At 38.5% G+C, this 51,553-nt stretch carries 44 protein-coding genes; 16 read left to right on the top strand and 28 right to left on the bottom strand.

All coding sequences use genetic code 11. The features are described 5' to 3' along the window. On the bottom strand, positions 1-1,522 hold a 1,522-nt coding region (locus EHQ59_RS04465; protein ID WP_425270118.1), incomplete at its 3' end, for a PP2C family protein-serine/threonine phosphatase. 478 nt (positions 1,523-2,000) lie between these two features. On the opposite strand from EHQ59_RS04465, the gene perRA reads away from it, so the two are divergent. Continuing rightward, a complete protein-coding gene (gene perRA / locus EHQ59_RS04470) occupies positions 2,001-2,429 on the top strand; it encodes a peroxide-responsive transcriptional repressor PerRA (protein WP_135617957.1) in 429 nt (142 codons plus the stop codon). Then, a complete protein-coding gene (locus EHQ59_RS04475) occupies positions 2,426-3,394 on the top strand; it encodes a ketopantoate reductase family protein (RefSeq protein ID WP_135617958.1) in 969 nt (322 codons plus the stop codon). The genes perRA and EHQ59_RS04475 overlap by 4 nt, the downstream gene beginning before the upstream one ends. Before the next feature lie 28 nt (positions 3,395-3,422). Here the strand turns inward: EHQ59_RS04475 and EHQ59_RS04480 are convergent, their stop codons facing one another. From EHQ59_RS04480 to EHQ59_RS04520, 9 genes are read right to left on the bottom strand one after another with little or no spacing between them, the layout of a single operon-like run. After that, positions 3,423-3,737 carry an ArsR family transcriptional regulator gene (locus EHQ59_RS04480; protein ID WP_135617959.1) on the bottom strand — a complete coding sequence of 105 codons (315 nt, stop codon included), beginning with the start codon at positions 3,735-3,737 and terminating at the stop codon, positions 3,423-3,425. Between the two features lie 6 nt (positions 3,738-3,743). Further along, on the bottom strand, positions 3,744-4,139 hold the full coding sequence (locus EHQ59_RS04485) for a DoxX family protein (RefSeq protein ID WP_208652325.1): 396 nt from the start codon (positions 4,137-4,139) through the stop codon (positions 3,744-3,746). Between the two features lie 51 nt (positions 4,140-4,190). Beyond that, positions 4,191-5,399 (bottom strand): Crp/Fnr family transcriptional regulator, encoded by a 1,209-nt coding sequence (locus tag EHQ59_RS04490; RefSeq protein WP_135617961.1) that lies wholly within the window; start codon positions 5,397-5,399, stop codon positions 4,191-4,193. A gap of 41 nt (positions 5,400-5,440) precedes the next feature. Continuing rightward, positions 5,441-6,835 (bottom strand): alkaline phosphatase family protein, encoded by a 1,395-nt coding sequence (locus tag EHQ59_RS04495; RefSeq protein WP_135617962.1) that lies wholly within the window; start codon positions 6,833-6,835, stop codon positions 5,441-5,443. After that, positions 6,832-8,049 (bottom strand): metabolite traffic protein EboE, encoded by a 1,218-nt coding sequence (gene eboE / locus EHQ59_RS04500; protein WP_135617963.1) that lies wholly within the window; start codon positions 8,047-8,049, stop codon positions 6,832-6,834. Before eboE ends, EHQ59_RS04495 begins: the two co-directional genes overlap by 4 nt. Continuing rightward, entirely contained in the window at positions 8,046-9,209 is a 1,164-nt protein-coding gene (locus EHQ59_RS04505) for a 3-dehydroquinate synthase (RefSeq protein ID WP_135617964.1), read from the bottom strand. The genes eboE and EHQ59_RS04505 overlap by 4 nt, the downstream gene beginning before the upstream one ends. A 5-nt stretch (positions 9,210-9,214) precedes the next feature. After that, positions 9,215-10,081: a UbiA-like protein EboC gene (eboC, locus tag EHQ59_RS04510; RefSeq protein WP_135617965.1), complete on the bottom strand. Its 867-nt coding sequence runs from the start codon at positions 10,079-10,081 to the stop codon at positions 9,215-9,217. Beyond that, on the bottom strand, positions 10,082-11,107 hold the full coding sequence (locus tag EHQ59_RS04515; RefSeq protein ID WP_135617966.1) for a TatD family hydrolase: 1,026 nt from the start codon (positions 11,105-11,107) through the stop codon (positions 10,082-10,084). It abuts the gene before it with no gap. Between the two features lie 8 nt (positions 11,108-11,115). Then, complete coding sequence (locus EHQ59_RS04520) at positions 11,116-11,967, bottom strand: EboA domain-containing protein (RefSeq protein WP_135617967.1); 852 nt, start codon at positions 11,965-11,967, stop codon at positions 11,116-11,118. Between the two features lie 261 nt (positions 11,968-12,228). Here EHQ59_RS04520 and EHQ59_RS04525 point away from each other — a divergent pair, with 261 nt between their 5' ends. Then, the gene (locus tag EHQ59_RS04525) at positions 12,229-14,082 is read left to right on the top strand and encodes an alginate export family protein (protein ID WP_135617968.1); all 1,854 of its coding nucleotides are present in this window, start codon (positions 12,229-12,231) and stop codon (positions 14,080-14,082) included. A 6-nt stretch (positions 14,083-14,088) separates the two neighbouring features. On the opposite strand, the gene EHQ59_RS04530 is transcribed toward EHQ59_RS04525, so the two are convergent. Beyond that, positions 14,089-14,751: a TetR/AcrR family transcriptional regulator C-terminal domain-containing protein gene (locus EHQ59_RS04530; protein WP_135617997.1), complete on the bottom strand. Its 663-nt coding sequence runs from the start codon at positions 14,749-14,751 to the stop codon at positions 14,089-14,091. 144 nt (positions 14,752-14,895) lie between these two features. Here EHQ59_RS04530 and EHQ59_RS04535 point away from each other — a divergent pair, with 144 nt between their 5' ends. After that, on the top strand, positions 14,896-15,855 hold the full coding sequence (locus EHQ59_RS04535; RefSeq protein WP_135617969.1) for an NAD(P)-dependent alcohol dehydrogenase: 960 nt from the start codon (positions 14,896-14,898) through the stop codon (positions 15,853-15,855). A 53-nt stretch (positions 15,856-15,908) separates the two neighbouring features. Here the strand turns inward: EHQ59_RS04535 and EHQ59_RS04540 are convergent, their stop codons facing one another. The 5 genes from EHQ59_RS04540 to EHQ59_RS04560 form a co-directional block, all read right to left on the bottom strand. After that, entirely contained in the window at positions 15,909-16,196 is a 288-nt protein-coding gene (locus EHQ59_RS04540; protein WP_135617970.1) for a hypothetical protein, read from the bottom strand. A gap of 82 nt (positions 16,197-16,278) precedes the next feature. Beyond that, entirely contained in the window at positions 16,279-17,136 is an 858-nt protein-coding gene (gene trhA, locus EHQ59_RS04545) for a PAQR family membrane homeostasis protein TrhA (RefSeq protein ID WP_135617971.1), read from the bottom strand. Positions 17,137-17,339: 203 nt separating this feature from the next. Continuing rightward, positions 17,340-17,657 (bottom strand): EF-hand domain-containing protein, encoded by a 318-nt coding sequence (locus tag EHQ59_RS04550; protein ID WP_244245384.1) that lies wholly within the window; start codon positions 17,655-17,657, stop codon positions 17,340-17,342. A gap of 77 nt (positions 17,658-17,734) precedes the next feature. Continuing rightward, entirely contained in the window at positions 17,735-19,489 is a 1,755-nt protein-coding gene (locus tag EHQ59_RS04555; RefSeq protein WP_135617973.1) for an acyl-CoA dehydrogenase family protein, read from the bottom strand. Positions 19,490-19,499: 10 nt separating this feature from the next. Then, the gene (locus tag EHQ59_RS04560) at positions 19,500-21,494 is read right to left on the bottom strand and encodes an oxidoreductase (RefSeq protein WP_135617974.1); all 1,995 of its coding nucleotides are present in this window, start codon (positions 21,492-21,494) and stop codon (positions 19,500-19,502) included. Between the two features lie 126 nt (positions 21,495-21,620). Here EHQ59_RS04560 and EHQ59_RS04565 point away from each other — a divergent pair, with 126 nt between their 5' ends. After that, positions 21,621-22,274, top strand: coding sequence for a TetR/AcrR family transcriptional regulator (locus EHQ59_RS04565; protein WP_135617975.1), 654 nt, complete (start codon positions 21,621-21,623; stop codon positions 22,272-22,274). On the opposite strand, the gene EHQ59_RS04570 is transcribed toward EHQ59_RS04565, so the two are convergent. After that, positions 22,275-22,937, bottom strand: coding sequence for a TetR/AcrR family transcriptional regulator (locus tag EHQ59_RS04570; RefSeq protein ID WP_135617976.1), 663 nt, complete (start codon positions 22,935-22,937; stop codon positions 22,275-22,277). 98 nt (positions 22,938-23,035) lie between these two features. After that, entirely contained in the window at positions 23,036-25,198 is a 2,163-nt protein-coding gene (locus tag EHQ59_RS04575; protein WP_135617977.1) for a neutral/alkaline ceramidase, read from the bottom strand. 304 nt (positions 25,199-25,502) lie between these two features. Here EHQ59_RS04575 and EHQ59_RS04580 point away from each other — a divergent pair, with 304 nt between their 5' ends. From EHQ59_RS04580 to EHQ59_RS04590, 3 genes are all read left to right on the top strand, one after another. Continuing rightward, positions 25,503-27,608 (top strand): cellulase family glycosylhydrolase, encoded by a 2,106-nt coding sequence (locus EHQ59_RS04580; RefSeq protein WP_135617978.1) that lies wholly within the window; start codon positions 25,503-25,505, stop codon positions 27,606-27,608. Between the two features lie 478 nt (positions 27,609-28,086). After that, complete coding sequence (locus EHQ59_RS04585; RefSeq protein WP_135617979.1) at positions 28,087-29,091, top strand: LLM class flavin-dependent oxidoreductase; 1,005 nt, start codon at positions 28,087-28,089, stop codon at positions 29,089-29,091. 13 nt (positions 29,092-29,104) lie between these two features. Continuing rightward, positions 29,105-30,130: a CE1 family esterase gene (locus tag EHQ59_RS04590; protein WP_135617980.1), complete on the top strand. Its 1,026-nt coding sequence runs from the start codon at positions 29,105-29,107 to the stop codon at positions 30,128-30,130. On the opposite strand, the gene eutC is transcribed toward EHQ59_RS04590, so the two are convergent. Together eutC and EHQ59_RS04600 are read right to left on the bottom strand one after the other, a co-directional pair. Continuing rightward, on the bottom strand, positions 30,114-30,872 hold the full coding sequence (eutC, locus tag EHQ59_RS04595) for an ethanolamine ammonia-lyase subunit EutC (RefSeq protein WP_135617981.1): 759 nt from the start codon (positions 30,870-30,872) through the stop codon (positions 30,114-30,116). The two genes, EHQ59_RS04590 and eutC, sit on opposite strands and share 17 nt — an antisense overlap. A 5-nt stretch (positions 30,873-30,877) precedes the next feature. Then, positions 30,878-32,263: an ethanolamine ammonia-lyase subunit EutB gene (locus tag EHQ59_RS04600; RefSeq protein WP_135617998.1), complete on the bottom strand. Its 1,386-nt coding sequence runs from the start codon at positions 32,261-32,263 to the stop codon at positions 30,878-30,880. 96 nt (positions 32,264-32,359) lie between these two features. Between EHQ59_RS04600 and EHQ59_RS04605 the strand changes: the two genes are divergently transcribed. The 3 genes from EHQ59_RS04605 (at position 32,360) to EHQ59_RS04615 (ending at position 36,794) form a co-directional block, all read left to right on the top strand. Further along, positions 32,360-33,859, top strand: coding sequence for a cryptochrome/photolyase family protein (locus EHQ59_RS04605; protein WP_135617982.1), 1,500 nt, complete (start codon positions 32,360-32,362; stop codon positions 33,857-33,859). A 331-nt stretch (positions 33,860-34,190) separates the two neighbouring features. Next, positions 34,191-36,416, top strand: a complete 2,226-nt coding sequence (gene katG, locus EHQ59_RS04610) for a catalase/peroxidase HPI (protein ID WP_135617983.1) — start codon at positions 34,191-34,193, stop codon at positions 36,414-36,416. A gap of 3 nt (positions 36,417-36,419) precedes the next feature. Next, on the top strand, positions 36,420-36,794 hold the full coding sequence (locus EHQ59_RS04615) for a high-potential iron-sulfur protein (RefSeq protein WP_135617984.1): 375 nt from the start codon (positions 36,420-36,422) through the stop codon (positions 36,792-36,794). Between the two features lie 94 nt (positions 36,795-36,888). On the opposite strand, the gene EHQ59_RS04620 is transcribed toward EHQ59_RS04615, so the two are convergent. Next, the gene (locus tag EHQ59_RS04620) at positions 36,889-37,392 is read right to left on the bottom strand and encodes a hypothetical protein (RefSeq protein ID WP_135617985.1); all 504 of its coding nucleotides are present in this window, start codon (positions 37,390-37,392) and stop codon (positions 36,889-36,891) included. A 144-nt stretch (positions 37,393-37,536) separates the two neighbouring features. On the opposite strand from EHQ59_RS04620, the gene EHQ59_RS04625 reads away from it, so the two are divergent. Then, complete coding sequence (locus EHQ59_RS04625; RefSeq protein ID WP_135617986.1) at positions 37,537-37,839, top strand: hypothetical protein; 303 nt, start codon at positions 37,537-37,539, stop codon at positions 37,837-37,839. Here EHQ59_RS04625 and EHQ59_RS04630 read toward each other — a convergent pair. The 3 genes from EHQ59_RS04630 to EHQ59_RS04640 all read right to left on the bottom strand — a co-directional run bounded on the left by EHQ59_RS04630 (position 37,836) and on the right by EHQ59_RS04640 (position 41,715). Next, positions 37,836-39,284, bottom strand: a complete 1,449-nt coding sequence (locus EHQ59_RS04630) for a RecQ family ATP-dependent DNA helicase (RefSeq protein WP_135617987.1) — start codon at positions 39,282-39,284, stop codon at positions 37,836-37,838. The genes EHQ59_RS04625 and EHQ59_RS04630 overlap by 4 nt on opposite strands. Positions 39,285-39,409: 125 nt before the next feature. Continuing rightward, a complete protein-coding gene (locus EHQ59_RS04635; protein WP_244245385.1) occupies positions 39,410-40,993 on the bottom strand; it encodes a 7TM diverse intracellular signaling domain-containing protein in 1,584 nt (527 codons plus the stop codon). A gap of 143 nt (positions 40,994-41,136) precedes the next feature. After that, complete coding sequence (locus EHQ59_RS04640; protein WP_135617988.1) at positions 41,137-41,715, bottom strand: hypothetical protein; 579 nt, start codon at positions 41,713-41,715, stop codon at positions 41,137-41,139. 540 nt (positions 41,716-42,255) lie between these two features. On the opposite strand from EHQ59_RS04640, the gene EHQ59_RS04645 reads away from it, so the two are divergent. After that, a complete protein-coding gene (locus tag EHQ59_RS04645) occupies positions 42,256-43,209 on the top strand; it encodes a hypothetical protein (protein WP_135617989.1) in 954 nt (317 codons plus the stop codon). Between the two features lie 75 nt (positions 43,210-43,284). On the opposite strand, the gene EHQ59_RS04650 is transcribed toward EHQ59_RS04645, so the two are convergent. The 3 genes from EHQ59_RS04650 to modA all read right to left on the bottom strand — a co-directional run bounded on the left by EHQ59_RS04650 (position 43,285) and on the right by modA (position 45,959). Continuing rightward, positions 43,285-44,208: an ATP-binding cassette domain-containing protein gene (locus tag EHQ59_RS04650; protein WP_135617990.1), complete on the bottom strand. Its 924-nt coding sequence runs from the start codon at positions 44,206-44,208 to the stop codon at positions 43,285-43,287. Then, positions 44,205-44,888 (bottom strand): molybdate ABC transporter permease subunit, encoded by a 684-nt coding sequence (gene modB, locus EHQ59_RS04655; protein ID WP_135617991.1) that lies wholly within the window; start codon positions 44,886-44,888, stop codon positions 44,205-44,207. Before modB ends, EHQ59_RS04650 begins: the two co-directional genes overlap by 4 nt. Before the next feature lie 84 nt (positions 44,889-44,972). Further along, on the bottom strand, positions 44,973-45,959 hold the full coding sequence (gene modA / locus EHQ59_RS04660) for a molybdate ABC transporter substrate-binding protein (protein WP_135617992.1): 987 nt from the start codon (positions 45,957-45,959) through the stop codon (positions 44,973-44,975). Positions 45,960-46,123: 164 nt separating this feature from the next. Here modA and EHQ59_RS04665 point away from each other — a divergent pair, with 164 nt between their 5' ends. After that, entirely contained in the window at positions 46,124-46,957 is an 834-nt protein-coding gene (locus tag EHQ59_RS04665; RefSeq protein WP_135617993.1) for a CPBP family intramembrane glutamic endopeptidase, read from the top strand. Between the two features lie 69 nt (positions 46,958-47,026). Here EHQ59_RS04665 and EHQ59_RS04670 read toward each other — a convergent pair whose 3' ends face one another. After that, positions 47,027-47,833 (bottom strand): hypothetical protein, encoded by an 807-nt coding sequence (locus EHQ59_RS04670; protein ID WP_135617994.1) that lies wholly within the window; start codon positions 47,831-47,833, stop codon positions 47,027-47,029. A 271-nt stretch (positions 47,834-48,104) separates the two neighbouring features. Between EHQ59_RS04670 and EHQ59_RS04675 the strand changes: the two genes are divergently transcribed. Further along, positions 48,105-50,624: an adenylate/guanylate cyclase domain-containing protein gene (locus EHQ59_RS04675; protein ID WP_135617995.1), complete on the top strand. Its 2,520-nt coding sequence runs from the start codon at positions 48,105-48,107 to the stop codon at positions 50,622-50,624. A 177-nt stretch (positions 50,625-50,801) separates the two neighbouring features. Further along, complete coding sequence (locus EHQ59_RS17820; protein ID WP_244245386.1) at positions 50,802-51,023, top strand: hypothetical protein; 222 nt, start codon at positions 50,802-50,804, stop codon at positions 51,021-51,023. Positions 51,024-51,553: the final 530 nt, after the last annotated feature.

Genomic DNA, 51,553 nt, shown 5'->3' on the forward strand with positions numbered 1-51,553 from the left:
TTTTTAAATCAAAATGACTCGCAACAGCAGTGATGTAATTTTTTTCTACAACAGGTAACATCTTCGTATTTAATTCATGCAAAAATGCAGCAGGATCCTTTAATTTGGGTGCAATCTCCAAAAAATTCACTTTCAACATGCTGGCAATTAAAGCAGCGGCGATTCCATGCCCCAACACATCACAAAGGATAAACGTGATACTGCCATCATCATGAATATAAAAATCAAAATAATCACCACCAATTTTCTCCATTGGCATAAATACCGAAGTGACACTCAGATCATTATGTTTGAATTCCATAGGAGGAATCAGTTTGGATTGTAGACTTGCTGCCATAAGCAAATCATCGTGGAGTATCTTGTATTGTTTTTGAAGTTCTTGAGTGCGTAGTGTAACAATCATCTCTAAAGATTCGTTTAAATTTCGAAGATCTCTTTTGGTTCGAGAACTTTGGATGGCAATCGCAAGAACACCGGAAAACAAAAAAGTCAAAATTCCATATTGGGTTAAATATGCATTTTTCCCAGTAATCACATCCGTGAGAACATCCGCGATTCCAAAAAAAGTGGCAACAAGAGCACCTAACGAAACAACGATGGCCTCTGTCGATTTATTATAATTTTTTGCCAAGAGCTCAATTAAAATTGGTACTTTGATTCCAAGTAAAATATACCAAATGTATACAAAATAAAACCGTAAATCAGGATTCATCTCAAATAATTGGATTAAAGCCAAAATGGAATCAAACAAAAAAGTTAAAAAAGCAATTTTTGTAATCTTTCGATCAAACAAAGTATGAACGAATAACATAATGAAGACGGGAAAGATGAATTGACAAAAGAATAACAATCGAATCAAAATTTCAGGATGGATTCCTAAAAAATGGATTTTGTTAAGTCCAGGCAAACGCCAACAAACAAAAAATATGGCAGTACCTGCTAAATACAATCCCGACTTGGAAGATCGATTTAAGGCATAACCAATTGCCTGTTGTAAAAAAATTCCAAAAAATAAAGCGGCCATTACAATCTGATTTACATCTTCATAAATCATTTTGTCTTTGATTTCATTTTGTGTCCCAAACAAAGGGATCGAACGAAAAATTCCGCATCGGAATTCCGTTTCACGACATTCTATCAAAACTTCTAAATGATTCTCCCCTACTATGATAATAGAATTTGGAATTTCGTAATACCGAACTTTATGCCAATACGCATAATAATGAGGAGACATTCTTCCCGTTTCACCAATCTTGATTCCGTTCCAAAAGGTTTGATCAGCAGAATGAACTCTGTCTAGATACACAGATAAGGAGGAATTCGGATATTTCGATATAGGTATAGTTAGGTGGTATTTACCCCGAAGTGGAACTTTGTACCCCTGCTCCACAAGGGGAACACCCACTTTGACTTTTTGCAAAGTAGATTCTCCTTCCAATTGAAAGGACCAACCATCTTCTAATGAATCAATTTCTGCGGAAAGGGAACTTGTGAGGAAAACTAAACAAAGCAAATAGGAAATCTTTCGAAGAAGAGTATTCAAAGGGATCGGTTCATTTTGTCGGATTGGATGGGTATGCAAGACTGGGTGCAATTGTAGCATTGAGAGTAAAAAAGTCCGTGTATCGAATCCCCAGATTCGATTCGCTGAAGGTTCTTTCGTTTCCGAGTCAATCACCGAAAGGATTAGATCCCCCAATCGAGGGAGTGCAAGGATTTTTTTACCCAGTAGATTCAAACTCAAACCTGAATTTTACACACCGAGTAAGTTTGAGAAACAGAAATATCGTTTAACTGAAATTATATGGTAATATGACAAAATCCAAACATAAGGAACAGAAAGAAAGATCCATCAATACGGAAAAAACGCATCGGTTGTAGTGAAAATCCAGTGGAACAAAGCGATTTTAGGTGAACTCACTCATTTTTCTGGATCGAGAATGTTTTAGACTTAGTCTAATTATTGACAAATATTCCAGAGGAAAGAAATTGTTAAGGGAATGGACTTAAGTTACCAAAAAACGAAAGAGTTATTGGAATCTCACGGAATTCGGCCGACCTCCCAGAGGTTAGAAATGGCTCACCTACTCCTTGAGAAACACCAACATTTGTTTGCGGAAGAAGTTTTCCATTTGGTGAACACTCATTTCCCTCATGCTTCGCGCGCCACGATCTTTAATAACCTCAAGTTATTTGCCGAAAAAGGATTACTCGGGACTTTGGAACTCAAATCGGGAGTGACTCATTTTGATTCCAACACAGGAATTCACCACCATGCTTTGGATGAAAATTCAGGTGAGATCGTGGACATTGAACTCAATGCAACTCTGGAAGAAACTGTCCTTTCCGAACTGAAGGAAAGTTATTTCCAAAAAACCGGAAAACAGTTAGAGAACGCAAAACTCGTTATCACTTTAAGAGGGAAATGAACACTCCCTCCATTGCCATTTGTGGGATTGGCTCTGTCACAATCACCATTTTGCATGCACTGGTTCAAAACAAGGTCCCCTTCACCATTCTTTGCCAAGACACGCTGAGATTAGAGTCTTTACGGACTCCGATCCACTTCCAAGGTCCCCAAGGCAAACCTAAAGAAATGCAGCTTAGCGAGCATTTAGAGATGGTAAACAGTGCAAAAGATACATTCGATTATATTTTCCTCGGATGTAAAAATCAAAAATTGAAAGATTACATCGAGAGTACGAAACACTTACTCAAACCAAATGGAAAATGGATTCTCATTCAAAACGGGTTACCTGAGGAACAATTTCCTTCTCTAAAGGAAAAGATCATTGGTGGCGTTGTTGGATGGAATACCCAGTATTTATCAACTGGAGTTTATTTCCAATCTAATGTAGGAAGTTTGATTTTAGGTGGTGCGGATCAATCTCAACCGGATTCTATTTGGCATTCACTCTTAGAACCATGGATTCCCGTGATTCTCACCGAACATTTGCTTGGTTACCGCTGGCATAAACTTGGGATCAATGCAATCATCAACGGTCTTGCTGCCTCCAAACAAACTAGTTTGGGAGATTTATTTTTAAATTTAGAACACCGAAAGGAAGCGATTTCGATTTTGTCTGAAATTAAAATGGTAATGAAACAACTTCATATCAAAGAAGAAGTAGTTCCTGGTTCCTTCCCCATACAAAAATTAGGTGACGGAGAATCTTCACTTCCCAATTGGATACGTCATTTGATATTGATCGTATTAGGTTTGAAGTATTTTAAGATTAGAACCTCCATGGTCCAAGATTTGGATCACAGAAGAAAAACAGAAATTCGTTCGATCAACGGGGAAGTCATTGAAGCGGCAAAACGGGTAGGTGTATCAGTTCCTATGAATGAAAAAGTAGTATCCGAAGTGATCCAATTAGAAAATCAATATTGAAATTGATAGTAACTAAAAAGAAATCGAATTACTTTCCTAGTTTCAATAGTTCCGAAATTGTATGATTTGCTTCTAAGGGATGTCTGAGTTTTTGATCCATTTGTATAATGTATTGGTTACGACGTCCATCTTTACTCTTTTGTAAAATTGATGCGTCTACTAAATCTTTCACAATGGTTTGCACAGCACGTTCTGTGATTCCGACAAGCACTGCTACATCTTTAAGTCGCATCTCTGGATCCTTATTCAAACATATCAAAACATGAGAATGATTGGATAAAAACGTCCATTGGCCCACTTTTTTTGTAGTCTCTTTTGGTTTTCGTTTTAGTTCTTTTAGCATTCGAATTTATACCTTATGAACCGATTTTGTTTCTGATATTTGCAGATTGCGTACGGCCCAAGCCCAATATATAAATAAAAATTGAAACGGCAAACGAACATAGAGTGCCCAAATCGGAACTCCAAAATCCTTCCCATCCAATGCTTCCAAAAGCATATTGATATTGGCCGGGTAAATAGCAAGTAACAGGAGTATGATTCCAATACAAGCTAATTTTCGCATTCGTTCCGACAAAACAAGTAAACCCAAGGTGATTTCGGAAAGTCCACTTGTTACGTTTAACAATTCATGGAAGGGCAAATAATCAGGCATCATTTCTAAATAAAATTCTGGAGAAAAGAAATGATTTGTCCCCGCGATGATGTAAAAAGAGGCAAGGGAATATACGAAAAACTTTTTCATCACCGAACTAAATCACAATTAAAAGAAAATTCATACACATTTTAGATGGATTTAGGCAACAATTTGCCCTTCTTTAGATTTAAAGTGACCCAATTTTTCTTCCAAACGTTTCCGGCTTTTGACGGTGATCCGATTGGGTTCGATGACTAAATTTGTGTCCGCCTTAAACTCATTGATACTTTCCTGTTTGAGTTTGATAATCCCACACATATTACAAAGTTCATCCATCTGGATATAAATCGTGTGAGGGATGGAAAGACTCGCATCCAAGTTCCTTCCCAATCGAATGTCTTGGTCGCGGATTGAATTGTATAAGTAGGCATACAATCTGGTGACCGGAGTTTTCAGTCTTAAAATGACGAGTCTCTGATGGGAAAACCAAATCCGACGGGCAATACTTTCAAAGATCTTTTGTAATAACGACGGTCCCACTGACTCGAATAAATTTTCAGGAGTGACACGTAATATTTTTGTTTTCGTTTCCGTGATGGCAGAAGCCATCCGGGGAGCATTGTCAATCAGTGACATCTCACCAAAAATTTCACCTGGACCTAATACATCGATGACGTACTCAAAACCCCTTACGATTCCGAAAAGTTTTACATTCCCCTCCAAAATCACATAGATTTCGTTACTCTTTTCACTCTCCACAAAAAGAATTTCTCCAGCTTCCAAAGTGGATTGCATGTTCTCCCATGGAAACGGTTTGTAAGAAGAAGCAACTGATTTAAATAACTCTAAAGCTTCTGGGACATTGTCATTCGATTGGTTATCTTTGGACCATTTTAAAAATGCCTGCAGAGAATAAGCTGCCAAACTTGGTTTTTGCCAAGTGAGATAGGTGCGTGCATTTTGTACAAGTCTTTCGGGATGGTATTCTCTGTCTGCTGGACGATTGGCTTTGGAAAGGTGTTTTTGAAGTGTTCTGAGTTCTCTAGAATAAAGACCTAAAATTTTCATCGCTAGTTCTTTTCGTTCTTTTAAGTAAGAACCAAGGAGGCGAATTGGGATTTGAACCAATTCAACATCAGTATCTGCAAACAGAGTCACAAGAAATCGATGTTCGGTGAGAGCAGAAACCAATCCAAAACTATCCCCAGCTTCATAAAAAGCCAGTTCATGGTCGACTACGATGTGCTCGGAATCGACAGCAACTCGCCCTGATTTCACAATAAAGAAATTTCCCGTATTTACGGAATTTTGGACAACAATTGCTGCCCCTTTGGAATATGTTACAATTTTGATATCTTCTACGGACACTGTTTTAAAAAGAACGATTTCTCAAGGTACGAGTCAAACACTTAAATCCCATTGGTCATCTGATCCCATATGAAATCGTACACTTTTATAGCAGAAATTTCTTTCTTCGGTAAAGGGATTTCTGCCGAAAACAAGGGATAAAAATTAGGGTTTTTTGGTAATGCGCCGTGAGAACCTTTCACCAGGGTTGCATCCAAAGGGATAAAATTCATTAGATATCGAAACCCAAGTTTTTTACGGAGGATGGTCAAAATCACACGAAGTTTTGCGAATTTCTTCTTTGGATCAATAAATAACTCAGCTGGATCGTAACCTGGTTTTCTGTGGATTTCCACCAAACGAGCATAATCTGGTGCAAATTTATCATCTAACCAATAATAATAAGTAAACCAGTGTCCTTCCTTGGCAACAAGCACTACATCACCTGATCTTTCATGATCTAAATGAAATTGTTTTTGTTCTTTTTTGTCTAAAACGAGATCCACACCTGGAATTTGTTTGGCGATTCTTTTCACTGTTTGAATCGTTTCTGGATCTTTACAATAAATATGAGAGATTTGATGGTCAGAGACAGAGAATGCTTTTGAAACTCCTGCATCTAGATGTTCGTACCAACGTTCCTTTCTCACATCTAATAATTGGTTTTCTCGTAAAATTCGATTGATGTGAATGGGAGTATTTACATTTGAAATTCCGTATTCAGAAAGGATCACAATTTTGGTATTTTGTTTTTCGTAGTGGGTTATCAATTCTTCTAAGACTAAATCTAAATCCAAAAGTTCCTGTTTCATTTGGGAACGATCACTTCCCCATTTTTGTAATCCATAGTCTAGATGTGGTAAATAAACCAAGGTGAGTGTTGGATTGTATTTTTGATCTACATAGATAGTTGCATCTTTAATCCATTGGGTTGACTTGATGTTTGCATTAGGTCCCCAAAAATGAAAGAGCGGAAATAAACCAAATTTCTTTTGGAGTTCCTCTCGCAACTCAGGTGGATGGGAGTAACAATCGGGAGCTTTCACTCCGTCTGCATGGTATTGTGGTCTAGGTGTGACGGAATAATCAGCCGTAGAGTACATATTGTACCACCAAAACATTTGGGAGCAGGTAAAATTTGGATCCAACTTCTTTGCTCTTTCCCAAATTTTTTCTCCAGAAACTAAGGGATTGGATTGTTTCCAAAATTTGATTTCCGATTCCGTGCGATCGTACCAACCATTCCCGACAATGCCATGATCTTTAGGCCACTTGCCAGTTAAGTATGTACTTTGTACACTTGTGGTCACTGCAGGCAACATGGGTTGAATCCGAGTTGTATTTCGATTCTCTAAATATTGTTTTAAAAATGGTGTGAATTCACAAAGGATGGATTCAGACAATCCTACAACATTGATGACAACGGTTTTTTGAAATTTTTGTTTGGGTTGTTTCATATCAATTCATTCAGATTCGATTCTAAAAAAGTTTTTAGCCATAACAATTCACGTAAAATGGATTTTCCTATTGGCATCTGTAAAGATTCAGGCAAAACATTCCAAGTATACGTTTCTATTTCTAAAATTTGAGTGATTCTATTTTTTTTATGTTCAGATAAAACCATTTTCAGTTCTTCTTGCGTGGAAAAAAACTTTCCATACGTTTCCAAAAAAATCGGAACATGGAAATGAATCCTCCACTCTTCTCCAAAACTAGCGCCAGCCGCAAGAGCATCTCCTAAATCTCGATAGGATTTTGTTTCTCCTTCCTTGGTACAGGATACAACTTGATGCAGGTATTTTTTTTCATCGAAGGGTTTCAATGCATGGATGTATTCTTGAATTGGTTCTTGAAATTTCAATTTCAAAGCAGAACTCACTTGAATCCGTCCAACTTTGATTCCTAAACGTTTTAATTCAGAAAATAAAAAAGAATTTGTTTCATATGTAACTGCTAGGTGACAAACATCCAAACACAAACGGATATGTTGTTTTATATTCTCTTCTGCTGTTTTTGGATCAAACCCAAATTCTTGGATCAAAACAGGAAGGGCTTTCGGAATCAAATCCCATTCATACCACCTCATCCAATCGGAAAATGTTCCGAGTAGTCCATCTGGCTCTGGTTCAATGTCTAAATGTAAAGTTTTTCCTTCCTCCCTTTGGATCCGAATCAAATTTATGAGTGTTTGAATGATTTGTTCGGTACAGTTTGCCTTACGCAAGAATCTCTCTTTTTCCTCTGTATCAAAAAACGAATAGGACAAAGGTGGTGTTGATACTCCACCTTCTCCTTTTTCTGGTAACAAAACTTTTAATAGGGAGAAAAGACGATTGGTATACTCAAATCTTTCCTTCGTAACCCAATCGGGTCTATAAACATCTTCTTTGACAGCTTCTTCATGAAAGCCACCATAAGGGAAACCATTGATGGCAATGACATAAAAGGACTCTTCTTCTAACCAATTTTGGAATTCGATCAGATTGTTTTCCTTTGCCAATGCCAAGGAGGCTTCATTTGACAATCGAAGGCCAATGCCCATGGGTTCCTTCGGAGACAGTTCCTTTTTTAAAATAGGAAGATGTGTTTTTAATTCGACAAAATGATGCGCCCAGGACTCACCAGGATGGATATTGGTACAATAGGTTATGTGGCCAAATTGGGTCTTCATCGGATTTGGAGTAAACGGACAAATGCTTTCAGTAATTTGTCTTCGTTCATTTCATAAATTTCTCGTGGGGAACCTATCCCATCTAACATCAATAATGTTAGTTTTCCACCTAAGTGTTCTCTAAATTCCTCTAGAGCAATGGAAAGATTTTCCTTCCCTTTTTCCTTTAAAACTGGATCATTGAATGTAAACCCAAATTTCAGAAGTAATTCAATGATCCTTTTTAAATCGTATTCATTTAAATAACCCATCAAGTAAGAATAGATCGAATCCAATGCAATGCCTACGGCAACTGCTTCTCCATGACGTATGGTAAAATTAGATAAATACTCTAATTTATGAGCAAACCAATGTCCAAAATCGAGAGGGCGCGAAGAACCAAATTCAAAAGGATCTCCAGATGAGATATGGTGTACATGTAAATTGGCACATTGATAAATCAGAGATTCCATGACATCTAACACTCGATTGTTGCAATGGAAGGCATTGTTTTCCAACCATTCAAAAAAAGATTTGTCCTTGATAAGAGACACTTTCACTGCTTCTGAAATCCCAGAACGCCAATCTCTGTCATCTAAACTGACTAAAAATTGTGAATCATTGAATACGGCAACAGGTGGAGCAAAAGTTCCTAAAAAGTTTTTTTTCCCATCATAATTGATACTATTTTTAACACCGACACCGGAATCATTTTGAGAAAGTACAGTTGTTGGAATCCGAATCAGTCGAATCCCTCGATGAGAAACCGCTGCCGCATAACCAACCATATCTAATAGAGCTCCTCCCCCAATGCACATCACATAGGAATGGCGATCGATTCCATACATATTGATGGCAGAAATAACGGAATCAAAATGAGAAGTTTGATTTTTGCATTCTTCTCCGCCAGGAATCACTAGAATTTTCTCTATGAATTGAAGATTTGGAATTTGGTTTTGGAAATAGGATTGGATTTCTTCAGATAAATTTGGATGGTTATGAAACACTCCAAGATCCAGGACAACTAAAAGTTTTTTTAGTGTTTCTAAAATTTGTTTCGACTTGAAAAAATCTCGTAAGCAGGAGTTATCAGAACTAAAAAGATTTTTTGTAAAACAAACCTCATAACGAAAGGACACTTGGAATTCTGATGTAATTTTTTTCGGTATAAAATCCTTCATACTGATTAAGTAACCGCAAACACTTTCGAAAGCCCAAGTGAGATCGGCAATAAAGACAAAATGATGATGGCAACCAATCCCATTCCGAAACTTGCCGCAAAACTTACATTTAATACGATCAAAGTCAATACACCCATTTTCACAGCCTTACGAATATTCATTGGTAACGGATTGCGGATGGCAAAGAAAAGTGGAGGAAATAACAAAATGGAATGAAGGGAAACAAAAGGTATAGTAAGAAAAAAATACCCTTTTTGGTAGGCGACAAATAACTGAATTCCTAATACTATTCCAAAAAAAATCAAAGCGAATATGAATTTGGATTTTCCACCACCTAACACTTCATTTTGGCTAATTAAGGTGATCGCGGCAATATAAACCACAGGTAATAAAGCATAAAAGATGACAGGTTCTGGAATTGGAATCACTGCAGTCATTCCTAAAATCAGATTTAGACCTCGGCAAATTCCCATTACCAAAGGACCCAAGAGAAAATGATGTTTGGCATACTGATCATAGAGTAAAACAAAAAAACAGATTCCAATCGAAACCAAAAAACTATTCCAATGATATATATAGGCCAACGATACGCCAAACAGAAGAAAGGTGACTCCCAAAACCAATGCCATTTGTTTCGATACTGCACCACTTGGAATTGGTCGTTCTGGTCTTTCCTTTGCATCGATGTCCCGATCAAAGTAGTCATTCAAAACGACTCCACCTGCATACAAACATACACTTGCAAATACTAAATATAAAAATGAAAGATCATCCCAGGCGTAGTTTACGATACACATCCCAGCCAAGATATCTGCTACGGCTGTGACGAGATTGGCAGGTCTTAATAATTGTAAGGTGGCTTTCAAAATCATCTATTCAATCAAAAGTGAGTTTCGGTTTTGTTTGGGTTGTTGTCCGCCACGTAATACCGTATTTCCATAATACTTATCTGATGGATCAGAAGCAACTCCCACTTCAAAATCAGAGATATTAAGTTGGCCACTTTTCGAAAATGCTTCAATCGCATTGGTATAAGTCACTTTCTGAATGGTCTCTTTGGAAATTCCTTTTTCTAACATCAAGGCAGCTGTTTTTGGAATGGCAAGTGGATCAGAAATTCCCCAATCAGCACTGGAATTGATCATAATCCGTTCTGAACCATATTGTTCTACAATGGAAACCATTCGTTTGTTTCCCATTTTCGTAAATGGATAAATTGTAAATGCTGCGTAAAATCCTTGGTCTAACACTGATTTTACGGTTTCTTCATTATTATGATCCACTACTACCCAAGAAGGATCAAGTCCATGTTCTAAGGATATGGACATACTCCTTTCAGTTCCTCGTTTTTTGTCACGGTGAGGGGTATGAATTTGAACAGGTAATTTTGCTTCTTTTGCCAACTCTAACTGCAATCTGTAGTATTTTTCTTCTAAGTCAGTTTGATCATCAAATCCAATTTCACCTATGCCCACCACTCCTTCTTTATAAATGTAAAGTGGGAGTATCTCCATCACCTCATCAGCCAAACGTTCGTTATTTGCCTCTCTCGAATTTAGGCCTATTGTACAATAATGTTTGATTCCGAATTGGGATGACCGAAATCTTTCCCATCCAACTAAACTACTATAATAATCCTTAAAGGTAGCAAGGCCAGTTCTTGGTTGCCCAACCCAAAAAGCAGGTTCAATCACTGCCACAATCCCCGCTTGGGCCATATTTTGATAATCGTCTGTCGTACGAGAAACCATGTGGATATGGGGATCAAAAAATTGGAATCCTTTGATTTTCTCTCTGTATTCATCCCATTTCAAATCCACATGTGTTGGAATTTCTTTCGCTGCAGATTGAGCTTCAAAATGAGAAGGGTTTTCGGAATGTTTATTTGATTCACACATAAAGATTATTAAAGGTTCGTTTGGTAATTAGACCAATTTAGTTTTCCACTTTGGATTTCTTCTTGGTATTTTGGATGTTTATTCCATAATTCTTTTGCTTCGTTTCGGTTGGATTCAAAAATGACGAAGGACGCTGCGATCACTTCTAATTCGTTTTGGGAATTCAGTAGTTTTTCCATTATGGGTAAATCCTCTGTTCTAAGAAAGGGTGAAACTAAACTCCATACATAAGAAGGGATTTCTCGATTAGCAGCCCATCGTTCATTGGCAAAATCAATGACACTCAAACTTAAATTTTGATTCCTTCGTTCTTTTAGTCCATAAATCAATTCAATCGGTTTCCCATTAAAAATAGTTTTTAAGACCAATTGATTCCAAGCAAGTTCAGGAAAATGTTGGTAAGGATAAGGATTCCCAATTGCGATCGCATCAAATACCGATCCCATATTGGAACGAACCGCATCAGTTGCTCTTGGTAGCCAAACTTCCGGATAGGATAACAATGGTAATGCGGAATAAAGAGCAACCAACTCATTCAATTCTGCTGTATCAAATAGAGTTTCGATTATATGGGTAAACTCATTTTTAGGCAGAGAACTAAAATGTGTTAAAAACCAAACTCTGGCTAAACGAACTAAATCCCAATGGTCCACTTGAAATCCAGGTACATTGGGAATCCAATCATTGGAATCGTTTTGAAAATGGACCTCGGTTTTGGATAAAAATCGTGGTGCCTTTACAAATGCAGTCATAAGGTCTTTTGGTTCCATTTGTGAAATGGACTGAAGCCACAACCATTCCTTCTCTGATGCTAATTTTTGAAGCAATGGGAGTAAATTGTCTGAAAATTCCGAACGCATAAGACTGACTCAGGAAATGATTTTTTTAGTTCTAACACTAGTAAACCAAATATTCAGATGCAAAATGGCTTTAAATGATTGAATTTATGCCTTCCATTTTTTAGCGAACGTCGGCGATGGGGTCATTAAAAAATAGTAGGCAATTTTTACAAAAAATTGTACAAATAGCATTTCAAAAATTAGGTGTCATACGCAATCGAGAATTAATCGATAGAAACCTAAACTCAGTCCATTCCACTGGCAAAAATTAGGGAGTACCAAATGTACAGAGCATTCCACCAAACAAAAATTGGATTATTACTGATTCCTATTTTATTCTTTTTCTTAATAGGAAATTTGCAGGCTCAATTCATCACTCCCGTCAAAAAGGAAGAACCTGCACCTCCTCCACCCCCAGCGCCTGCACCAGTGACACCAACAACGCAAAGCCCTTCCGACACCACAAAAGAAACAACTCCTCCCGAAGAACCGACTGAGTATGTGAGTCCTATGAAAGGAAATTTAGCTGGCGAATATTTCAAGAGTTTTCAAATCACAAACAAACAGAAAAAAGCGATCCAAGAAAATAAAAGTTTGTGGTTTGCTGATAGGTTTCGCGTTGGATTTGGAATCAGACCAAAAGCAGATTCCCTTTACAATACGGACTTTGATCGTTCTACATCTGACAATCGCAATACAGTCAGTAACCAAACCCAATTTTATCTAGTAGGTGATGTATCACCTAACATAACTTTTAAACTCACATTTCAAGATGTACGCTTATGGGGAGGAGAAGTAACTTCTGGTTCTTCTGACCAACGATTTGGAGTGATTTCGAATGGTGGCACCACAATCGATACAACGAGACAAAGAGAAGTCCCTCTCAATAATTATTCAGGATTTCGAGAAGCTTTTTTAGATTTAAAAACAACCAATCAAATGTTTCGAGTTCGGACAGGTCGTCAAATTTTAGACTTTGGTGATGGTCGCATTGTCGGAGCAAGGAATGATAGTTTAAACGGTAACGCTTTTGATGCAGTTCGTGCCACAGTCACCATCCAAAAACAAAGTTTTGATGTAATCGGAGCGATTGTCAGTTCGGAAAACAACGCCAATAGTATGATTTCAAATAATTCCACACGATTTGGTGGGCCAGGTAACGCAAGTTATTATGGTGCGCATTATGGAATCAAACCTTGGGAATGGTTAGGGATTGAAGTGTATAATTTCACTTTATACAAACAAAAACAAAAAGCTACCACTACAACTCCCTATGGTTCCGATATTTATTACCGTGATTCCGACCAATTGAATACGTCTGGTTTTCGACTCACAAATCGTACAAAAAGTAACGCCTTACCCAAAGAAACAGGAATTGATTGGATGGTGGAAGCAGCTTGGCAAACAGGTTTTAATGGGGAAAGAGTTTCACCCGATTGGATCAATCAAAATGGTGCTTTAAAAACCAATAAAGTCACAGGGGAACCACCTCCACATTCAGAACCTGTGCGGTATAAGGCAAACATCGTAGCAGCTCAGTTAGGTTATACTCCTGTCAAAGAATTCCGAATTGGAATTCAATACGTGCAAGCCTCTGGTGATCCAAATCGAAATGATGGAAGTGTCGCTACGTATAATCCAATGTTTGCAACGAGACGGATGGCAGGTGGTGCGATTCCGTTTGCAGGAAATGGAAATTCTGGTTTAGTATTTTGGCAAAATATCAAAGATTATTCTCTTCATATCAAATATGAATCTTCAAAGTGGGGTACATTTATCATCAATCCTCACTGGTATTACAAAGTAAAACTCCAAGATGGATATTATGAGAATAATAATTATGTAGCTGGAAGTAAAGCAACAGGAGAGACCGCATCTACAGAAGACTTTTACAATACAGAAGCCTACAATCCCAATCGTCCGAAACTTGGAAAACATGTCGCGACAGAGGTGAACTTAATTTATATCGTTACCCCTTGGGAAAATGTTTCCTTTTGGTTTGGAGCAAGTTCTTTATACGGAGGGGATGCAATTCGAAATCAAAAAAACAATCCGTATGAAACGGATCCTTACAGAAGGTATGATTTCAAACCAAATGCAAGTTTTTTCACTTTCCAAACGGTGTTTGCGATTTAACAAAACTTATTTTTTTGAATTTGGACTCAAACCATTTAATATTAAGTCCAGTCCAAATTCAAAATTATGGATTCCGTTGTATTTACCACTAGCGACTTCCTTACTTAGATTCAAAAAATAAGGTAACTCATCGGGTTTGATCATAGGAAGGTATTCCTTTGCCTTGCTTTCATATTCATCCGGAGAAAATGGAAAATTTAACTCTTGTAATGTGAATCCGTAAATGTGGCTGTCAATTGCATTGATGATATGGTCTGCTTGTTTATAAGAAAACCCTGCTTCCACCAAACATCCTAAAGTTAGATTAAAATACTGAAGCATATGTTCGCCCACATTGACTCTTGAGACTAGTAACACTGTCAACCATGGATGAGTTAATAACACTTCTCGAACTGATTTTGCTCGTTTTTTGATCTCTTTTTTCCAATCTCCACCCTGTTTGGGTTTAAAAAATTGTTTCACACAAGTCTCAACCATCCCATCCAAAAGTTCATCTTTGTTTTGAATATGATTGTACAAAGACATAGCCTCAACTCCTAATGAGTTTGCTAAATTTCTCATAGAAAGAGCTTCTATGCCATTCCGATCTGCATATTGAATGGCTGTTTGGATCACCAAATCTTTCGAAAGGTTTTTCCTAGGTTTTTGAATCTTTTTTTTGGTCGCCAATCCTTCACTTTCCTCAATTACAAATACTATCATGGATCTATCATAAAAATCACTACTATTCTATATAAAATTCTTCTTTTTTAAGAAATAAATTTCATTGACAGACTTACACTGTAAGTATTTTTCAAATCCAGGAGTATTCCCTTGAAAGTCATCACAAATCGAAAATATGGACCACCAGAAGTATTAAAACTAGAAGAATGGGAGATCCCGATTCCCAAAGAGAATCAAATTCAAATACGCATTATCAATACAGCAGTGAATACAGGAGATTGGAGAATTCGAAAACCGGACCCCAAAGTGGTTCGTTTGTATTTTGGTATTTTGAAACCGAAAAATGTGATTCTTGGAGCTTGTTATGCTGGCATCGTGGAAGCAGTTGGTAAAAAGGTAACTTCCTTTAAAGTAGGAGATCGAGTCCTTGGTTCCAGGGGAATCAAAATGGGAGCATACGCGGAATATATTTGTGAAGAAGAAAATGCACTTGTCACCAAACTTCCGAATACGATGTCCTTTGCGGAGGGTGCTGCCATTTCCTTTGGAGGTCTGACTGCCCTTGATTTCATCAAAAGATGTAACATTCAAAATGGGCAATCCGTTGTGATTTATGGAGCATCCAGTTCCGTTGGATCTTCTGCAATCCAATTGGCAAAACATTTTGGAGCTCATGTCACTGCTGTTAGTAGTCAGGGCAATTTTGATTTGGTAAAATCACTTGGCGCAGACGAGACTTATGACTACGAATCCTTTATTGCGAGTCATCATCAATATGATGTATTTATTGAATGTGTTGGGAAATCAGAAATTCCAATGAATTTGGATCATTTAAAGAAAGGTGGTCATTTGGTTCTTGTCGGTGCAAACTTCGGACAAATGTGGGATGCCTTTTGTCTAAAGGTTTTCAAAAAACTCAACATCCACTTTGGGCCTATTGAAGAAAGATTAGATCATTTACATTATTTAATTAGTTTAGTGAATCTTGGAACTTACAAAGTCAATATTGATCGGAAATTTCCTTTGGAAGATATGGTTTCTGCTCACCGTTATGTGGAAGCAGGACATAAAAAAGGGAATGTTGTGGTTGATGTAACAAAAGAAAAATAAGTAAGAAAAGCCCACTGTAACAGTGACAGCGGGCTTTGTTCTCGTCTTCTAGGTTAATTGAGTTTGGTTTGAGTTGGTAAACCTTGTTTTTTTGTTCCTAAGATGGTGAGGTCTTCATACGATCTGTCCGCTTTGCAAACTTTCACATTGGCAGCAGTGGAACAAGAGGAAGTTCCAGAAATTTTACATCCTTTGTTTTCACAGGCTTTTCTGTCATTTCCTCGGCATTGTTGGCAACCATTCGTGCTTCCATTTCCACACAAAAAACAATCTTCCGCAAACAATGCAGTTGATGAAAATAACACCATCAATGCAAAACTAAACGTGACCAATGTTCTCATATATTCTCCTACCTATGAACTTTAAAAAGTTACACAAGAAGCAAAATTCTACTCAGTGGAAACTTTTTGACAAACAGAATTTTCATTTTGGAGCAGATGGAATCACATAAAATAGAATCGCAAAAAAATGGCAAATGCTACCTGACAAAACAAAGAGATGCCATATCGCATGGTTCATGGGAAGTCTGTCCCATAGGTAAAAAATCACACCAAAGGTATAACTCAAACCCCCCGCAACAAGCCAGGACATTCCCGCGACACCAATGGCAGTGCGGATATCATTGGCAACAAAAATGGCAAGCCATCCCATGATGATGTAAACCGCTACTCGAATCCCACTAAACTTTCCAGGAAAGAGTAAGAGTAACGCCACACCGAGAAATGCCAAAACCCAAATGATGACAAATAGATACCAACCCCATTCTGAATTTTCACGCAAACTAACAAGCGTAAATGGAGTATAAGTTCCAGCAATCAATAGATAAATGGAAGCATGATCAATGACTTTGAAAATCTTTTTTGTAGCAGTATGGTAAATCGCATGGTAGAGAGTGGATGCTAAGTATAAAATGATCAGTGTTGCTCCGTAAATTGCGGAACTGAATACATGCCAAATATCTCCATAGAGAACTGCCATGGTGACAAGGATGGAAAGTCCGGCGATGGAAAGCCCACCTCCAATTCCATGAGTGACTGAATTTGCGATTTCATGCCCAATGGAGTATTCATGCACCGTGTCCATTAAGGCTTGGATAGAATCATTCTCGTTTTCTACCGTTTTGGATTTCGAACCCTTAGAACGATTTGAATCCGTTTTTAGAATTGATTTAGATGATTTTTTTTGGTTTGTCTTCGATTGGGAAATTGATTTTTGATCGGAAGTTTTTTTTGAGGAAGATGGTTTTTGTTTTGGTTTTGGTTTCGCTTTTTTGGCTTTCATTCGTTTGGACTGGTCTCATTACACCCTTATCGAGTATGAGGGTCAACCCAAAGAAAAGTTTCAAAAATACAAAGACGAATAGAGAATTGTTCCTATTCTATCAACACTTTCGATTCAAATCAAAACAAGAACGGAGAACCAATTCCATCTAAATTCCCTTATCCCAACTTTGGGAGGAACGTTCACTGGTTCTCCGAAAGTTCTTATTCGGTATCTGCGGCTTGGTTTTTCTTTTTGCCTTGTTTTTTGTTTTCTTTGGCTTTTTCTTTCATTTTGTCTTTTTGGTCCATTCGTTTCTCTTTTAATTCATCTGCAGAGATAGAACCATCAGCATCTTTGTCCATTTCTTGGAACATTCCATCATGGAATTTTTGCCATTCTTCTTTGGAAATTTTTTTATCTCCATCGGTATCCATTTTCTTAAAATGTTCACCAGCCATCATCCCTTTGCCTGGGGCATCTTTGTCGTGAGCGAAAAGTGAAAGGGATAGTGCCATACACACTACTAAAATCAACTGCATTCCTATTTTCATAAAAACCTCGGAGCTAAGAGTAAGTGATAAAAAGGGATTCGTCAATCCCTCTTATCCATTTTTTCTCAATTGAATCCAAAATGTTGGATTCGGTATAGGGAAGATTGTGCGATCGCTGCACTATCAACCACATACAACTGACAATCCAATTCCCAACTTTGTTTCATTTCTTGTTCTTTGATTTTGGAAATGGATTTTTCATACAACAAAGAACAGAGATAACGAGCCATTTGGATCATTAAATTTTCAGCAACGGTTTCTTTTCTTGTATCCGAATCTATTTTGCGCATTTCCAAAATGGAGGCTTCTAGGACTTGTTCTTGTTCGAGTAAAAACCGAGAAGGATTAGGTATCTCTTGTTTCAAAGAATTTAGATATTTTCTAAAATTACCATCTCCAGCCATTCCAGCAAGGATCGCACCCGTTGCAATCCTCACATGGATTTGAGAGGTTCCTTCATAAATCGTATTGATTCTTGAATCGCGAAACATTCTAGAAATATCATAATCTTCTGTGTAACCAGCACCACCAAATACTTGTACAGCGATACTCGTACTTTTATGTCCTTCTTCAGAGCTATAATATTTAGCAATCGGAGTTAAAATCGAGGCGAGTGTTGACCAATATTTTACCTTTTCGTCTTTTCTGATATCTCGATCCGGTTTTCCTTCTTTTTCCAAACGTATTTGATGGTGTTGGTACATATCAATGACTCGTGCAGTCTCTAAGGTTAAAAGACGCATGGCATTGGTTTCCCTTTTGATTTTATTGACCATTTCAAATACAGCGGGAATTTCGATAATGGGTTTTCCAAACTGATTCCGTTCGTTTGCATATTTTAGGGATTCGTAATATGCTGCAGCTCCACCACCACATCCACCAGAAGCACTGACAAGTCTCATAAAATTTGTCATCCCCGCTGTGTAACGAGTAAGGCCCAGTCCTTCTTCTCCTAAAATTTCCCCATAACTATTGTCATAAACAATCTCACATGTGGGAGAACCATGTAACCCCATCTTTTTTTCAATCCCAGCAACTGTGATGTCAGAACTTTTGACTAAAAATACAGAAAGGCCTCTTGCACCTCCATCTGGTTTTCCCGTCCTAGCTAAGGTTAAAAGTAATGCAGGATAATCACCAAGACCACATCCTTGCGAAATAAACCGTTTAGTACCTGTTAATCGATATGAACCATCCTCTTGTTTGACAGCAATCGTTCGGACACTATTTAAATCAGATCCAAAATCAGGTTCCGTGAGAGACATTGCAAATAAACATTCCCCAGTGGCCGCCTTTGTTGCATAAGTTTCAATTTGTTCCTTTGTGCCAAATCGAGAAACAATTTGTGCTAAATTGAGAAGGGTTGTCGTCATACAAAAGGCTACATCTGCACGAGCCATAATCATCGCATAAAATGCACCCACAGTCGCAGGAAAATTCAAACCACCCGCTTCCCTAGGAAGAGAATAACCTAATAAACCGGTGCTTCGAAATTTTTCATAAATTTCGCCAGTTTCTTTTGGAAAAATCACTTTTCCATTTTCATACTTTAATTCATTGCGATCCATGATCTGAGATTTTTGAGAAACATCCTTTCCAAAAAAATCACCCATAACATCCAAACTAGATGTGTATAACTCCATCGCTTCTTCTAGGGAAGAAGGAGCCATTTCATAGCGATTGTTTTTAGTTTCGGTATACGTTTTGTGGTCAAAAAAGTTTTCCCCTTCTGCCTCTCTTACGATGGATTCCCAATCAATTAACTCATTAAAAATCAACTGTAGGTCTTTATCTTCTGAAAAATAATTATTTGCGATCATATGTCTCTCCTTAAATACTAAATGCTGCTTCTATTCCTTCGTGAAATGCTCGTTTGGCGTCTATATTACGTGCATCTTTTGCTCCGCCAATGAGGATTGTTTTTTGATTTGGGAACTGTTTAGAATATTTTCCATAAAGTGAATCTTCTTTTTCTTGCCCAACACATAAAATGATAGAATCACAAGGATATAATAACTCTTCTCCATTTTTAAAAACAACAACTAGTCCTTCCTTGGTGACCTCTTTGTAACTCAATCCTTGGTAAAATTCAACTCCCACGGATTCCAATTCTTGTTTGAGTGCCCAAAAGGTTGTTGGCCCGAGCCCTGCTCCATGTTTTCCATTCCTTCGAAACACAGCCACCTTACGGCTAACAGCTTCCTTTTGCACCACTGCATTTGTGAAAGAAGAGATATTGTATTTTTTATCGTATGATTCAAGTGTTGGATCTGATTCTTCCGTTAAACGATGGGCTACGTCCACACCAATCCCACCACCACCAATCACTGCCACTCGTTGCCCTGGCGTAAATTTTCCCGTAAGGTATTCCGCATAACTTCCGTGAGGTAATAATTCTAAACCTTTTAATTGAAATTCTCTTGGAACCACTCCACTGGCAAATATCACAACATCTGGTGATTCACTCTGAATCCTTTGGATTGTTGCTTCTGTATTCAATTGGATCTTCACTCCAATTGAGGTTAATTCATTTTGATAATAACGTATCGTCTCATTGAATTCTGATTTTCCTGGAATATGAGATGCCAATTGGAACTGCCCACCAATTTGCTCCCGTTTTTCTAAAATGGTCACATCGTGTCCAAGTTCCTTTGATGCACGCGCGGCTTCCAGTCCCGCAGGTCCTGTTCCAATGACTAAAACCTTTTTTGGATGATCTGTTTTCTTGACTGTATACTTCTCTTCATTCATCGCCATTGGATTTACAATACAAGATACATGTTTTTCTTGGAAGGCATGATCGAGACATGCCTGGTTACAAGCCACACATGTATTGATTCGTTCTGATTTCCCAGTAAACAATTTTTGAACGATAAAAGGATCAGCTAGAAAAGGACGAGCCATGGAGATCATATCCACACTCTGTTCTGCAAATACTGCTTCAATGGTAGAAAAATCATTCACTCGATTTGAAGCAATGATCGGAACACCAGGAGTATTTTCTTTGATACGACGAGCAATGGGAACCCAAGCCCCCCTCGGTACCAATTGGCTAATCGTAGGAACTCTTGACTCATGCCAACCAATTCCGATATTAAGTGCGGTTACATTTTCATCTCGTAACGCATTAGATAATCCAATTACTTCTTCAAAACTTGGATTTCCTGGAATCAAATCGATCCCTGACATTCTAAAGATAATAGGAAAACCTTCTGGTAGATTTTTTTTCACGGCACGAAGTACTTCGAGGGAAAAATTCATTCGTCGTTTGGCATCCCCTCCAAAATGATCATTGCGATGGTTCGTCACTGGTGAGAAAAATTGATTTAAGAGATAACCTTCGCTTCCCATGATTTCCACCGCCCCAAATCCAACTTCATATGCGATTTTTGCGGAACGCCCAAAATCTTCGATCGTTCGCCAACACTCTTCTTCCGTTAACGCTTTTGGCACATAACGATTGATTGGTGCTCGGATTGCGGAAGGTGCCACACAATTTCTATCAAATGCATAACGACCTGCATGAAATAATTGGGCGCAAAGAATTCCTTGTCCTTTTAATAAGGAATTTAGAATTTTGAGTTCATTCGCATGTTCGGGATCCAAAAATTGGAAAAATGATTTAGAACCTTTCCCTTCTTCATTGACACTGATCCCACCAGTGACGATCATTCCAACTCCACCTTCGAACCGTTTGCTGTAGAATGTTGCCATTCTCTTTGCAACACCTGTTTCCCCTTCTACGCCCAAATGCATAGAACCCATGAGAAATCGATTCGGTAGAGTGACATTCCCTAGTTTGATAGGGGTAAATGCTAATTTCATAAAAATTCCTTGGGAACGAATTTAATTTACCATTGGTAACATATTTCATTTTTGAAACAAGTAATAATTTACCAACGGTAAATATCTGCTAGTCAATTCTCAGAAATCACGAAAAATAGGCCTAAAATGGTGGCAAAAAAACAAAAAGGCAAATCCAAAACAACTCCACGAGTGGGCCGTCCAAACAAAATAAACAGTGTTAATGTTCGTGAAGCCTTAATCCAAGCAGGAGTCAGTTTATTAGAAACCACATCCTTGGAAGAAATCTCCTTACGGAAAGTTGCCGCAAAAGCAGGAGTGAGTCATGTTGCTAGTTACCATCATTTCGAAAACAAACACGCGTTATTTTCTGCAATCGCCGAAATTGGATTTCAAAAATACTTTGAAGCTTATCAAATCGAATTGCAAAAAACAGAACAAGATTTTAAGGGAAGATACCGAGCCCTTGGATGGACCTATTTCCAATTCATTATGAACAATCGGCAATTTGCACGAATTATGTTTGGAGGGATGGGAGTGGAATCCAATTTGAGTCCGACCTTATCCTCTGTTTCGAGGAGAACCTATCGGCAGTTACATGAAATCATTCGGATGGGTCAAAACTTGGGTTACCTTGAAAAAGGTCAAACCAGAGAAAAAACATTAGCATCCTGGGCAATGATCCATGGAATCGCAATGTTATTTTTAGAAGGAAGATTGCAGATGAAAAATGATATCAATGAGATGGAAAAGTTTATTCAGACTGTTACTGAATATGCATATAATGGTATGAAAACCTAACTATTTTCTAGGTTCACAATCCTCGGGAAAATAATTCAGTAAATAAGAGATCGTTGCCTTTTTTGCCTCACCCACCATCCAAGGTGTAAAATCACCATATGTTCTATACGATAATTTTAATAGTGAGTCTGCAATGGAGATGGCAACACCAAAAACTCGATCTAAGGTATCCAAATGATTGAGTTCAAATTTTTGAACTAACCCTTCTTTGGTGAGATTTGCTAATTTGGCATCTAACTCTTGCCCCACAAGTCTCATTTCAGGATGACTCATTCGGTAACCATAAATCAATCGAGGGAATGCAATTTCAGAATTGGTCACTTCTACTGCGACATCTATGGATTTTTCAATGTATTCTTTCCAGGTTCGAAAATTTTGATTTTTTAAGGCAATGAGTTTTTCCACCACACCTTCCGAGTGTAATAACCGGATGCCATGAAAAATTGCTTCTACGTTTGGGAAAAAATGGTAAGCAGAAGGTCTGGGAATTTTTGCTTTTTTACAGATATCAGCAAAACTAATTTCTTCGGGATTTTTTTCGCGTAAGAGTTCAAACGCAATCGATAGAAGTTGGGCACGACGATTTCTTCCTTGTTTACTTGTGAATTTAAACGGCCTTGAAGCAAGGTCAGGAGAGAGGGATGCGTCTACCAATTTATCCATAGTACGAACATCTCGGAGAATCCTAACGAGTCAATCCCGATGCAAAGAAAAAAACCTGACCCAAGAACGGGTCAGGCGAGGTGATTGTTCAGATATTCTTATTGGATAGTGAAGTTGTTTGTGATCCCTTGGTAGGCATTGATGGAACCCGTCCATCCCGATTTCCAATGCCCACGATGACGAATGCGATATGTTCCCTTCGGATAAGAAGTGGAGTCCCAAGTTGTTGTAATTTTAGAATATGCGATTCCATCTCTTTGCCATTTGTAAGTTGTGGATGGATCATTGTCTCGGGCAACCACTGTCCATGTAGAACCATTTAGACGTTCCACATCCACAAAACTACTCCCGATTAACATATTGTTTTTAGGATGTGCTCCCCAGAAAACAGCCGTTACTTTTGCACCACTACCGTAGGTAGAAGCAGGTTGAGTGAATACATTCCCAAAACTTTTGAATAAAGGAACATCATCAAATACAACTCCGGTTTGGAATGTGGCTTGGTAGTTTGTCAAATCAGGAGGAATGGGACCAATTGGAACATTGCCACCATTTTTCATTGCAGTTGCTAATTTTCCAAATTCTTGTTCATAAGCTTTCAATGTATGCGGACCAAATTGAGTGGATGCTCCTTCATATTGTTGCGAAGAATATTCTTCTCTCGTTGTGAGATATGATGTATAGGAATTGGAAAGAGCCGCAATCACTGTATATTCATTTTCCATAATATTTTTGACTAGAGCTCGAATCCTTCTACCTGCCATAGTAGATACTTCCGCAGGGATAGCAAGGATGGATAAATTTCCTATTTTGATAATTTGAATTGGGATAATGGGAGGAGTCCAAGGATTTCCATCAAAACTCGCAACACCAGTAGGAATGAGAACCGGTTTTTCCGCATGACAGAGTTTATACGATTCACTAACAGAGTTTGGCCACAAAACACCAAGAGCTCCACCTAAAAAACTTGCTTTGAATGCATCGGCCGTATTAGAATTCCAGTCCAAGGAATCAACAGTAGTTCCTTCATCAAAAAAATCCACAGAGACTGCATTGTCTTCCACACTACCCGCTGAAAAAGAAGCACCCATACCAGCTTGACAAGTTGTTGTTCCCACACTACTTACATAGAGATTAGAAAAGTTAACGTAGGTATGACGAAAATCAACTGAACCTGATACTAAAGTATTTGCTGATTGGTAAAGACTCAAAGCCTTTTGGAATTGTTTGTTGGCAATGATATTTTGCCTCACATAGTCATTCACTCCATCCGCAGGTCCCCATAAATTCGGAGTGACATCGCCGGAATTAGACTGTGCAAAAGCAGCGACAAAAGTTTGGTTTGCTTGGTAGTTTGTTCCTTTTGTTTTTTCAAATAAATAAGACGCCAAACCTTTGTTATCACCACCAATCAATTTATTCGTTGGGCCTACGTTTGTAGGGTGAACGGCAAACCAGTTCAACATTCCCAATTCCCTACCATCTGCCGCGACTAACTTAAGCAAGGTCATCGTTTGGTCAACATTGGATGGATAATAATTTCGTTCACTCGCAGGGTTTTTGTCATATGCTTCCACAGACCGATTTTTGCTCGCATCAGTGAGTTCACCTTGGTTGATATAAACGTTTCCTGGAACTAAGTTTTGGTGAGCTAATTTGATGGATCGATAAATTCCATTGACTATGACATCAAAGTTTTCTTTGATAAAACCTGCAGTCGTTGCATTGTATAAAAAATAATGTGAGTAACCACCAGGACCACTATGAGTATGTGTCGCCGATAACAAAACATTTGCATCTGAATAAAAAGGAGCAAGTTCTGAATCGGTTGCTATTTTTTGACTCACCGCCTGTTTGATAGACTGAAAAATCATACCCAAATCGGCACTGACAAACACAACTCGTTTGGAAGCATCCCCAATGATATAAGCACGAGACCAAAGTCTCATATAAATCCCTTCTGTTTTTTGAGCCGTCTCTGCAAATCCCATCATACCCACTTCGGCCGCAGGACCTGTAATGTCAGAGATTCCAACACCTACTAAATAGGGAGACGAACCGAGATTAGGTGTTACAGATCGACTGATAACAGCACTAGACGTCAGATCTGAATTTGAATCAGTCATCGGACTTTTTTCATCGACGCCAACTAAACCAAGTATGGCGGGCTGAGACGGCTTTTTGTCGGCACATGCCAAAACAAAAAGAAAGGACAGAATGGTAACACAAGCGCGAACCATAGGACTTATTTGGGAATTCATATACTCTCTCCGAATCTAAATTTCTCAATCTAACAGTTTTCGCATCTATCTGTCCAAAGGAAGCCCCTGGTGCAAATCAGGAGTATAAGTCTAAATGATGTCAAAAATATGGCAATAAATTAATCGACAAAAGTCGGTTTTTATTTGACCAACGTTCAGAAAACCTGGTTTGGAGGTGTTTTGGAGATACTTTCTCAAATTCCCTAAAATCAATAAGGTATTATTGTGTCATTTTTTTACTCGACATGTGTCGACTATTATCAGGGAACTGTCCCCTAATCGCGAAAACGAGAGAGAGGCAAGTATGGACAACCCGAAAAAACCTAGAATTTATGGGAGACAAATTACCAGTTGTATTGTATTCACATTACACCTGTATTGTGCTCCTAACAATGAGGGGCCTAAAAATCTCCTTCCCTTATTACAAAATTCCCAACATGTATTGGAAGTAAATTCGGTTAGTATAGGGCAACAAAGGTCAGAAGGACAATCTGCGAATATTACCCATGATTTAGGTTATATAAACTCATCAGAAGAACGAGAGTTATATGTGAGTAATAAATCGTTTGGGAATTTTACTGATGCCATTTGGATCGATGGACTGGGTCGAGAAACTTCCTTTCGTGGGTTCAATGTATCAGGTACTGTGAAATTGGCCGAACATGGATTTAAACCATTCAAAAATGCAAACGATACCGAAGATGCGATGAGGCAATTAACGAAAACAACTGGATCCAATATGATTCGGTATACAATTGCTTGGGAAGGTGTCCACCCAGATGTAGACAAAATCGATTATTTGTATTTAGATAACGTCATCTCTCAAATTAAAAAGGTCACTGCCAAAAGGATTTATGTGCTCCTAGATTACCACCAAGACTTATTTTCAAGGCATTTGTTCAATCAGAATTCTTGGCATACAGGAAATGGCGCACCATTATGGATTACAAAAAATGAAAATTATCCGAAAGAGTATTGTGGGTTTGTCTGTGCAAGTTGGAGCCAAAACAATTTAACAAACGAAGCGATCCGAAGGGCATTTAGAAATTTTTGGAATAATGCCCCCGTTACTACTTCATCTGGTATTCGTTATATGCAGACAGAATACCTATGGCAAATTGAAAAAACAGTCTCTTATATCAAAAACCAATTATCGCCTGAAGAGTTTTCTTACATCATCGGCCTTGATCCATTTAATGAACCTGTCGATGGCGGAATGGAAGGTCTAACACCGAAACGTTGGGATAATGAAAAACTTTGGCCGATGTACCAAAAAATAAGAACCATCCTGAACCAAAATGGATGGGCAAACAAATGGGTATTTGCAGAACCTCTTGTATTTTGGAATACAAACATCGGTTCAGCGATTGCACCTGCTACTGGTGGAGGACATTTAAATGCACCTCCTGGAGAGGGATTTGTATTTAATTCACATTTTTATGACGCAGGTAGGATGGGAGTTGATTTAACAGGTATCGACAATGCAACTTATTTCAAATACTTAGATGAAATTCGGACAGAAGCAAGGTTTTTAAAAATTCCAATGTTTTTGAGTGAATTTGGGATGTGGTTAAAGGGAACGGGTGCAAAAGATACCCCTAGAATGATTAATGCTGTATACCAAGCCATGGAAATCTCAGACAAGGGGCAATCAACAAAAACAAGATTTGCCGATTTTTACAATCCAAATGTTTCCGGTACCCAATGGCATTGGGATTATTATTATGATCGTCATTCTGAGTATAAAAATGGAAATCCAACAAAACTCATCACTACAAAAGATGCGTGGAATGACGAAGACTTTTCAGTCGTTGGCAATTATGGAACCAATATGAATGTAGATCCTTATGTTATCACAAGAGCCTATGTGCGTAAATCACAAGGCCGAATGATGACAAGCCACTACAATGCGATTGGTTTTGATACTTGGAACAAAATGTTTTCTTGGGCTGCTATCAAACCAGGAAACAACGAAGTGAAATTTTTCGGTGACAAACGATTTTTATTCGTAGTTTGGAGAGGAAGGTTTTCCAATGCACCTTCCGAATTTTATTTACCACCTCATTTTGATCCTACAAAAGTGATTGTGATCACAGAAAAAAAACTCTATTCAGACCAAATTCCAAGTTCACTAGTACACCAACCTAATGAAGTTGTGATCAAAAATGATCCCAATCGTGATTTAGGTTCTGGGAATGTCATGTATCTTTGGGATGATTTGGATTTGGATGAAAACCAATCTTCTTCTTACCACTATGCTTTAGTTGTGAACAAAGAAAATACTTCGTATCCACTAACAACCTTACAAGAATTACAAACAAAATTAAACCAAAGAGTTCTTGTAGAAGGGAAAAGCCCCATTTACCTTATTGGTAAAATGACTTACGGTGGATACCCGAACGAACAATAACAAAGAATTTACCCATCATTTGTATGTCTAATTTTGATATACGAGATGGGTAAATTTTCAGACTTCGGAAAAGATTAAGGTGTATGTACATTCCATACACCTGTTTTTGCAGTTCTTTTCACATAATGACTAAACCGATTTGGTTTTCGGCCCATTACCAATTCCAAACATTGATAACCGATTCGTTCTTACCATCGAATACAGTTTCAAATCAATACTGCAGGTTTTTCCCAGTCAAAAGTAATGTTTGAATGGGAAACTAACATATTGATTGTAGTAACTTTTATGATTGATGACAAAGGAAAATCTAATTCTCACTTAGACGGGAAGAGGTCTTCAAACGATCTGTTTTATTCTAATTTGTATGTGAAAAAATGCAACTCACATAACCTCTGTGTTCCATTTCTCGAACAAATTCTCATTTCAATTTTTTCTACATTTACAGATACAATCATTACTAGGGATTGTGATATCAGACGTGGAACTTTCAATCTTAGATTTAGTATTCATCAACCAAGGCCAAACACCGAGAGATGCGATTGAGAATAGTGTGAAAGTTGCGAAAGCTGCTGAAGCCTTTGGATACCATCGGGTTTGGATTGCCGAACATCACAACTTTCCATCCATTGCGAGTGCAGCTACCTCCGTTGTGATTGGCCATATCGCAGGACAAACTAAATCCATTCGAGTGGGTTCAGGTGGGATTATGTTACCCAACCATTCCCCTCTTGTCATTGCAGAACAATTTGGAACTTTAGAAAGTTTATACCCCAATCGAATTGATTTAGGATTAGGAAGAGCTCCAGGCACAGACCAACTCACCTTACGAGCATTACGCCGTGATCCCATGGCTTCCCAACATTTCCCAGAAGATGTAAAAGAACTTTTAGAGTATTTATCTTCTGATAGAAAAGAAGGAATGGTAAATGCCATTCCTGGATATGGAACCAATGTGCCTGTTTGGATTTTAGGTTCGAGTTTATTTGGTGCACAACTGGCAGCTTTACTTGGTTTGCCATTTGCCTTTGCTTCTCATTTTGCTCCGACTTATCTAAAAGATGCGATATCGATTTATCATAAACAATTTAGACCTTCCGCATATTTACAATCACCGTATGCGATGGTGGCAATGAATATCATTGCAGCAGACACGGAAGAAGAAGCAAAATTTTTATTCACAAGTGTAGAGCAGTCCATTTTAGGAATTTTGCGAAACAAACGGAGTGCTTTCCCACCGCCAGTATCATCCATGGATTCCCTATGGTCTGAATCAGAAAAACAGATGGCAAAACAAATGTTATCCTTTTCAGCTGTGGGTAAACAAGATACCATTCTTTCCCAAATCAAATCCTTAACGGATGATTTACAAGTGAATGAAATCATGGTTGTCTCTTCCATTTATGATACTGAGAAAAGAATTCGTTCCATAGAACTTCTCATGGGCATCAAAGATGAATTGAAATTCACCTCTATCACAAGATAAACGGGAGTCATAGATGCAAAATCAAAAACGAAAGTGGATTTCATTTTGTTTGATTGTGTTCACTTTCGCTTCTTGTGAACGCGGTTACATCCGTTCCACCTTAAAAGAAAAATTTCATCAAAGGATGTTGGCCTTACCTGCTCCCAAAGCAGAATCCGATCGATCAAAATCGATCACAAAGCCAGGTGATTACGTTTTTTCCATCAATCACCAAGATGTCCTTCGTTATTATAAAATCCATGTTCCGAAAACGTATACAGGTTTCGAATCTGTTCCCCTCTTACTTGTGTTTCATGGTGGTGGTGGAGATATGGAGATCCAATCGAACGAAGAATACTACCATCAAATCTCTAAATCAGAAGAAAATGGTCATATCGTTGTTTTTCCCAATGGATATAGTTTGTATCCATCTGGCAAGTTAGCAACTTGGAATGCTGGAAATTGTTGTGGCGAAGCAAAAAAAAAGAATAGCGATGATATCGGATTTGTAAAATCCATCCTGCAACATTTGAAACAATCACTGAACATTAACCAAAAAAAAATATTCTCCACGGGGATGTCCAATGGTGGCTTGATGTCCTACCAACTTGCTTGTTCCATGACAGATGAATTTTCAGCGATCACGGCCGTGGCGGGAACAGACAATACCATCAATTGTAAACCATCAAAACCCATTTCCATTTTTCACATTCATGCCAAAAACGATGATCGAGTTTTATTTTATGGAGGTGCTGGTTCTAGTTTTTCGGATCGATCCTTAATTACCGATTTTGTTTCGGTTCCCAAAACCATCTCCAAATGGGTAGAGTTCAATCAGTGTCAACCCAAACCAAAACTTGTATTAGAAACAAACGGCGTCAAATGTGAAGAATACACCGAGTGTAAAAATGGAGTCAAAGTAAAACTCTGCGTGACGGAAGACGGAGGTCACTCCTGGCCAGGAGGGAAAAAACCATCCCTTCTCCTTGGGGGTGGTCCACCCACCAAGGCATTGATCGCAAACGATGTTATGTGGGAATTTTTTAATTCTCTAGAATGAATTTTGTATCCATTGGCATTTGGTCTTTGAGTAACACACCTGAACGTTTCTGTAAGAATGATTCGGAAATTAAATAAATGGTTTTTTCAACGGCTGCTTCCATTGGATACCCAAGTGGGCGTACATTCGAAATACAGTTTCTGGTTTCATCTGTGTTTCCCAGTTTTGGTTCGTATGTTAAATAAATTCCCAAACTGTCACAGGAACTGAGGCCCGGCCGCTCGCCAATCACAACCATACATAATTTTGCATGGAATAACGAAGCAATTTCATCACCGAGGGCCACCCTTCCCCACTTCGCAAAAACCAAAGGTGCTAAACTCAGTTTTGTTTTCTGAATCATCATGAGGAATCTATTCACAAACGGTAACAAATTTTCATCCATTGCTTTTGCAGACAATCCATCGATACAAACGATACTCAAATCATAACTGGCGTTATCTGGATTTACCGAAGAGACATCTTCTTTAGAAAGTCTTCTCCCTAAATCGGGTCTCAGTAAATACTCTTCTTTGGAAGTCACTTGGCTTTTGACAAACTGAGACGAGATACCATAAGTTTTCGAAAACTCTGCGCTCTCTTTTCGTAACTGATCCCAATTTGGTTCTTGGAGGACAGCATCCTTTGCTCTTGCATGGTCTAAACGAAAACGCAATACATCTTTTGTGGATAAGGAACCACCACTCCGGCCAAGCCCAATCCTTGCTTGTGTAAACTGTCTCCAAGATTCCAAATTTGACATCGAATTTAAATCCTCATTTCCCTTTCAAACATTTGAACCATTTGGTTCTCGACTGGCAAAAAGGTTTTCCCATTCGAAAAAATCCCCTTATCAATTAACCAACGTTCAAACTCAGGTGCAGGTTTTAAACCTAAGACTTGGCGAAGATACAAGGCGTCATGAAATGAAGTACTTTGGTAAGATAACATCACATCGTCAGCACCGGGAATTCCCATGATAAAATTACAACCAGCAACTCCAAGCATTGTGAGAAGACTATCCATATCGTCTTGGTCAGCATCTGCGTGATTTGTGTAACAGATATCAACTCCCATCGGTAAACCCATTAGTTTTCCACAAAAATGATCCTCGAGTCCCGCACGTATGATTTGTTTGCCGTTGTATAAATACTCAGGTCCAATAAACCCAACAACCGTGTTCACAAGTAATGGAGAAAACTTTCTAGCAACTGCATAAGCTCGTACTTCTAATGTTTGTTGGTCAATGCCAAAATTTGCACCTGCAGACAAAGCACTTCCTTGTCCTGTTTCAAAGTACATCACATTATTTCCAACACTCCCACGTTTGAGTGAAAGTGCCATCTCTTGCGCTTCCGCTAACAGATTTAAGTTGATTCCAAAACTTTTATTTAATTCTTCTGTCCCACCAATGGACTGGAATACCAAATCCAAAGGAGCTCCTTTTTGCATCACTTCCATGGAGGTAGTCACATGTGTGAGGATACAAGATTGGGTTGGAATTTGATAGGTTTGGATGATTTGGTCCAACATTTCCAATAAAGAAATACAGGTTGGCACGTGATCTGTAGCTGGATTGATTCCAATCACGGCATCACCACTCCCGAGTAATAAGCCATCCAAGATACTGGCAGCAATGCCTTTGGGATCATCAGTAGGATGATTCGGTTGCAATCGAACTGACAATCGACCAGGCAAACCAATTGTATTACGAAACTTCGAAACAATCCTTATTTTTTGGCTCACAAGAATTAAATCTTGGTTTGACATGATTTTCGAAACAGCTGCCACCATTTCAGGTGTGAGTGCCATACGAATGGATTCCAAAACAGATCCATCTGTTTTTTCAGAGAGTAAAAATTCCCGAAATCCGCCAACCGTTAGGTGGGAAATGAGTTTGAATTTTTCCAAATCGTGCGAATCAAAAATGAGTTTTGTCACCTCATCTGTATTAGCTGGAATCAGTTCCGTATTCAAAAATTCAGAGAGATATAAATCTGCTAAAACCATTTGAGCAGCCACACGTTCTTCTTGGTTATCGGCAGCAATCCCTGCCAAAACATCTCCCGACCTTTGTGGAGTTGCCTTAGCCATCACATCTTTTAAATCACGGAACTGGTAGGTTCTTTTTCCAAGTAGGATCTGATAACTCATACTGGCACTATAACCTAGAATTTTTCCCGCGAATACCATTTTTCCTAAAGGGGCATCCAGAAGAGCAGATGAAATCATTGTCTAAAAAGGAGACAAATGAAAAAAGCACTTCTCATTCTGGGAAACCAACTATTTGATCTCACCCATTTGATCCCAAAAGAAAAACGAAATGAATACATCGTTTTTATGCGAGAAGATAAAGAACTATGTACCTACTTCGCCTTCCATAAACAAAAAATTCTCTTTTTCTTTTTAGCGATGCGTGCTTACGCAAAAGAACTCAAATCTTTAGGATTTAAAGTCCACTATGAGACATTGACGGATTCACGAGATCCATATGAAACACAATTTCTGAAATTTTTAAAAACGAATTTGATTACGGAAGTTCATTTCTTTGAAATCGAAGATCTTTTTTTTGAAACGAGGATCAAAGACTGTTTGGCTTCCAATGCCTATCCCTATTTAGAACATAGGTCTCCCATGTTTTTGACCCGTAGGATTGAATTTCAAACCTATCTAAAATCGGTTCGAAAACCTTTTATGAAAACGTTTTATGAGTCACAACGGAAAAAACGAAACATTCTTTTGGATCCAAGTGGATTCCCTGTGGGAGGAAAATGGAGTTTTGATACTGAAAATAGAAAGAAGTTACCGAAAGATTATATCGCCCCCACTCTTCCTCTCATTCCATTTACAGAGGAAGAAAGGGAAGTTTTTACATTAGTCGAAACTCAATTTTCGAACCATCCAGGAAACACAAAAGAATTTTGGTTACCAACTACGAGAATTGGAGCCAAACAATGGTTAGACAATTTTTTAAAAGAACGATTGGAAACCTTTGGTCCCTATGAAGATGCGTTTTCTGTGGAATACCCTTTTGTACAACATTCCATTCTCACACCCTTTTTAAATACAGGCCTTCTCACTCCAGAAGAAGTGATTCATTCGACCCTAGAGTATGCAAAAAAAAAGAATACTCCCCTTGAGTCCCTAGAAGGTTTCATTCGCCAAGTCATTGGTTGGCGAGAATTTATCCGAGGGATTTACCAAAATTTTGAGAAAGAACAATCAGAGTCCAATTATTTTTCGCATCATAGAAAACTCACCAAACATTGGTATGATGGAACGACAGGCATTCCTCCTCTTGACCATGTGATTCAAAAATGCCAAAAGTATGGTTATGCCCATCATATTGAACGACTGATGGTTGTGGGTTCTTTGATGTTACTTTTGGAAATTGCACCTAAGGAAGCTTATCGATGGTTTATGGAAATGTTCATTGATTCTTCCGATTGGGTCATGGGTCCCAATGTATATGGAATGGGAATTTATAGTGACGGTGGAATCTTTGCCACGAAACCTTATTTCTGCGGATCCAACTATTACCAAAAGATGGGAAAGTTTCCTAAAGGGGAATGGGAAGAGGCAGTGGACGGACTGTATTGGTCCTTTATTGAAAAGCACAAAGAGGTTTTTTCTAAAAATCCACGTACATCTGTTCTCGTAGGAAATTTATACCGAATGGAAAAAGGAAGGAAGGAAAAACTTTTCCGGACAGCAAAACTCTGGAAAAAAAGACTCACGGAACTGCCCTAGTGCCTATCCTACCATCCCCCTTCCCATCCAGGAGAATACCTTCGTAATCCGGTCATTGGCAAGTCTCCTCGTCCTCGCATGGAAACCTGTATCTTCAGAAACATGACTCGAAGGGAAAGAATCGAGAATTGGATTCAGAAAAAATTTCCTATCCTGTTGACAGATAGAAAAGAATCGAGATTCGAATGCATAAACAAGTGCCAAACCAGTTGCCTGAGAGGATCCAAACTACCTATTCCAAATAAAATTTAGAATGAATCTAAATTTTTGACTTGCTTTCCAAACTGGACCGAATCTAATTTTAAACTAAATCTAGAAAGAGTAGGTCAGTATGAGAAATATAACCCGTTTCACAATCGCCCTCCTGGTATTGGTCTTTGGCCCCATCGGAGCTGCTGATACGAAGGAAACCCCTGGAATGGACCGCCAAAACGTATCCAATCAATTTTGGTGGCCGGAACGTTTGGATTTGGCACCACTCCGTCAACACGGTGCAGAATCAAACCCTTTGGGGCGCCAATTCAACTATGCCAAAGAATTTAAGGAATTGGACATCCAAAACTTAAAACAAGAAATCAAAACTCTGATGACAACCTCACAAGAATGGTGGCCATCCGATTACGGACATTACGGTCCATTCTTCATTCGTATGGCATGGCATAGTGCAGGAACTTACCGGATTTCCGATGGTCGAGGCGGAGCTGGTGGTGGACAACAACGGTTTGAACCTCTCAATAGCTGGCCTGACAATGCAAACCTAGACAAAGCACGTCGACTTCTCTGGCCCATCAAAAAGAAATATGGGAAAAAAATTTCATGGGCAGACCTCATGGTCTTAACGGGAAATGTTGCGCTCGAGTCCATGGGATTTAAAACATACGGATTTGCCGGTGGCCGAACTGATGATTGGGAAGCTGACCTTGTGTATTGGGGTCCTGAAAAAAAATTCTTAGAGGACCAAAGATACAAAGGAAACCGTGATTTAAAAAATCCTCTTGCTGCTGTTCAAATGGGATTAATTTATGTGAACCCAGAAGGTCCTAACGGTAACCCAGACCCTCTAGCAGCTGCTAAAGACATTCGCGAAACATTTGGTCGAATGGCGATGAATGATGAAGAAACTGTGGCTCTCATTGCAGGTGGTCACACATTCGGAAAAGCACATGGAAAAGCAGACCCATCGAAACATGTAGGAAAAGAACCAGCTGCAGCTGGCCTCGAAGAACAAGGGTTTGGTTGGAAAAACAATTACAAAAAAGGAAATGCAGAAGACACAATCACTAGTGGATTGGAAGGTGCTTGGACTGCAAATCCAACAAAGTGGACAACTCAATATCTAAACAACTTGTTTCGTTTTGAGTGGGTGCAAACCAAAAGTCCAGCGGGAGCCATCCAATGGATTCCTAAAGATGGAGCCGGTGCGAACATGGTACCTGATGCGCATGACAAAACATTACGCCATGCTCCGATTATGTTCACAACAGACTTGGCTTTAAAATTTGATCCAAGTTACAAAGTGATCGCAAAAAGATTCCAAGAAAATCCAAAAGAATTTGAACTCGCTTTCGCAAAAGCTTGGTTTAAATTAACACATAGAGATATGGGTCCTCTCACTCGTTATATTGGGAAAGACCTACCAAAAGAACCATTGATTTGGCAAGACCCAGTGCCTGCCGTATCCCATAAGTTAGTTGGTCCAAAAGAAATCGGAAAACTAAAAGAAAAAATTCTAAAATCAGGTTTGACCATTCCACAACTTGTGCGCACAGCTTGGGCATCTGCATCTAGTTTCAGAAGCACAGACATGCGAGGTGGTGCCAATGGAGCACGAATCCGTTTCACACCACAAAAAAATTGGGCAGTGAACGATCCAGAAGAGCTCACCAAAGTTCTTAAAAAATTGGAAGATATCCAAGAGGATTTCAATCAGTCGGGAAGCAAAATCTCCCTTGCTGACCTCATCGTTCTCGCTGGAAATGTTGCCATCGAAGAGGCCGCAAGGAAAGCAGGAGTGAAGGTCACTGTTCCATTCACACCTGGCAGAACGGATGCAACAAAAGAACAAACGGATGAGTATTCCTTCTCCGTATTGGAACCAAAAGCCGATGCGTTCCGAAATTATTATGGACCCGGCAACTACATGTCACCTACAGAGATGTTAGTTGATAGATCCAATATGTTGGCACTTTCCATTCCAGAAATGACTGTATTACTCGGAGGGATGCGTTCTTTGGATGCAAATTCTGGGAAATCAAAACATGGAATTCTGACAACAAAACCAGGGGTCTTATCCAATGATTTTTTTGTAAATCTTTTGGATATGTCCACAAAATGGCAAAAGTCCGAACAAACAGAAGGGATTTACGAAGGAGTCGATCGTAAAACAGGTGCAAAGCGATGGTCAGCAACATCTGTAGATTTGATTTTCGGATCTCACTCTGAGTTACGTGCTGTGGCAGAAGTATATGCTTCAGACGATGCAAAAGAAAAGTTTGTGAAAGACTTTGTTGCCGCTTGGAACAAAGTGATGATGGCCGATCGTTTTGATGTAAAATAAAAAATGAAACGATACAATCGCAAACAATTCTTAAAAAACACGATTGTTCTTACTTCAACTCTCTCCCTAATTTTGGGGGAGAGTGTCCTTTTGGGGAAAGAAAAGAAAAAAGAAAAACAAATCTTCCCGTTACCAGAAGGAGAAAAACCAGTTTCAGAGAACGATCCCACAGCACAAGCATTAGGTTTTCATCAAAACGCAGAAGATACAGACTTTACTTTATACCCTGATCGAAAACAAACCAAAACAAAAAATCAAGTTTGCCAATATTGCGCACAGTTTACCAAACTCAATGATGGTTGGGGCAAATGTAATATTTTATCGGCGGGAGTTGTTTCGAACCAAGGTTGGTGTTCTGCTTGGTCCAAAAAATCGTAATGTCCGAAAAGAAGTCCATTTGATTCACAGCTAGTTTCAAAGCGAAGGAGCAGTGAATCAAACGTTGGAACGAAATTTTCTGACTTTAGATCAACTACTCCGTCCACTGGCAATTGGATACATTCACTTTTTCAAAGACCCAAGGTTTGTGTGCATGTTTTGCATTTTTGTCTTCGATTAAATCAAAAGACTCGGCAAGGGGAGACAGAGAACCAAACACCAAATAAAAATCCTGGTCTTTCATTTTGGTACGTTTGGGGCAAAGCTCAACCCCTTCCGACTTCATAAAAGGATAATTGGTTCCTAATTCATCTCGGAAAACCATCCCTTCTTTCAAAACACAAACTCGTTTCCAATCTTTGGTATGGAGCCTAAGTTTTGTTTCCGTTTCAGTAACACATATTTGATCAAGGACAACCACTCCTAAAAACTCTGCAGACAACTGGCAACACTGCGGTTTTGGGCTCCAATTCCTCCTGGTCACAACTTCAGGTTCTTTGGTTTGCGGCTCCGTCACTTGGGTTGCCGGAGAAGAACAATGGAAATATAACAGAAAGATACCATAGGAAAAAACAATTCCAAAAGGGAATTTCGACATCGAACACACTCACTCGTCTAAAAAATTGCTTCTGATTGCTCCATAAAGAGAGGGATAATTCTATCTTTTTTTTCGATTCTCGCTCGCTACGTGCCAGTTTTGTCCGAGGCCACTGGTAGCATGGATGTTAGATAGAGGTCAGATATGGAATACGTAGAATCACTTTTAGAAGAATACTTTGATGGTTCCAGGATTTTGGAAATGGGAAACGGGAAAACATTTGCAAATGAAGAAGGTTTGGAAAGTTTACTTGCGATCGAAGAAGAAATTTGTTGGGAGTTTAACGTACCTCCTACTTTAAAATTTCGGGATTTGTTTCGATTGATTCCTATGGGTATTTCCAAAGAAGAATACATCAAAACTTCGATCCAAAACCTATCTAGAGAAAAAACGAGATATTTTTACAAACCAAATAGTACTGTCTTCGAAATCTTTAAGGCCGCCTAATCCAAGATAGGTTCTTTTTCGACACAGAGATCACAGTTTCCGCAAGAAACAAAGGGGGAATCAAAATATTGGTGGATGAATTTCCTTCGACAATCATTTGTTTTGGTATACTGAAGCATTTGGTAGAGGCGTTTTCCACCTTCTTTCTTTTTCGATTCCAACTCTTCTTTGGAAAACAAAGTATCATCCCATTCTCTTTCCAGTTGGAGAGTGCCTCTTTCCAAATCACCAGAGATAAGTCCAACACTCAAAAGTAGGTTGATGGCAGTTTGCACCCTATGATCTGACTTATTTTTAAACGTCATATGGGATTGGATGGATTCATAATCGAGTGTCGATAATTGATTTTGTTTTTGATGAATCAATTGATACAGTTTTTTTAAGTATTGAATCTCTGGGTTTTGCCAATCCAAAAAATCCATTTGGATCGCTAAATCATCTTCCGTATAATAAAGTTTGCAATAGGAAGGTTCACCATCCCTTCCCGCTCTTCCAATTTCTTGGTAATAGGCTTCAATACTGCCAGGAATTTGTAAATGGAAAACATTTCGCACATTGGCTTTGTCGACTCCCATCCCAAACGCATTGGTAGAAAGTAAAATCACATCTTCTGACTTTAGAAATCGCGACAAGGTTTTACTACGGTCTTCGTTGGATCGTTTTCCATGATACACCAAATGTTTGATTTGTTTGGTATCGAACCAATGGCTAAGAGATTCCAAATCTTGGATCAAACTACAGTATACTATAGTCACTCCTCGTTTTGATTTTATTTCCGTTAACAATCGTTCATACTTGGACTCACGATCGAAACAAGGTTCCACTGCTAAATGTAAATTGGGCCGAAATAGTCCATCATCAAAAACTTGGATCTCTTTGGGATCTAAACCCATTTGTGAGATAATATCACTTTGTACTCGTTGAGAAGCCGTTGCCGTGAGAGCAATGGTGGTTGGGAATTGTAATACTTTCCGAAAGAATAAAATCTTTTTGTAATCAGGTCGAAAGTCATGTCCCCACTGGCTAATGCAATGCGCTTCATCAATGGCAAGAAGAGAAATCGGAATGGACTGAACAGCATCGATAAACTCTTTTTTTTGAAACCTTTCTGGAGATACATACACCAATTTGTATAAACCAGATTTGAGTCCTTGGTATCGGTCCAATCTTTCTGTACGACTCAAACTGGAGTTAATATACGTTGCCTGAATGCCTTTCTTACGAAGAGCATCCACTTGGTCCTTCATGAGAGCGATGAGTGGAGAAATCACAATACAAGTTCCTTCCAAAACGAGGGCTGGAATTTGGTAACAAATGGATTTACCCATCCCAGTCGGCATTAGTACAAGCGAATGATTGCCTCCTAATACATGTTTGATAATTTGTTCTTGGTTTCCTCGAAAGGTTTTCACCCCAAACAATTCTAATATGGATTCATTCAGCATAAATTACATTCTTTTCCTTTTTTTCGGTTTCGCTTTGGGAAAAGATTCTAAATCTTCCGTATAGGCTCCTGATGTTTTCATCAAGGTAATTCCTAATCAAAGTTTGATGGAAGAAACCGCACGAATTAAGATCCAACTTTCATTCGTTTGCGATACTCCGTAGGAGTTTCTCCCATCACGCGTTTGAAGGCTTCATTAAAAGCAGACTTCGAGTTAAAACCAACACTGAACGCAATGTTTAGGATATTTTTATCGGGAGAAGTTTTCATCAGCTCACAGGCTTCCCGAATGCGATATCCATTGATCCATTGGTTAAAATTCATCCCTTGTTTGACATTGATGATGGCAGACAATTGATCGGGTCTCAGTTGGAATTTAGAAGCAACATTTTGCAAATTCAAATCTTCATCCAAATACAATTTTTCTTTCACAAGGGAAGAATCGATATTTTGAATCACAAGTTCTGGATTCAAATTGGCAATCCTTTGTTCGGAAACATTGAGTTTCAATTCAGGTTTTGGAAATAATACAGAAGTTTCTTTGGTTTCCCCTATTCTCGCAAGGAGTGCAAATTGAAAGAGAATGATTTCGAAAAAATTCCCATATTGAATGGCATTACGCAAAAGGAAGTGATCCGGCAATACATTAAACGCATACAAATTAAAGGAAACTATGGCAACTAACAAACAAAACCAAGCGATGATATAGTAGATTGCCATTTTATATTTTTGTCGAAAGACAAGAATCCCGGCTCCCATCAGTGTAAATGAAACAATGATGGCGATAAAGTGAATGATTTGATCACATATGATATGTTTCACAAACAAACTAGTGAAAGCGTTTGTTAAAATCAAAATAGAAAAAACCAAAAGAGGAAGTTTTAATTTTGGCAAACGTTTGGATAATAATAAAAATCGATTGGAAAAAAGAATCACACTCCAAAGCGCAATGGATCCAAAAAATACCAAACTTCGATCATTCCAATTTGTGTCGTTTGGCCAAAAATAAATTTTACCATACCCAGTATAACTAATTTGGTAGAACCCAGAACAGAGTATATAAAAACAATAATACAAAAAACTTGTATTACGTGTATTCACATACACACTCAAATTCAAAATCAAAACAAACAATAGAACACTAAAAAATATGAGGAAATAATCACGTGTTTGAAACACCGATTGCATCATCTCTTCACTTGTCCAAATTTTTGGTGCGAACAAAAAATTAGAGATGGTTTGAATTTCTAAAAACACATCGGGATGAGACTTTAACGCTTTTGTATCGATTTGAAACAGGGAAAAAGGATGTTCGGAATACAAAGTTTTCCGTTTCGGAACCAAATCCCCATCTTCTTGGATTTGTAATCCGCCACTGGTCCACTGCAGGAATCGTAACGAGTCAAAGTATGCTACTTGGTTTTCTAAAAATAAGGTTTCGGGAAAATCGTTTCCTTTCCATTCCAAACGAATCCAAACAGGTTTCGTATAAAATCCTAATTGTAAGGGTGCATGTAAGGGAATCCAGTCCAAAGAACGAAGGGAGCTTTCCGTCTTTTCCTCTGCAACCACCTCTGTTGTATAATAAACTTGATAGGACCCACTTGTGGACTCGTTTGTCTGGCCTTTACAATTCAATGTAAAGAATAACAGAAAGAAAAACAAGGGAGTGATCAGAGTTACGGAAAATTTCAATCGATGAGAAAACAAAAAAGGTTCCTTCCTTCCACTAAAAACAGACCATTAGGAAAGGAAGCCTTTGTCAAAACGAATTCACATGCCCACGGAGAACAAACTGAACCATGTTCCCGCAGGCAAACCTTAGTCACACGACTAAAAGAAATTAGAATGGTTTAACCACAACTGCTACTGAGACTCACTGTGGCACCTGCCCCACCGGAATGTCTTAAAGTCATCGTACATGCTATATTCCCTGCAGGAAACGATCTGGGTTGTGTGTAACAAACAGAAGCTCCACCGTCTCTCACATAACCATAATAGTAATAGGGAGAAGAATTGGAATTGGGTGAGGGAACATAGTCTACATACTTAGAAAACTTTGCAATTTCGACGTTTGTCGCTTCTGCTGCAGGTTGTGTGCAAGAGGAATCTGTATAAAGACCAGCTCTCGTCGCTACTGCACCACTATCGTTATAGAATACAATCTGTGCAGGTGGTTTTGCAATACCAGTGATGAGTGAAGTCAAGAGTCCAGTTTGTTCACAATCATCTTCCGATTGTTCTCCTACAGGTAACAAAGAGATACTTTTGGAAGTCTGATTCGTTTCACTATTGGTAGTGCTCGCAGGCACATAGGCAAAACAACTTTTCTTTTTTTCACAATTGGTGAACACGATTTGCATTCCGACTAAAACGCATATACCATTTAGTAGATACGAGTTGAACTTTAACTTCGCAGTTTTCTTTAACATCTTCATTTTCCTTTCTCATTAAGCTTCACCGTACATTCCATTTTCCGAATATTACAATAGAAAGAAAATGCGACGGCTCCTTATGAAAAGAATCAAACGAAGTATTGGTCAATTTATTTCAAATAAATGCAAAACATCTCCATAAAAATTGTGAACCACTTTTTTACATCAATTCGCACGAATTCCGAACGGAATCATAATTCCAGTCGAAGGTTTTGCTTGGGCGTTCCCCATTGGTAATGAATTTCCTCATCTAAAGTTTGCGGGGTCGGGCCACTCCGGGGTTCGCTTGCGCTTCCGTCCCAAGGGACCAAGCCCTCCCTGTCCCTAACGCATATTAGTTTTATATTACAAATGATTCAAAATAAATATGGATGGTATCTGAACAAGAAGTCGTTTGAATGTCACCATTCGTTTCGAATTGATTGTAAAACGAACACTTTGTTTATTTTTGCTATAGTCTTTTTTTTATTGACTACATTCTCATTTCTTAATTTTTTAATTTACTTCTAAAAACCATCATTTAACATCAAATACATTATGAAAAAGAGTATCTTGGCCGTTTTGGTTTTCTCTTTGATTGGATGTGTAAAAAAGAAAGAATTTTCTGATACCGACTTACTATTAGTTGCTCTCTATTTGTCTCAACCCAAAGACTATATCTTCGAGTTAGGTTACCCTGGTTCCTACAACACAATACAAAATTCAGATTTAGCAGGGAAAACTTCAGGGATCACGGTTACGGTTGGAGGACAAACAGCAACGGGTGTTTCAGAAGTTTCTTCTGATTCCATCCAATTTGTGATGCCTACGATTCCGAACATCAATGAAAATGCAGCAGTGGATTTCGTTGTGCAAAAAAATGGGGAGTCAGTCTTCACCACTTCTGTTCGTTACCGTCCGTTAGTGGACTGGACGATCAATGAACCTACGGCGACCCAAAGATTCATTGATGGACGGGACAATAAAAACTTTTTCAAAATCACGGCAACCACTGCAAGCCATGTATTCAATACCTTTGGGCATGGTGCCTCTGATTTAGATATTTCTTATTTCAGCAGTCTCAATGGAACACCCATTGCCTTCGCAGAAAAAAGAATGAATGGATCCGAGTTCAATAAAGTAGCTCTAACTGCAGGTACCGTTTATATCCAGGTGAAACATATCAGTGGCTTTAGCACAGGTTACAATCTTCAAATTGCAAACGCAGGAGTGGTTGCCACAAATTCAGCAACTCTTTATAATCCACCTTCTCTTTGTTATGATACGATGGGAAGTGGTCCAGCTACTTCAAATACTTGTCCTATTCTTATGGCGACCGTCCTAGGTCAAGGACATACAAGGACAGGACGGTGTACTTATCCGTCGGATAGTGGTTTAACGACAAGAAATTATTATTCCAATGGATTTGGAACAATGTATGCACAATCCACTTGCCTTAATCCCGGTGGTGGGTCTCAAAACGAAGCTGAATCTATTTTTCTAGCGAATTAAGGAACCTGACTTACTTCAGTTTATTCGCTTTTTTTTGTTAGTTGGCTTCTCTTTACGAGAAGCCAATGGACAGGGTTAGCTTTCATCGGGAGTAAACCTTCCTTGGATCCGTTCTCCCAGATTGTTAGTTTTGGTACCATCGTGAATGGGATGAACCTTTTGTTTTTGGTGATCGTTTTGTTTTTCTTTCTGATTTTGGTTTTGATTCCGGATCTCCCTAGAACTCTCTAAGTTTACCAATTGGTTCGGAATCCATATCGAAACTTCCTTGGTTCTAGGATCTTCCTGCACCACTTCACCCACTAATTTCCCAATTTCGTTTGTCTTAAATATCTGAATTGGATTTCCAAATTCCTTCACTCGGCCATTCTCTAAAACAAATACATGTTTGGCGAGTCTTACCACCTCAGGAATTTCATGTGTAATGAGTAACATCGTCATTCCCCACTCCTTTTGCAGATGAGTCAGATGGGTCATGAGTTTTTGGCGAAGCCTTCCATCCAAAGAGGAAAATGGTTCGTCGAGTAAAAGCAAACTTGGTTTTTGCAAAAGACTTCGCACAAGTGACACTCTTTGTTTTTGTCCACTCGAGAGTTGTGAGATCGACTTGGCAAGAATTGATGTGATCTCTGTTACTTCCACCAAGTCCTGAAACAAGGATTTGTCGTTTTTCCCTTTTGGAATGGAGAATTCCAAATTTTCCCTGACATTCATATGGGGAAATAACAGATGATCTGGAAATAATACAGACAGGGAACGTTTTGAAATCGGTAGGTTTACATTCTCTTCGGAATCAAACCACACTTCTCCAGCAACAGTGATGTTTCCCCGATCGGGAAGCAGTAATCCCGCCATCATTTTGAATAACGAAGTTTTACCAACTCCAGATTCTCCAAAAATGACACTGATTTCCTCTAGTGGAATTTTACACTGAAAGGAAAGTTCTACGGAAGGAATTCCTTTCGAACGAAATGTTTTTTCTACCGCAACTTCGATCATTCTGTTTTTTCCAGAGAAAAAAGTAATCCATTTCGTTTCCAAAGGAACAAAACAAATAAACTAACAAAACTAATGAGGAGTAAAACCAAAGAATAGAGATGAGCATTGCCATAATTCATAGCTTCCACCTCTTCAAAAATCGCAATCGAAGTCACTTTCGTTTTCCCAGGGATACTGCCTCCGATGAGTAATACCACACCAAACTCACCGATGGTATGAGCAAAAGTTAATACCATTCCCGTAAAAATGGAAAATTTACAATGAGGTAAAATGATTTTTCTGAGGATGGTCCACCTAGACTTACCAAGAGCGATGCCCGTTTCAATCATCGCAGGGGGAACCGATAAAAATCCTACCTGAATGGATTGTAACATAAAAGGAAGGTTAAAGATCACAGAACCAAGAAGAATTCCGAAAAAACTAAAAGCCAATCGAATCTGGAATTCACGTTCCAACCATTCCCCGAAGATATGATTGGGACTAAAGGCAATCAAAAGATAAAATCCAATCACTGTGGGTGGCAAAACCAAAGGTAAGTTCAGAACTGATTCGATGACCGTACGAAATCGAAATCGAGTGTAGGCTAAACCATATGCAATCGGGATCGTAATGACCACAAGAACCAGTGTGGTGAGTGCCGCTAACTTCAATGTCAACCAAATGGGTAGGCTTTCGATCATACAAAGGCCTCCTGTTTGAAGCATTTGGTTTTGAATTTTACTTGGAATTGAATTTTTGATCGGCTGAAGATTTGCATTTGAAGTTTACTTCGCTTTTGTTTTACGATCTGCATTTATGTTTCTGTTTCTATTTGCATCGTTGTATTCGTTTCTATTTTGCTTTGTATTTGCAATGCCATTTGCGTTTGCGTTTGTATTTCCATTTGCATTCGGATTCAGAAGTTCGACCGGAATTTCATATCCGTATTTCTGAAAAATAGGAAATACTTCTTTAGAACCAATGAATTGAGACAATCGATGTAGGATTCGCTTTTTTTCCAATGAATGAGGTTCTTTTGGTTGGATGAGAATTTTACCTTGGCGGATCGGTGGAACAAGTTTCGGATCTAATTTTTTCCAATTCTTCCACTGGTCTTCTTTTGACTTCACAGAAGAAAACGAAGTAAATCCCACATCCGCTGCCCCTGTGAATACAAATTGATTCACTTGCGTTACATTTTCACCATACACTAACTTTCCTTCGATGGAATTCCAAATACCAAGTTGCGTTAGATAATTCATTGCCGCCTTTCCGTAAGGTGCAGTTTTGGGATTGGCGATGGCAATGTATTTGATTTGTTTGGATGTAAGAATTTCTGAGAGAGAATCACCAATTGGTAGTGTCTCATTTGATACCAAAACCAAACGTCCTTCCGCATACACATCGGGTGGAGTTAGAGAGAATCCTTCCTTATATAAAGATACTGGAAAATCTAAATCTGCTGATAAAAAAAGATCTATTTGTGCTCCGTTTCGTATTTGGTTTGTTAGATGGCCGGAAGATCCATATAGGTATATGATTTTACAATTTGGATTTTGGATTTGGAATAAATGATGAATTTCTTCCATCGGATTTTTGAAATTTGCGGCCACGGCCACTGTGATTTCTATTTCTGAATGTTGTTCATCGGCTTTCTTTGTTTCCGCAAAGATTGGTGTTAAATCCCAAGCAAAACTCAAAACCAAAAAGAAGATCCAAAAGATTCGCATCATAAAACAAGGGGGTATCAGTTCTTTCTTACTTTGTATCATCACAAATCCAAACTAGTGTCTACTCTCTGATTCCTGAACTTCATTCATAGAGATTTTCAGGAGTTCTCCGATGGGAAACTATTTTTTTTCTACGAAAAAGCGACACTCACCGAAACAATGCTATACGAAAACCAACATGTTTTAATTGATAACGATTGATTCCAATGACTCTATCTAAAAAATTTTCCTACTTTTTTGCCATCGTAATCAGTGTTAGTTTAGGAATCAGTTTCCTATTATACTCTCTACAAATGTTTTTGTATTCACAAAATCCTAGTGTTGGATTAAAACCATTTACGTTTACGAAAATTCTATCAAGAACTGCTACCATAATCTTATTTTTTTCCTTAATTTGGTTTCGTAAAAAAATTGACCAAAAGTCGATCCTTTCCCTTGGATTAGAAAACTTTCCTTCCAAACGAAAGGAACTCATTTTAGGTTTTATCGTTGGGATCGTATCGTTATCCTTCGTTGTCGCAACAAAAGTAGTTTTTGGAGTTGCCACTTGGGCACCCAAAGTGTTTACAGTTTCTGATTGGCTATTAAGTTTCTATTTTTTACTCGTTGTATTTTGTATCGGGTTTGTTGAAGAATTATTCTTTCGTGGATACCTCTTACAATCGTTTGTGCAAGAATGGGGAGAAAAAAAAGCGGCTATCATTACGAGTTTGTTTTTTTCTCTTACCCATTTTATCCGTCCCATCTCTGATCCCTTGGTTCTAATTCCAGAAATGATTGGGTTATTTTTTGTGGGTTATGCTCTTTCCTACGCATGGATTTATACACGCGCCTTGTATTTGCCTATTGGAATTCATGCAGGTTGGGTATATGTTGTGAAAATGCAAAAGATGTTTGTGGATCCTGTTCCTCACGACTTACACTGGTTATTTGGTAGTGAAAGGCTTGTAACGGGTGCTATTGCTTGGATGTTTATGTTTCTTTTCCTCTTTGGTTTAAGACAAATCTTTTCTCAAGATGAAAAAAAGTATTCTTATTGAGAAAATCAAAAAAGGAGAGATAGAGATTCGATCAAAAACGATTTCAAAGTGAAAGATTTCAAAACAAATTTAGGTGGATCTTCCTTCTTCCAGCTTGGCTTGGAATAATAAAAAACCAAGCGTGGCAATCACTCCCGCAAAAAAAATAAATAACTCAGGACCAAAGGATCCAGCCTCCCAACTCACACCTGCAATCCATAAATACAAAATTGGTGCGATGTATTGGTTGGTAAATAAGCCAAGAAAGGTCATTTGATTGGCAAGTCCTCCTTTTAAAAATTTCCATAAAAAAAGATGAGGATTGGCAAGTATGGTAGAAAGGGCAAGTAATGCCATAAATCCCATTTCCAAAAGAGAGACTCCTACTCTTGGGTCAATTGACATACTCAAATACGTTGGGTTTTGGAAAAGATGGCCAAGTAAACTCAAACCTCCAGGAACAAGCGCTAGGTGGATCAAAATATCATCCAAAATCCAAAATCGATTGGGTGTCCGACGCAAATAGAGTAATATCTCGTAAAAACTAAAAAAGATAAGACCACAAGATGTGAAAATAGAGGTCATCACAAGACTCGACTTAGGATTGATATGAACGGCTGGTGCAGAGAGTAACATCAGTATGGAAGAGATATTCCCGCCACCTACGATCATTAAAAAAGCAAGATTTGCAGTGAAAGGCCAAAGATGAAAATGCCTTGTGGCAATTCGTAAACAAACAATGACAAGAAGAGAAATGGATGTAAAAATAGATAAAACAGGGCCATCTGTTCGGTACAAAATTGGTGCACCGAATATCCAAGCAAGTAATGTAATGGTGGAACCGAATAAGATGATAAAATCAAGAATCTCTGCCCATTTTAAAAATCGTTTTTCCATACAACCTCACTACTGACTGACGATACAGCGAACTACTTTTGATTCCATTTGCAATCGATTTTTGGAATACAAAAATGGAAATCTTTTCCAAGGGAGAAGTTTCCAACAAGACCTCGGTTAGTTGCATCCCTTTCAACATTTTATTTTTTTTCGATCACATTTCATTCGGATATTCCCCTAAATTAATGTTACTAAACAATTTCGAAGTTTGATACATGAAATTTTTTATTTCTTTACGTGAGCCTGAATTTGATAAAAAAATGATCCAAAGATGGAATATACCTACTCATTGCCAAATATCGACACGATCACAGACGGATGGACATATTTTTGGTTACAACTTCCCTATGGAATCCCGGGTATCATTTCCCTTGTTGTTGGTTTTTTCTTAAGCGCTTTTAGTTTTCGAAGGATTTTTCACACACGAGGAGAAGAGAGAATCCTTTCTTTAAATGTTGCCATTTCCTTTTTTGGATATGGGATTCTTGGGCTCGTACTTTCACTCAGAGCATGGGTCTTGGATCGAGAGCTATTACTCAGTTTAAACAATTGGCTTTATCTCTTTATCCTTCTCATTTTACCTTCTAACTTTTACATCTGTTATGCGCTCTCAAGAAAAAAGGTATTTTTATATTATACCTATCTTTGTTGGATCAGCGTCGCCTTTGGTTATGTAGGACTTTTCCAAGGACTTGGATTTCATAATGATTGGTTTGATTACCAGTTTGGCAAGTATCCCAAAGCAACAAATTACATAAAACCATTTGGGATCATCCCTCTTGTCGGATACTTTGCACTCGTATTACCATTTTTTACTTTCCAATGGAAAATCCTTTTAAAACGAATTCATAAATCGCTCTTCATTGGTTATAATGTATTGTTTCTGATGACGATCTCCAATGCTCCTGTTTTACTCGGATACAATGTATATCCTGGATCCTTTTTTATCTTCATTCCTCTCATCCTAATCGCGTATGGTATTTTTCGTTCAGATTTTCTCGATGTAAATGAACTTCTCTTTGATCGAAACGGATTATTTTACATTCTCTTCGGTGTGGTTTCTTTTTCGCTGATTGTCCTCAGTGGAACAGTCGCACTAGGTTTAAGCCACAGTGCTTATTTGAATGACAATTGGTTTCCTCATGCTCTCCCTCCTACCATTTCTTTTTTTGTCGCTATTTTTATGGCAATCATTGTAGCAGGAAGTAACCCGCAGGCAAAAATCAATCAATTATGTGCTTTTTCACTTATCATCACTGCATTTTATAATTTACAATCTATTCCTACCAAACTCGAACTCAATTATTTAATTTTACTTCGCATATCGCAGGTTAGCTTTCTAATCTTCTCTTTGGCGCCGAGTATCTTATCACGTTTTGTGATCAAGGCAATAGGTAGCCAAAGACCAAAATCATTACTTGCCGTTGATTTACTTTCTGTTCTTTGTTCTTTTTTATCGATCACTCCCTATTTACATAATGGTTACTACCGCTATGAGTACGGTATCATCCATAAAAGTTCGATGGTGCCTTACTTACTGGGAGCCGCTGGTTTTTTTGCATTTATCATTGTGGGAAGAGAAATTCGCAGACGATGGAAGGATTTACCAAAGGAATCCATTGTTGCGTTAGGTTCTGTTTTACTCTCTGGAGTATTTTTATTAACAGCATTTTTTCCTTCCCATGGATTGAAAATCCCACCCATCTCAGATTATCTCTTCATTCCGACCACCTTACTTGGATTTGCTGTTTTAAAATTAGGAGCATTTTCTTTACCAGGGAGAACCATTCGATTCAGCCAAAAACTTGCCAATTTAGGGATTTTTTCCATCCTATTTGCCAGTTTACTTCAAATGCCAAAATTTTTAGAAAAGTTGGCATTTGGAGAAAGCCTATTCCACATTACATTAGTTACACTTCCACTTGTGTTATTTAACTACTTACTGGTATATGTTTTCGCGCGCCCCCTAGCAGAGGAATTAGATCGAAGTTATATCCTTTTGGAAAAAGCCAAAAAGGATGCGGAACTTGCCGGCGAAGAATCAGAAAAACTATTATTAAACATTCTTCCTAAATCAGTCGCAGAAGAAATCAAAGTCAATGGGTATTGTGAACCAAAATCCTTCGAAGAAGCAACCATCCTCTTCACTGATTTCCGCGGCTTCACCGAAGTTGCCCAAAATATGGACTCAAGTGAACTCATCACAGAACTAGATGCATGTTTTACACAATTTGATGAAATCATTTCCAGAAACCAATTGGAGAAACTCAAAACCATTGGTGACTCTTATATGTGCGCTGGCGGTTTACCCGATCCAAACTTTACTCATCCAATTGACGCCTGTCTTGCGGCACTTGAAATCCGATCCTTTATGGACCAAATGAAAGAGATCAAAACCCAATTGAATCTTCCCTATTGGGAACTTCGAATTGGAATTCACACAGGTTCTGTGATCGCAGGAGTTGTGGGTCGTTTTAAATTTGCTTATGACATTTGGGGAAGTAGTGTGAACACTGCCTCCCGTATGGAGAGTTCCGGAATTGTTGGTGAAATCAATATCTCACAATCAACCTACGACAAAGTTCGATTTTTATTCCATTGTGAACACAGAGGGAAGATCGTCGATAAAAATGGCGAGAAACATGATATGTATCTTTTGAAACACATCAAACCAAAATTTTCCAAAGATGGACTAGTTCCCAATGAACTGTTTTGGTCCATTTATCAAAAAATCAATCAAGGCAGTAAAATTGTTTTAAAATCAAAATTGGAAATGGGTAGGATTCCTTAATCTTTTTTGAATTGCGACCAACAAACTCAACAACATTCTAAATCTATGCCTTCCTTTCCAATGAAGATACCATTTTATAACCGAATCCAATGGCAAACTTTTAAGACATTTTGGAATTCTCTCAGAGGAAACGAAATGATCCCTTTTTTATTTCGCTTCCTCAAGGAACGTTTCCGTTTGAACCGCTCAAACTTTGGCAAGGAATGGAATTCGAAATGGCAATCGAATGCCAACAAATTAAATCCTCTCGACCTCATTGCCTTTTTCATCGCTTACAAAGAAGTGACAAGCCATGAACGAGCGTTAATTTTACTCATTAAAATTCTCAAACAACAATCGACTGAAGTCTTTTTGGAAATGGTAGATGTGTTTCGTAAGTATGGGATACGGGTTGTGTAACAGAATGCCTTTCCGACTCCTGCTCACGTGATATCCATATCATAATTCACGTGCTCCGCAATGATTTCACTCATTTGTAGATGGTTCCCATTTTTCGCTAATCCTTCCCTCCTGGCCGGAATTCGCTACCGCGTCCATCCATGGACGCTCAAAAATGTAAACCAACTACAACATGAGAACAATTTCCATTTCGAATCAAGAAAACCAAACTTTTCCCCAGACATAAAAAAAGCCCTGAACTTTCATTCAGAGCTTCTCCCAACATTTGTATACGACAGAGGTTCTGCATCTCCCAAGAGGGAGAGCCTGCGGAGCACCAAGCGGCACTGCCGCGACTGCGAGCACCCGACTTGATGCGTGAGCTTCGAGCTCTAGCATCAAAGTCGTTCGGCGCAGACCACCAAACAGAACAAAGTAAAACAAACAACGCATTAATCTATACATACACGTTAACACGTGTATATTGTAATATGGTCAAGCCGATCGAGCGATTAGTATCACTTGGCTGAATCCATTACTGAACTTACACC

The sequence above is a fragment of the Leptospira kemamanensis genome, from assembly GCF_004769665.1.
Classification (GTDB): domain Bacteria; phylum Spirochaetota; class Leptospiria; order Leptospirales; family Leptospiraceae; genus Leptospira_A; species Leptospira_A kemamanensis.

Coding starts and splice junctions, on each gene's coding strand:
- EHQ59_RS04590 (WP_135617980.1), top strand. CDS start 29,105: ATGCAAAATCAAAAACGAAAGTGGATTTCATTTTGTTTGATTGTGTTC.
- eboC (WP_135617965.1), bottom strand. CDS start 10,081: ATGATTTTGAAAGCCACCTTACAATTATTAAGACCTGCCAATCTCGTC.
- eutC (WP_135617981.1), bottom strand. CDS start 30,872: ATGTCAAATTTGGAATCTTGGAGACAGTTTACACAAGCAAGGATTGGG.
- eboE (WP_135617963.1), bottom strand. CDS start 8,049: ATGAAGACCCAATTTGGCCACATAACCTATTGTACCAATATCCATCCT.
- EHQ59_RS04625 (WP_135617986.1), top strand. CDS start 37,537: ATGGAATACGTAGAATCACTTTTAGAAGAATACTTTGATGGTTCCAGG.
- EHQ59_RS04575 (WP_135617977.1), bottom strand. CDS start 25,198: ATGAATTCCCAAATAAGTCCTATGGTTCGCGCTTGTGTTACCATTCTG.
- EHQ59_RS04475 (WP_135617958.1), top strand. CDS start 2,426: ATGAACACTCCCTCCATTGCCATTTGTGGGATTGGCTCTGTCACAATC.
- EHQ59_RS04480 (WP_135617959.1), bottom strand. CDS start 3,737: ATGCTAAAAGAACTAAAACGAAAACCAAAAGAGACTACAAAAAAAGTG.
- EHQ59_RS04615 (WP_135617984.1), top strand. CDS start 36,420: ATGAAACGATACAATCGCAAACAATTCTTAAAAAACACGATTGTTCTT.
- EHQ59_RS04670 (WP_135617994.1), bottom strand. CDS start 47,833: ATGGAAAAACGATTTTTAAAATGGGCAGAGATTCTTGATTTTATCATC.
- EHQ59_RS04515 (WP_135617966.1), bottom strand. CDS start 11,107: ATGTGTGAATCAAATAAACATTCCGAAAACCCTTCTCATTTTGAAGCT.
- katG (WP_135617983.1), top strand. CDS start 34,191: ATGAGAAATATAACCCGTTTCACAATCGCCCTCCTGGTATTGGTCTTT.
- EHQ59_RS04650 (WP_135617990.1), bottom strand. CDS start 44,208: ATGATCGAAGTTGCGGTAGAAAAAACATTTCGTTCGAAAGGAATTCCT.
- EHQ59_RS04620 (WP_135617985.1), bottom strand. CDS start 37,392: ATGTCGAAATTCCCTTTTGGAATTGTTTTTTCCTATGGTATCTTTCTG.
- EHQ59_RS04675 (WP_135617995.1), top strand. CDS start 48,105: ATGGAATATACCTACTCATTGCCAAATATCGACACGATCACAGACGGA.
- EHQ59_RS04520 (WP_135617967.1), bottom strand. CDS start 11,967: ATGCGTTCGGAATTTTCAGACAATTTACTCCCATTGCTTCAAAAATTA.
- EHQ59_RS04640 (WP_135617988.1), bottom strand. CDS start 41,715: ATGTTAAAGAAAACTGCGAAGTTAAAGTTCAACTCGTATCTACTAAAT.
- EHQ59_RS04525 (WP_135617968.1), top strand. CDS start 12,229: ATGTACAGAGCATTCCACCAAACAAAAATTGGATTATTACTGATTCCT.
- EHQ59_RS04665 (WP_135617993.1), top strand. CDS start 46,124: ATGACTCTATCTAAAAAATTTTCCTACTTTTTTGCCATCGTAATCAGT.
- EHQ59_RS04485 (WP_208652325.1), bottom strand. CDS start 4,139: ATGAAAAAGTTTTTCGTATATTCCCTTGCCTCTTTTTACATCATCGCG.
- EHQ59_RS04565 (WP_135617975.1), top strand. CDS start 21,621: ATGGTGGCAAAAAAACAAAAAGGCAAATCCAAAACAACTCCACGAGTG.
- EHQ59_RS04580 (WP_135617978.1), top strand. CDS start 25,503: ATGGACAACCCGAAAAAACCTAGAATTTATGGGAGACAAATTACCAGT.
- EHQ59_RS04630 (WP_135617987.1), bottom strand. CDS start 39,284: ATGCTGAATGAATCCATATTAGAATTGTTTGGGGTGAAAACCTTTCGA.
- EHQ59_RS04645 (WP_135617989.1), top strand. CDS start 42,256: ATGAAAAAGAGTATCTTGGCCGTTTTGGTTTTCTCTTTGATTGGATGT.
- EHQ59_RS04600 (WP_135617998.1), bottom strand. CDS start 32,263: ATGAGTTATCAGATCCTACTTGGAAAAAGAACCTACCAGTTCCGTGAT.
- EHQ59_RS04505 (WP_135617964.1), bottom strand. CDS start 9,209: ATGAAGGATTTTATACCGAAAAAAATTACATCAGAATTCCAAGTGTCC.
- EHQ59_RS04605 (WP_135617982.1), top strand. CDS start 32,360: ATGAAAAAAGCACTTCTCATTCTGGGAAACCAACTATTTGATCTCACC.
- EHQ59_RS04560 (WP_135617974.1), bottom strand. CDS start 21,494: ATGAAATTAGCATTTACCCCTATCAAACTAGGGAATGTCACTCTACCG.
- modB (WP_135617991.1), bottom strand. CDS start 44,888: ATGATCGAAAGCCTACCCATTTGGTTGACATTGAAGTTAGCGGCACTC.
- trhA (WP_135617971.1), bottom strand. CDS start 17,136: ATGAAAGCCAAAAAAGCGAAACCAAAACCAAAACAAAAACCATCTTCC.
- perRA (WP_135617957.1), top strand. CDS start 2,001: ATGGACTTAAGTTACCAAAAAACGAAAGAGTTATTGGAATCTCACGGA.
- EHQ59_RS04570 (WP_135617976.1), bottom strand. CDS start 22,937: ATGGATAAATTGGTAGACGCATCCCTCTCTCCTGACCTTGCTTCAAGG.
- EHQ59_RS04540 (WP_135617970.1), bottom strand. CDS start 16,196: ATGAGAACATTGGTCACGTTTAGTTTTGCATTGATGGTGTTATTTTCA.
- EHQ59_RS04550 (WP_244245384.1), bottom strand. CDS start 17,657: ATGCAGTTGATTTTAGTAGTGTGTATGGCACTATCCCTTTCACTTTTC.
- EHQ59_RS04555 (WP_135617973.1), bottom strand. CDS start 19,489: ATGATCGCAAATAATTATTTTTCAGAAGATAAAGACCTACAGTTGATT.
- EHQ59_RS04495 (WP_135617962.1), bottom strand. CDS start 6,835: ATGAAACAACCCAAACAAAAATTTCAAAAAACCGTTGTCATCAATGTT.
- modA (WP_135617992.1), bottom strand. CDS start 45,959: ATGATACAAAGTAAGAAAGAACTGATACCCCCTTGTTTTATGATGCGA.